Annotated in this window: 52 protein-coding genes (2 of these 52 only partly in view); 28 read left to right on the forward strand and 24 right to left on the reverse strand. The window is 49.3% G+C overall.

The features are described 5' to 3' along the window. A protein-coding gene (locus tag HV261_RS14640; protein ID WP_202038648.1) for a peroxidase family protein crosses the window boundary here: on the reverse strand, positions 1-4,908 show its 5' portion. It extends 417 nt beyond the left edge of the window; only the first 4,908 of its 5,325 coding nucleotides appear in the window; it begins with the start codon at positions 4,906-4,908; its stop codon lies off the left edge, out of view. Between the two features lie 1,077 nt (positions 4,909-5,985). On the opposite strand from HV261_RS14640, the gene HV261_RS14645 reads away from it, so the two are divergent. Together HV261_RS14645 and HV261_RS14650 are read left to right on the forward strand one after the other, a co-directional pair. Beyond that, positions 5,986-6,615 (forward strand): winged helix-turn-helix transcriptional regulator, encoded by a 630-nt coding sequence (locus tag HV261_RS14645; protein ID WP_202038649.1) that lies wholly within the window; start codon positions 5,986-5,988, stop codon positions 6,613-6,615. A gap of 109 nt (positions 6,616-6,724) precedes the next feature. Beyond that, positions 6,725-7,342 carry an outer membrane beta-barrel protein gene (locus tag HV261_RS14650; RefSeq protein WP_202038650.1) on the forward strand — a complete coding sequence of 206 codons (618 nt, stop codon included), beginning with the start codon at positions 6,725-6,727 and terminating at the stop codon, positions 7,340-7,342. A gap of 82 nt (positions 7,343-7,424) precedes the next feature. Here HV261_RS14650 and HV261_RS14655 read toward each other — a convergent pair whose 3' ends face one another. Beyond that, complete coding sequence (locus HV261_RS14655) at positions 7,425-7,811, reverse strand: KPN_03583 family lipoprotein (RefSeq protein ID WP_202038651.1); 387 nt, start codon at positions 7,809-7,811, stop codon at positions 7,425-7,427. Between the two features lie 283 nt (positions 7,812-8,094). Between HV261_RS14655 and HV261_RS14660 the strand changes: the two genes are divergently transcribed. From HV261_RS14660 to HV261_RS14675, 4 genes are all read left to right on the forward strand, one after another. Further along, complete coding sequence (locus HV261_RS14660) at positions 8,095-10,050, forward strand: alkyl/aryl-sulfatase (RefSeq protein ID WP_442781066.1); 1,956 nt, start codon at positions 8,095-8,097, stop codon at positions 10,048-10,050. Positions 10,051-10,216: 166 nt separating this feature from the next. Further along, the gene (locus HV261_RS14665) at positions 10,217-10,501 is read left to right on the forward strand and encodes a type II toxin-antitoxin system TacA family antitoxin (RefSeq protein WP_202038653.1); all 285 of its coding nucleotides are present in this window, start codon (positions 10,217-10,219) and stop codon (positions 10,499-10,501) included. Beyond that, on the forward strand, positions 10,492-10,974 hold the full coding sequence (locus tag HV261_RS14670; RefSeq protein WP_202038654.1) for a GNAT family N-acetyltransferase: 483 nt from the start codon (positions 10,492-10,494) through the stop codon (positions 10,972-10,974). The genes HV261_RS14665 and HV261_RS14670 overlap by 10 nt, the downstream gene beginning before the upstream one ends. Before the next feature lie 200 nt (positions 10,975-11,174). Then, the gene (locus HV261_RS14675) at positions 11,175-12,578 is read left to right on the forward strand and encodes an ISNCY-like element ISKpn21 family transposase (RefSeq protein WP_001567368.1); all 1,404 of its coding nucleotides are present in this window, start codon (positions 11,175-11,177) and stop codon (positions 12,576-12,578) included. 28 nt (positions 12,579-12,606) lie between these two features. Here HV261_RS14675 and HV261_RS14680 read toward each other — a convergent pair whose 3' ends face one another. Next, positions 12,607-13,239 carry a DUF6904 family protein gene (locus tag HV261_RS14680; protein WP_001567369.1) on the reverse strand — a complete coding sequence of 211 codons (633 nt, stop codon included), beginning with the start codon at positions 13,237-13,239 and terminating at the stop codon, positions 12,607-12,609. Positions 13,240-13,600: 361 nt separating this feature from the next. On the opposite strand from HV261_RS14680, the gene HV261_RS14685 reads away from it, so the two are divergent. The 4 genes from HV261_RS14685 to HV261_RS14700 all read left to right on the forward strand — a co-directional run bounded on the left by HV261_RS14685 (position 13,601) and on the right by HV261_RS14700 (position 16,742). After that, positions 13,601-13,993: a hypothetical protein gene (locus tag HV261_RS14685; RefSeq protein WP_202038655.1), complete on the forward strand. Its 393-nt coding sequence runs from the start codon at positions 13,601-13,603 to the stop codon at positions 13,991-13,993. 217 nt (positions 13,994-14,210) lie between these two features. After that, complete coding sequence (locus tag HV261_RS14690; protein ID WP_202038656.1) at positions 14,211-15,386, forward strand: capsular polysaccharide export protein, LipB/KpsS family; 1,176 nt, start codon at positions 14,211-14,213, stop codon at positions 15,384-15,386. A 69-nt stretch (positions 15,387-15,455) separates the two neighbouring features. Further along, positions 15,456-16,214: a trans-aconitate 2-methyltransferase gene (gene tam, locus HV261_RS14695; protein WP_202038657.1), complete on the forward strand. Its 759-nt coding sequence runs from the start codon at positions 15,456-15,458 to the stop codon at positions 16,212-16,214. 150 nt (positions 16,215-16,364) lie between these two features. Continuing rightward, positions 16,365-16,742: a GFA family protein gene (locus HV261_RS14700; RefSeq protein WP_137383079.1), complete on the forward strand. Its 378-nt coding sequence runs from the start codon at positions 16,365-16,367 to the stop codon at positions 16,740-16,742. An 83-nt stretch (positions 16,743-16,825) separates the two neighbouring features. Here HV261_RS14700 and HV261_RS14705 read toward each other — a convergent pair whose 3' ends face one another. The 7 genes from HV261_RS14705 to sad form a co-directional block, all read right to left on the reverse strand. Continuing rightward, the gene (locus tag HV261_RS14705) at positions 16,826-17,740 is read right to left on the reverse strand and encodes a bestrophin family protein (protein WP_326929152.1); all 915 of its coding nucleotides are present in this window, start codon (positions 17,738-17,740) and stop codon (positions 16,826-16,828) included. Between the two features lie 205 nt (positions 17,741-17,945). Beyond that, positions 17,946-19,397 carry a tagaturonate reductase gene (locus HV261_RS14710; RefSeq protein WP_202038659.1) on the reverse strand — a complete coding sequence of 484 codons (1,452 nt, stop codon included), beginning with the start codon at positions 19,395-19,397 and terminating at the stop codon, positions 17,946-17,948. Positions 19,398-19,503: 106 nt separating this feature from the next. Further along, entirely contained in the window at positions 19,504-20,031 is a 528-nt protein-coding gene (locus HV261_RS14715; RefSeq protein ID WP_202038660.1) for a GNAT family N-acetyltransferase, read from the reverse strand. Positions 20,032-20,111: 80 nt separating this feature from the next. Further along, positions 20,112-20,471: a DUF4186 domain-containing protein gene (locus tag HV261_RS14720; RefSeq protein WP_005122713.1), complete on the reverse strand. Its 360-nt coding sequence runs from the start codon at positions 20,469-20,471 to the stop codon at positions 20,112-20,114. Further along, positions 20,471-21,397 carry a glutaminase B gene (glsB, locus tag HV261_RS14725; RefSeq protein WP_202038661.1) on the reverse strand — a complete coding sequence of 309 codons (927 nt, stop codon included), beginning with the start codon at positions 21,395-21,397 and terminating at the stop codon, positions 20,471-20,473. The genes HV261_RS14720 and glsB overlap by 1 nt, the downstream gene beginning before the upstream one ends. Before the next feature lie 62 nt (positions 21,398-21,459). Further along, positions 21,460-23,037, reverse strand: a complete 1,578-nt coding sequence (locus HV261_RS14730) for a methyl-accepting chemotaxis protein (RefSeq protein ID WP_202038662.1) — start codon at positions 23,035-23,037, stop codon at positions 21,460-21,462. Positions 23,038-23,139: 102 nt separating this feature from the next. Beyond that, entirely contained in the window at positions 23,140-24,528 is a 1,389-nt protein-coding gene (gene sad / locus HV261_RS14735; RefSeq protein ID WP_202038663.1) for a succinate-semialdehyde dehydrogenase, read from the reverse strand. A gap of 102 nt (positions 24,529-24,630) precedes the next feature. Between sad and ptrR the strand changes: the two genes are divergently transcribed. Continuing rightward, the gene (gene ptrR / locus HV261_RS14740) at positions 24,631-25,506 is read left to right on the forward strand and encodes a putrescine utilization regulator PtrR (protein ID WP_061067887.1); all 876 of its coding nucleotides are present in this window, start codon (positions 24,631-24,633) and stop codon (positions 25,504-25,506) included. On the opposite strand, the gene HV261_RS14745 is transcribed toward ptrR, so the two are convergent. From HV261_RS14745 to dtnK, 3 genes are read right to left on the reverse strand one after another with little or no spacing between them, the layout of a single operon-like run. Beyond that, on the reverse strand, positions 25,503-26,264 hold the full coding sequence (locus tag HV261_RS14745) for a DeoR/GlpR family DNA-binding transcription regulator (protein WP_202038664.1): 762 nt from the start codon (positions 26,262-26,264) through the stop codon (positions 25,503-25,505). The two genes, ptrR and HV261_RS14745, sit on opposite strands and share 4 nt — an antisense overlap. A 1-nt stretch (position 26,265) precedes the next feature. After that, positions 26,266-27,252: a D-threonate 4-phosphate dehydrogenase gene (locus HV261_RS14750; protein WP_202038665.1), complete on the reverse strand. Its 987-nt coding sequence runs from the start codon at positions 27,250-27,252 to the stop codon at positions 26,266-26,268. Then, the gene (dtnK, locus tag HV261_RS14755) at positions 27,245-28,489 is read right to left on the reverse strand and encodes a D-threonate kinase (RefSeq protein ID WP_202038666.1); all 1,245 of its coding nucleotides are present in this window, start codon (positions 28,487-28,489) and stop codon (positions 27,245-27,247) included. Before dtnK ends, HV261_RS14750 begins: the two co-directional genes overlap by 8 nt. A 171-nt stretch (positions 28,490-28,660) precedes the next feature. Here dtnK and HV261_RS14760 point away from each other — a divergent pair, with 171 nt between their 5' ends. The 5 genes from HV261_RS14760 to HV261_RS14780 all read left to right on the forward strand — a co-directional run bounded on the left by HV261_RS14760 (position 28,661) and on the right by HV261_RS14780 (position 34,470). Continuing rightward, entirely contained in the window at positions 28,661-29,818 is a 1,158-nt protein-coding gene (locus HV261_RS14760) for an iron-containing alcohol dehydrogenase (protein ID WP_202038667.1), read from the forward strand. Positions 29,819-29,821: 3 nt separating this feature from the next. Further along, positions 29,822-30,706 carry a dihydrodipicolinate synthase family protein gene (locus tag HV261_RS14765; RefSeq protein ID WP_202038668.1) on the forward strand — a complete coding sequence of 295 codons (885 nt, stop codon included), beginning with the start codon at positions 29,822-29,824 and terminating at the stop codon, positions 30,704-30,706. Positions 30,707-30,753: 47 nt separating this feature from the next. Beyond that, the gene (locus HV261_RS14770) at positions 30,754-31,704 is read left to right on the forward strand and encodes a phosphoglycerate dehydrogenase (RefSeq protein ID WP_202038669.1); all 951 of its coding nucleotides are present in this window, start codon (positions 30,754-30,756) and stop codon (positions 31,702-31,704) included. 65 nt (positions 31,705-31,769) lie between these two features. Next, on the forward strand, positions 31,770-33,089 hold the full coding sequence (locus HV261_RS14775) for an MFS transporter (RefSeq protein WP_202038670.1): 1,320 nt from the start codon (positions 31,770-31,772) through the stop codon (positions 33,087-33,089). Between the two features lie 184 nt (positions 33,090-33,273). After that, the gene (locus tag HV261_RS14780) at positions 33,274-34,470 is read left to right on the forward strand and encodes a sugar transporter (RefSeq protein WP_202038671.1); all 1,197 of its coding nucleotides are present in this window, start codon (positions 33,274-33,276) and stop codon (positions 34,468-34,470) included. Between the two features lie 34 nt (positions 34,471-34,504). On the opposite strand, the gene HV261_RS14785 is transcribed toward HV261_RS14780, so the two are convergent. Further along, positions 34,505-35,170 carry a MarC family NAAT transporter gene (locus tag HV261_RS14785; RefSeq protein WP_137383095.1) on the reverse strand — a complete coding sequence of 222 codons (666 nt, stop codon included), beginning with the start codon at positions 35,168-35,170 and terminating at the stop codon, positions 34,505-34,507. A 257-nt stretch (positions 35,171-35,427) separates the two neighbouring features. On the opposite strand from HV261_RS14785, the gene marR reads away from it, so the two are divergent. Genes marR through marB form a run of 3 tightly spaced genes read left to right on the forward strand, consistent with a single transcriptional unit; the run spans position 35,428 to position 36,513 of the window. Further along, the gene (marR, locus tag HV261_RS14790; RefSeq protein WP_137383096.1) at positions 35,428-35,862 is read left to right on the forward strand and encodes a multiple antibiotic resistance transcriptional regulator MarR; all 435 of its coding nucleotides are present in this window, start codon (positions 35,428-35,430) and stop codon (positions 35,860-35,862) included. Positions 35,863-35,880: 18 nt separating this feature from the next. Continuing rightward, on the forward strand, positions 35,881-36,264 hold the full coding sequence (gene marA / locus HV261_RS14795) for an MDR efflux pump AcrAB transcriptional activator MarA (RefSeq protein ID WP_003032424.1): 384 nt from the start codon (positions 35,881-35,883) through the stop codon (positions 36,262-36,264). A gap of 30 nt (positions 36,265-36,294) precedes the next feature. Continuing rightward, positions 36,295-36,513: a multiple antibiotic resistance protein MarB gene (gene marB, locus HV261_RS14800; protein ID WP_202038672.1), complete on the forward strand. Its 219-nt coding sequence runs from the start codon at positions 36,295-36,297 to the stop codon at positions 36,511-36,513. A 29-nt stretch (positions 36,514-36,542) separates the two neighbouring features. Here the strand turns inward: marB and eamA are convergent, their stop codons facing one another. Continuing rightward, positions 36,543-37,442 carry an O-acetylserine/cysteine exporter gene (gene eamA / locus HV261_RS14805; RefSeq protein ID WP_202038673.1) on the reverse strand — a complete coding sequence of 300 codons (900 nt, stop codon included), beginning with the start codon at positions 37,440-37,442 and terminating at the stop codon, positions 36,543-36,545. 198 nt (positions 37,443-37,640) lie between these two features. Here eamA and ydeE point away from each other — a divergent pair, with 198 nt between their 5' ends. Then, positions 37,641-38,828, forward strand: coding sequence for an efflux MFS transporter YdeE (gene ydeE, locus HV261_RS14810; RefSeq protein ID WP_202038674.1), 1,188 nt, complete (start codon positions 37,641-37,643; stop codon positions 38,826-38,828). A 40-nt stretch (positions 38,829-38,868) separates the two neighbouring features. On the opposite strand, the gene urtE is transcribed toward ydeE, so the two are convergent. Genes urtE through urtA form a run of 5 tightly spaced genes read right to left on the reverse strand, consistent with a single transcriptional unit; the run spans position 38,869 to position 44,338 of the window. Beyond that, positions 38,869-39,567: an urea ABC transporter ATP-binding subunit UrtE gene (urtE, locus tag HV261_RS14815; protein WP_202038675.1), complete on the reverse strand. Its 699-nt coding sequence runs from the start codon at positions 39,565-39,567 to the stop codon at positions 38,869-38,871. 9 nt (positions 39,568-39,576) lie between these two features. Then, entirely contained in the window at positions 39,577-40,374 is a 798-nt protein-coding gene (gene urtD / locus HV261_RS14820) for an urea ABC transporter ATP-binding protein UrtD (protein WP_202038676.1), read from the reverse strand. Further along, positions 40,374-41,447, reverse strand: coding sequence for an urea ABC transporter permease subunit UrtC (gene urtC, locus HV261_RS14825; RefSeq protein WP_202038677.1), 1,074 nt, complete (start codon positions 41,445-41,447; stop codon positions 40,374-40,376). Before urtC ends, urtD begins: the two co-directional genes overlap by 1 nt. Next, a complete protein-coding gene (gene urtB / locus HV261_RS14830) occupies positions 41,447-43,021 on the reverse strand; it encodes an urea ABC transporter permease subunit UrtB (protein ID WP_202039702.1) in 1,575 nt (524 codons plus the stop codon). The genes urtC and urtB overlap by 1 nt, the downstream gene beginning before the upstream one ends. Positions 43,022-43,066: 45 nt before the next feature. Further along, positions 43,067-44,338 (reverse strand): urea ABC transporter substrate-binding protein, encoded by a 1,272-nt coding sequence (urtA, locus tag HV261_RS14835; protein ID WP_202038678.1) that lies wholly within the window; start codon positions 44,336-44,338, stop codon positions 43,067-43,069. A gap of 484 nt (positions 44,339-44,822) precedes the next feature. On the opposite strand from urtA, the gene mgtS reads away from it, so the two are divergent. Continuing rightward, positions 44,823-44,918 carry a protein MgtS gene (gene mgtS / locus HV261_RS14840; protein WP_003032406.1) on the forward strand — a complete coding sequence of 32 codons (96 nt, stop codon included), beginning with the start codon at positions 44,823-44,825 and terminating at the stop codon, positions 44,916-44,918. Then, complete coding sequence (locus HV261_RS27995) at positions 44,918-44,962, forward strand: hypothetical protein (protein WP_420889184.1); 45 nt, start codon at positions 44,918-44,920, stop codon at positions 44,960-44,962. The genes mgtS and HV261_RS27995 overlap by 1 nt, the downstream gene beginning before the upstream one ends. 238 nt (positions 44,963-45,200) lie before the next feature. On the opposite strand, the gene HV261_RS14845 is transcribed toward HV261_RS27995, so the two are convergent. Then, the gene (locus HV261_RS14845; RefSeq protein ID WP_202038679.1) at positions 45,201-46,127 is read right to left on the reverse strand and encodes a diguanylate cyclase; all 927 of its coding nucleotides are present in this window, start codon (positions 46,125-46,127) and stop codon (positions 45,201-45,203) included. Between the two features lie 451 nt (positions 46,128-46,578). Here HV261_RS14845 and HV261_RS14850 point away from each other — a divergent pair, with 451 nt between their 5' ends. The 3 genes from HV261_RS14850 (at position 46,579) to HV261_RS14860 (ending at position 51,121) form a co-directional block, all read left to right on the forward strand. Then, positions 46,579-46,947 (forward strand): hypothetical protein, encoded by a 369-nt coding sequence (locus HV261_RS14850; RefSeq protein ID WP_202038680.1) that lies wholly within the window; start codon positions 46,579-46,581, stop codon positions 46,945-46,947. A gap of 269 nt (positions 46,948-47,216) precedes the next feature. Beyond that, complete coding sequence (locus tag HV261_RS14855; protein WP_202038681.1) at positions 47,217-49,415, forward strand: GTPase; 2,199 nt, start codon at positions 47,217-47,219, stop codon at positions 49,413-49,415. After that, positions 49,415-51,121, forward strand: a complete 1,707-nt coding sequence (locus HV261_RS14860) for a LeoA/HP0731 family dynamin-like GTPase (RefSeq protein ID WP_202038682.1) — start codon at positions 49,415-49,417, stop codon at positions 51,119-51,121. Before HV261_RS14855 ends, HV261_RS14860 begins: the two co-directional genes overlap by 1 nt. Positions 51,122-51,428: 307 nt before the next feature. Here HV261_RS14860 and dcp read toward each other — a convergent pair whose 3' ends face one another. Continuing rightward, complete coding sequence (dcp, locus tag HV261_RS14865) at positions 51,429-53,474, reverse strand: peptidyl-dipeptidase Dcp (protein WP_202038683.1); 2,046 nt, start codon at positions 53,472-53,474, stop codon at positions 51,429-51,431. Positions 53,475-53,611: 137 nt separating this feature from the next. On the opposite strand from dcp, the gene ydfG reads away from it, so the two are divergent. The 3 genes from ydfG (at position 53,612) to ydfZ (ending at position 55,525) form a co-directional block, all read left to right on the forward strand. After that, on the forward strand, positions 53,612-54,358 hold the full coding sequence (ydfG, locus tag HV261_RS14870; RefSeq protein ID WP_137383108.1) for a bifunctional NADP-dependent 3-hydroxy acid dehydrogenase/3-hydroxypropionate dehydrogenase YdfG: 747 nt from the start codon (positions 53,612-53,614) through the stop codon (positions 54,356-54,358). Positions 54,359-54,444: 86 nt separating this feature from the next. Continuing rightward, a complete protein-coding gene (locus HV261_RS14875) occupies positions 54,445-55,131 on the forward strand; it encodes a GntR family transcriptional regulator (protein WP_202038684.1) in 687 nt (228 codons plus the stop codon). A 190-nt stretch (positions 55,132-55,321) separates the two neighbouring features. Further along, a complete protein-coding gene (gene ydfZ, locus HV261_RS14880; protein ID WP_003032393.1) occupies positions 55,322-55,525 on the forward strand; it encodes a putative selenium delivery protein YdfZ in 204 nt (67 codons plus the stop codon). Between the two features lie 66 nt (positions 55,526-55,591). Here the strand turns inward: ydfZ and HV261_RS14885 are convergent, their stop codons facing one another. Further along, positions 55,592-57,067: a mannitol dehydrogenase family protein gene (locus HV261_RS14885; protein WP_202038685.1), complete on the reverse strand. Its 1,476-nt coding sequence runs from the start codon at positions 57,065-57,067 to the stop codon at positions 55,592-55,594. 161 nt (positions 57,068-57,228) lie between these two features. Continuing rightward, positions 57,229-57,671: the 3' end of an MFS transporter gene (locus HV261_RS14890; protein ID WP_048211708.1), read on the reverse strand. 892 nt of this gene lie beyond the right edge of the window; 443 of the gene's 1,335 nt are visible here — the last part of the coding sequence; its start codon lies beyond the right edge, outside the window; its stop codon occupies positions 57,229-57,231.

Consider the following 57,671-nt stretch of genomic DNA (forward strand, 5'->3'; position numbering starts at 1 on the left):
CAGGTTATCGGCACCCTCTCCGCCATCCAGGAAGTCATTTCCGATACCACCAAACAACTGGTCATTGCCGCCCATACCGAACAGATAGTCATTGCCGCTACCCCCCGTGATGATATTGGCGATTGAATTACCAGTACCGATAAAACTACCGTTCCCGGTAAAGACCAACTCTTCCACGTTATCGGTCAGGTCATAACTGCTGAGAGTAGTACGGACAATATCCGTCCCGCCGTTGAAATTTTCGATCACGACATCACCAAAATCATCAACGATGTAGGTATCATTACCTGTACCGCCGGTCATACTGTCAGCGCCAAGCCCACCGTCCAGGGTATCGTTTCCCGCGTCACCTTGCAGCGTATCTTGTCCCGCCTGGCCGGAGAGAGAGTCATTACCCGCACCGCCGACTAACAGGTCATCACCCGCGCCACCCAGTAAGGTGTCATTGCCGTTTTCACCGCGCAGGATGTCACTCCATGCGGTACCGATGAGCGTATTGGCACCATTATTACCTACGATCAGATCGCCCACAGGCTGCGTGGTTGTCGACGTCAGGATAACCGGGGGGTTACCTTCATCATCTACGACAGTGACGACCACCTGCAACGTGCGGCCGACCATAGCCTGGCCTGGCGTGAAGGTGGCAGATGTTGCGCCGTTGATGTTGACGAATCCGGTCGGTGAACTCATTCTCCATTGATAGCTGAAATTTCCGCCGCTCAGGCCATCAGCGTCGGCGATACCCGAAACCACCGCCGTCAGCGTCAGACTTTCCGTTGGCGTGAGATCATTAATCACCGGCGCACCTGTTGTCGCCTGATTACGCGGCAAGACGGCCTGAGTTTGTGCCGATACTAAGGTCTCGGCATCGCCCATTCGGTCATTGAAACTGGCGACAACACGCAGCGGAGCGCCCTGGATAGCGCCGGGAACGCTGAACTCCACGCCGGTTGCCTGATCCTGCCATTGTCCGTTAATTAAAGCCTGCCATGTCATGGTGATTGCGACATCTGCCGCAAGACCGTTGCCATCGAGCAGGTTTGCTACGTTAACCCGTAACAGGTCACCCACCGACGGGTTTGCACGACTGATTGCCAGGTCGCCCGTCGCGTGTTGCGCCGTGACCCACAGCTGTTGACCATCGCCAAATTCCAGTTTTTCGATATTCAACAGGCGGTCAACGCCATCATTCAGGTTCAATGCGGCATTAGGGGTGGCGTGATCGACTCTGAGGCTACCATCTGCCATTCGGGTAAAGGCATAGTTGCTACTGACATCGCGATACACTGCCACATCAGTTTCCGTGCCATCGCCCTCATGCAGGATTTCGCGCACAATCGACAACTGGTTCGGTTTCAGCGTACCTGCCAGCATGTACGATTTCAGCTCAGCCATGCTTTCGGCGCTGGTGAGCCCCGGCATACCTGAAACAGCAATGCGCACGTTCAGCCAGGCGTCGCCATCAATGATGTCATTACCGGCTTTACCCATAATGCGGTCGCTACCGCCGCCGCCGAGTAGAATGTCACTACCATCATCCGGATTGAGTAACACCGCATCCGGGTTGGCTGAACGCGCGACACCGAGAATAGCCTGCAGACCGTCGATTCTGTCGGCACCTTCCTGGGTCAGATTATTAGAGAGGGGGACACCCTGAACCGGTGCAGTACCGATCGGTTGTTCCGTACCGGTCAGGATATCATTGTGTTTCCAGCCAGAAAGACCTTCGACCAGGTCAAAACGGTCGCGCAGAATAAACTCCTGCTGGTTGACGAAAATCGGGATACCCAGGTCAGAGTTAGCGCCATTAGGATCGCCTTTATGGATCGCCCAGTCGAAACCGGCCATACCATTATTACGCTGGATCCCCGCGCCCTGAACCATGATGTCATCACCGGCTTCGCCATCGTAGTCCGTATCGTTACCCTGACCGTTCAGGACATCGTGGCCAATAATGGTGCTGTTGAAGAACAGCTCAGAGTTATCACCCGCGAGAGTGTCAAACCCATCACCACCTTCCAGCCAGTCATCGCCCTCATTACCCATCAGGAAATCGCCACCCGATCCCCCAAGCGCAAAGTCGTTGTCCTGCCCAGCGAAAACCTCCTGGGCATCTTCACCGACCACGACGAAGTCACTGCCCGTGCCGCCAAAGACCAGATCGTTTCCGTTACCGGAGAAGATCACATCATGCCCGGCATCACCATGGAGGAAGTCAGCATCGCCTACGGGTGTACCGGTGTCCGTAATGATGTCATCGCCATCACCACCGTGGACCACATCCGCTTCATCGCCGCCGTCCAGACGGTCATCACCACCATCTCCCCACAAGCTGTCGATACCTTTCCCTCCGATGAGCGTATCGTTCCCTGCGGTACCGCCAAGCACCACATGACCATCGCCGGTATATTTCAGATAACCACCATCGGCGAAACCGTCACCGTCCACATCCGCCCCAGGATCGCGTCGTACCAGCAACGGCGAGAGCAGATCTTTCAGCGGATTTCCCCATTTAGGGTCGATTTCCGTTTGCAGCACGCGGTTTACTTCGAATATATGGTCTGGGGTCTGAAACAGGTTAGCAGGCAGGTGAGAGGAACCTTCTTCACCGAGATCGCTGTTGCGCATAACCAGGGCAGAAAACGAGTTGGCTTCCAGTTCGTTCAGTAAATTCAATCCTTGTACCCGACTCAAATAGTAGAAACGGTCACCGTCCTGCAACATTTCCATCTGTGTTTCGAAGACAAAATTGAAGGTTGATCCGAGCATGCCGCCAAATTCATTTTTGCGTTCAGCAAGCCCTCCAATCCAGAAATCGACCTTATTCAGACCCGTTTCTTTGCTGGCCCATGCGCCGGTACTGTTGAAGAAATCCATGGCGTCTGCTGGTGGCGCGTTGTTGGCATCACCAAATAACAGGAAATTAACCGCTGCGCGTTTACCCTCCAGGCTGGTGGCATTGAGGATCAGTTCGTGCTGACCATAGGCGGCCATAAAGTTGATTATGGAGGCCGGGTTTTTCAGGTATGTGGTGAAATCGGCCCAGCTGGTATACGGCCGTAGCTGGCTATCGCCGCTTAATGCAAAGAACTGTTCACGGGCCTGGTTCAGCGACGGCATAGCCGTATCACGTCCACGGGCAATGTTAAGTGCCCCCAAATCAAGCGGCAGGCCAATCAGGTTATTACGCAAGGCGTCAGTAATAAACTCATCAATCTCGTTACCGACTTGTCGCGTCATACCCCGAACAATCGCGCCGATGGCCTGTTCATCGGACACGGTGGCACCGTTAATTTCATTAAATGCCACTGGATTGAGGAATGCGGCAATCAGACCGATATCACCGTTTTGCATGTCAATGTCAGTGCGCGCTACGGTTTCTGTGAGCATTGAATGCCCGAAGCGATAAACCACGTGCGCAAATTCAGCAAAGATCTGCGGGTTGATATCTGCCGTGTTTGAAAAAACAAACGGATCGACGGCAGGTTGTACGGTGCGAGCAAACTCCTCGAAAACGAGGTGCTGGTACTGCATTTCCGTGGAGAATCGCCCCGCCTGGAAGAGGTATTCACCGTTCCAGACCAGCGTACTGGTGTCAGCGGGTAGCTCAGTGATTTGATGTGAGGGCATCAGCCACTGGTTGATAAGGTCAATATCACCGGTTTCCAGCAGGGTGGTTTTATATTGCTCAACCAGCCGGTTATGTTCACTGTGAAATACGGCGTGAACGGCAGTTAGCCCAATGTTTTCATTACCGCGCCCGTCACCGGTGATAAAGTGGCGATCCAGGAGTTCATCATCGTACGTGCCCGCTGGCTGTTGCCCGCCAATAACGTCGTCATCATCTGCCAGTAAACCCGCTTTTGGCGCGGCAGTATGCGCAATATCATCGAGAAAAGCATGCCCGGTTCGAAAGGTGCCCTCAGGTAACAGACCGCCATTGGCTTCTACCAGCCCACTCGTGGTAACAATCTGTACTTTTCCATTTTCACTTAAAATCAAATTACCGTAACGATCAGTCGCCAGCAGCGGCACATTAAACACATCCTGATCGGTCAATTTAATGCCGAGTAGCGTTTCCGCCTGGTTCTTGACGTCAGCCCAGGTTGCCAGCCCACCGTTAGCCCCACCTAATAAATTACCCGTCGGCTCAGGTTTACCGTCAATTAATACATATTCACGGATAAAGATCTGATGCGACGGATGAGAGGTGTAGGTTTGGTTCTGGTCGATAAATGGGGTTGTAAGGTTAACGGTTTCTCGATTCTCATCGACCGTTGCCCGGGTTAATAACATAAAGTTGGTCGACGAACCTTCAACATATAAAGGGTCGTCGGGTTGCAATGGAATGAAGACGATGCCGTTTCCTCCTTTGGGGATGAGGTCCAGACCATGGTCAAAAAACTGACCAAAGAAAGTCATCCAGCCATTAAACGCCGGAGAAAGGCCAATGTCAGGGGATTGGTTAGGAATAGATAAACTGCCATTTCCGGTAGTCGTCCCCCCCCCGGGAGCATCTTTTAAGACATTAAATGCCTCCAGCGCGGCCGGATTGGAGGCGGTTTGGTCCGAAATTAAGTTACTAATAACACGAGGATCGGCATCAATGACCGTCCCACCGATCTGGATATAACTGGTCATTTCATCCGCATCCTGCCAGTTCAGTGCCGTTAATCTTGGCATTGTCTGATCGGCCGAACCGTATAATTCCTGACCGGGGAGGAGGTTATTCCATGAACCATCTACAGTACGCAGCCCGTAAGGTAACAGTGGACTGGAGACTAATTCCCGTAGCATATCAGCGTTGATGCTACCATCCGGGTTAGTCGCCGCTTCGGATATTTTTATCTGCTTAAGAATAAAAGCAAGATCGTGGAGAGTGACAGTAAAGTCATATTGTGAGGCCATACGTTATTACCCCTATCTTTACCTGTATTAGCTATCATCACCCATTTTTCTATTTACAAAAACTGACAGAAGAATAGGCAGTATCAGATACCTGATTGTTATTACATGCTTAGATTCCATTTTGAAAATACAGAAGATACCCACAGCGTATTTAGAGTTGTTCTCCTGAACTTTACTTTTCACAATGAGGTGCTCACCTCATTTATATAAAGGTTTGAGCGGATAGCTGATACCGTGGGCCATTGAATTAAAAGGGTTACTTATGGCGCACGGTTTTGAGAAGGACAAGTCTTCTCAAGGCTTAAGCGTGTTAGGGGAGTTGTAACCTCATATTACATTTCTGTTATGATCATAACTATGGTTTTTCCTTTGCCGACTTCACTCATACTTTTCTATCAAAAGATTAAATTTTCATTTCTTTACATTAAAATTTATTACCATGCTAACGTGTTTTATAATAGTAACGTCGTAGTGTGGAATATAAAATTTAATATTGGATAAAATTCAACAAGACACCATTCCTGGTCAATGATTATGATGTTGCGAAAATCAATATAACAATCTTTGTTAAACAGAGAGGAGACTTTATCGTTTTACAGGGAAACCACAACGTTCCTCTGGCAATAAAGATTACCCTTCCAAACAGGTAACCCAATGAATAAAAATATTATTCTCATCTCCGGGATGCTCTTTTCGACTGTCGGGCATGCCAGCCCATGAAACAGACATCGAGGATACCGCGCTGGCGGAAGCAGGCCAGGCCGCGTGCACTTAGGGTTTGCCAGTGTTAACTACAGCTATCAGTTCTGGTATTTGGGTGCTTTCCGCTCATTATCAATAATCACCACGTTGAACTATCTCCCGTCATTTTTTCGTCTAACACGCACGGTATAGCCGCATTTTTACCCATGTCAGGCTATCTGCTGGTGGCCTTTTTCATTTGTTCTAATTTAAATAAAAACTCATTTCTGCTTTAAGTATTGGGCAACATATGATTCTAATAGGCTAATGAACTATCTTCATGAAATAACCATTGATTCACGCCACTCAACCAATTGAAAGAATACAGGTTTTCTCATGCAAATTTTACCCCCGGTACGCCCAGAGCAAAGCATACAACGTTTGACGCAAGCGCTTGAACCCATTGCGGAAAAATTCAATGTTGTTCCGCGACGACGCATCATGTGGAAATACAAAAATCAGCCTCAACTCTACTTGTTTTTGCAAGGAGAGCTCTCTATTTTACGTTCTTCCGATGGTCTGTTGATTGTGACTGTCTATGAGCCTCATTTGTTTGGTATTGCCGAGATGATCCAACCCGTGCACGCTCACTTGCTACGTGCTGAAGCGGAATCAACAATATTACGTGTTGATGCCCTTAAAGCCAGGGAACTCTTCAATCAACAAGGATTGTGGGAAGATGCCGCTGCGCTACTTGCCTATCATACCGGCTATTTATTTTACCGAGACGATTTAGTGGTGCAACAGCGTACCTATTCAGTGATACGAAATCATTTAGAGGAAATGAATCTGTTACCACAAGAGACCCGACTGCGCGTTTCTATTCTGGATTATATTCAGGAACGTACGCATTTATCGCGCAGTAGTGTTTTGAATGTTGTCTCTGCGTTAAAAAAAGGGGGTTATATTGACTTTGAACGGGGAGGGTACCTAACGTCAATCCACAAATTACCTGAGGGGTTTTAAATAAGTCCAAAAATAAATTAAAAACCAATTATCAACGTAGTCTAAATATCCTATTGTAGCGACACTTTATTTGTTCCAAACATAACTCTATGTCCACGATAGGAAAGCTATGAAAAAGACACTTATTACACTCATTATTGCTAACGCTTTTACCGCAACAACCGCTTTTGCTGCTGCCGATGTCGGCACCTGGTACGCGGGGGGGAAATTTGGTTGGTCACATTATTTTGACTCCAGCACAACACAACAAGCCAATGACCACGGGGATAAATACGGTAATGTTGGCTTTGATAGTGATAATGTGGGTGGCGGTGTATTTACCGGTTATCAAATTACACCGTGGCTTGCCGTAGAGGGTGGTTACGATTACTTAGGTAATATGCAATTCAATGGTAGAAATGGTGCATCAGGTTCGCAAATGAAAAGCCAGGGGTTGCAAGTAACGATGAAAGCAAGTTATGGTCTGACCGATGCCTGGGATATTTATGGTCGGGCAGGGGCAATAGGATATCGCGCAGAATCTGATATTAAAGGAAGTAACCATTTTGACACGGGTATACGTCCGGTAGTCGCGGTGGGTACGGAGTATGCTTTCAATAAAAACTGGGCTGGACGCCTTGAATATCAATGGGTAAGCAACGTGGGTAACGAAAACCAGATTGGCGCCAGCAGCGATATCAGTTCAGTAACGGCAGGGGTATCCTACCGTTTTGGCCAGCTTGACTGAGTAGATTAGTAGAGCGCAGAACAATGCATTAATAGCGCAATGTGGGAAAAGCCTCCTCAATAATAATGAGGAGGCTTTTTTATTACTCAAATAAAGTGGCAACAGTTTGATTGATGCTTAACAGCCCAGTTTTATTCTGCTCTTTATAATAGTAATCGTTCATCTGTTGCATTTGCTCAAGCTTGGTTAAAGATGCATACACCTGGTGAGTCTCACTGTGAACATCAAAAATATCACGTGATTTAACATCCTGAAGATATTCACTTTTTAGCGACATCGCAACATTGTTAATTTGCTGTTTATTTTTTTGATATAACGATCTGTACAGTTCAGGATTAGCGGGTGGCGATGGGGCGTCCTGTTGTACAACTGGAATAATTATGTTGTTAACTTTGCTTACCGGTGCAGGTGGTGCCGAATTACAGGCAGAGAGTATGCCAATGAAAAAGATAAGATAGAGTTTGCGCATGTGCTTTATATAGACAGTAAATGGGTGTCTGCCATTATCTTTTTAAACAGGGGTGCGTCCACAACTATGATGTTTAAAAATAAATTGGTCGAAATTTAAAATTAAACACAGTTTTATTTCTCGGTAGAAGATGAGCGTGTTAGCCTTTGATTATTGAATTATGGTCATCGTCAGCATGCAACGATTTTAAAGCCAATCAGCAATCAAATCTGCAGAACCCATTTCTGCACATTAATATATTATCAGCCGAGGATTTATGAAACTTAATAAAGTAGTTGGTTATATGGTTATGGCGGGGATGTATTCTGTATCGTTAATATCACTTCCTGCGATAGCACAGGAGGTGGCGAAAGGGGCCACGGCACAGACTAAAAGTGTGAATGATGCGTTGTATGGACAACTCCCGTTCACGGATAAAACCGATTTTTCTAATGCTCACAAAGGCTTTATTGCGCCACTGCCACACGAATTGATTAAAGGGAAACAAGGAAATATCGTCTGGAATCCGCAGCAGTATGCCTTTATTAAAGAGGGCGATAAAGCGCCGGATACGGTGAATCCGAGCCTGTGGCGCCAGTCACAATTGATCAATATCGGCGGCTTGTTTGAAGTCACTGATGGCGTTTATCAGATCCGCAATCTGGATCTTTCGAACATGACCATTATGGAAGGTAAAGAAGGCATTACCGTTATTGACCCGCTGGTCTCGGCAGAAACAGCCAAAGTAGGAATGGATCTCTACTACCAGAATCGGGGCAAAAGACCTGTTATTGCCGTTATTTATACCCACAGTCATGTTGACCATTACGGCGGTGTGCGTGGTGTTGTCGATGAAGCAGATGTGAAATCCGGCAAAGTAAAAGTATATGCACCGACAGGCTTTATGAAAGAAGCCGTGTCGGAAAATATTATGGCAGGTAATGCGATGAGTCGCCGCGCCAGCTATATGTATGGCAACCTGCTGAAGCCCGATGCAAAAGGTCAGGTAGGCGCGGGCCTTGGTACGACAACCTCCGCCGGCACGGTAACGTTGATTGAACCCACTAACTACATCACTCATACCGGACAGAAAGAAGTTATCGATGGTTTGACCTATGACTTTATGATGGCCCCGGGTTCGGAGGCACCGTCGGAAATGCTGTGGTATGTGGAAGAAAAGGGGATGATTGAAGCGGCGGAAGATGTCACACATACCTTGCACAACACTTATTCACTGCGCGGTGCGAAGATCCGCGATCCGCTGGCATGGTCGAAATATATCAATGACGTCATTACTCGCTGGGGGTGTAAAGCGAACATTATTATTGCTCAGCACCACTGGCCAACCTGGGGGAATGATAATGTGGTGAAGTTAATGAAGAGTCAGCGTGATATGTACCGCTACATTAACGATCAAACTTTGCGCATGGCAAACCTGGGGCTGACCCGCGATGAAATCGCCGCCAATTTCAAATTGCCATCCGGTCTGGCAAAATCATGGGCCAGCCGGGGGTATTACGGATCAGTGAGTCATGACGTGAAAGCAACGTATGTCTTTTACTTAGGCTGGTTTAACGGTAACCCGGCAACCCTCGATGAACTTCCGCCTGTTGATGCAGCGAAAAAGTATGTCGATTACATGGGGGGAGCGGATGCCATTATGCAAAAAGCAAAAGCTGACTATGCTCAGGGGAATTACCGCTGGGTAGCGCAAGTGACTAACAAGATAGTCTTTGCCGATCCACATAATAAAGACGCGCGCAACCTGGAAGCCGATGCACTTGAACAGATGGGGTATCAGGCAGAGTCTGGCCCGTGGCGCAATTTCTATCTGACCGGTGCACAGGAATTGCGTAACGGTGTAGTGAAAGGTGCGACACCCAATACGGCCAGTCCGGATACGGTTAAAGCTATGTCGCCAGAGATGTTCTTTGATTATCTGGCGGTACATATCAATGGTGAAAAAGCGGCAAATGCGAAAGCAGTCTTTAACGTTGATTTGGGGAGCGATGGCGGAAAATATAAGCTGGAACTGGAAAATGGTGTGCTTAACCACAGCGCTAATGCACAGGCCAGCGATGCGGATGCTTCCATTGTTTTGAACCGTGCAACCCTCAACAAAATCCTTCTTAAGGAAGAGTCGCTGACACAGGCGAAAGAGAAGGGCGAAGTGACCATTACCGGCAACCAGGCTAAAGTTGATGAACTCCTCAGCTATTTAGATAGCTTTGATTTCTGGTTTAATATCGTAACACCATGATTTTATAGATAAATGATAAGACCCGCCATAACAGGCGTTTTTTTTATTCTCTGATGCTGCGCTTCATTCAGGTTCGTTAACAAGGAGGTTTAAATGTTGTATAGCAATTTGCTACCATTTGAGCTAAGGTTTACGTATAGCATTTTGCTACCAACAGGAGAACCTCATGCAAAATAGCGTCCGTAAACCGACTCGTGATAAGCAAATCAATATCCGTGCTACTGATGAAGAGCGTGCAGTGATTGATTATGCCGCTAGTTTGGTCAATAAAAACCGTACTGACTTTATCATTGAGAAAGCCGTACATGAGGCCCAGAATATTATTCTGGATCAGCGTGTGTTCGTCCTGGACGATGCCAGTTATAAGTCTTTCATTGAACAGCTTGAAGCGCCTGTGCAAAATGTTGAGGGGCGTCAGCGCCTGATGGATGTGAGACCTGAATGGAAATAAATGTCACGATGCCAGTGTTACTAACCGAAGGGCATGATCTAGAGCCTTTCGATTGCGGTAATGAGGTGTTAAATGAGTGGCTACGGCGCCGGGCGATTAAAAATCAGTACATTAATGCGTCACGCACGTTCGTCATTTGTCTTGAGGGTAGCCAGCGTGTTGTGGGTTACTATTCTATCGCAACGGGATCTGTGAGCCACGCTGACTTAGGCCGTAGCTTACGTCAGAATATGCCCGATCCGATTCCGGTCGTTCTGCTCGGGCGCCTTGCTATTGATGTCTGTACGCAAGGTCATAGTTTTGGAAAATGGCTGCTTAATGATGTTGTATTGCGCATTTCTAACTTAGCCGATCAAGTGGGTATCAAGGCCATCATGGTACATGCCATCGATGATAAGGCCAGGGCTTTCTATGAGTATTTTGGCTTCGTTCAGTCTCCTATAGCGGCAAATATGTTGTTCTATAAAATTTAATAACAGAAGTGGAGTAAGAATAATGGAGGGGGACCCGTAGAGGCTTATGAGTCAGGTACGCATTGATTGCATTTAACATAATATACATTATGCGCACTATGATTGTAATGGCTCAATAGTAATGTCCGCCTGTGGCTCAATTCAGATGTCCGCGCTATGGTAAGCTTCACTGGTCCGTTTAAACTACCGGGAGGCATATCATGAGCGCAGAAAGCTCAGGAGTGTTTACTTTGAAAGAGATCAACCGGATCAAGATTATACAGGACGTCATTGAACGTCGCATCACAACGCGCCGTGCGGCCGAGCACCTCGGTATCAGCGACAGGCAATGCCGCAGACTTCTTGCCCGTTACCGTGAAGGCGGACCGCTTGGTATGGCCAGCAGACGATGTGGCATGCGTGGTAACCGCCAGTTGCCACCCGGGCTCGCAGATCAGGCTCTGGAACTGATCAAGACGCGTTATGCTGATTTCGGTCCGACTCTGGCGCGTGAAAAGCTCGAAGAACTCCACGGACTGTTTCTTGGCAAAGAAACTGTCCGGCGCATCATGGTGCGGGCTGGCTTATGGGTTCCCCGTAAACAACGTGCCGCAAGGATCCCTCAACCACGGTACCGGCGTCCGTGTACTGGTGAGCTGATACAAATAGATGGCTGTGATCACGACTGGTTTGAAGGCCGTGGCCCGGCCTGCACCGCGCTGGTCTATGTTGATGATGCAACCAGCAAACTGATGGAACTGTTGTTTGTTAAATCGGAGTCCACGTTTTCTTACTTCGAAGCCACGCGGCGCTATATCGATAAGCATGGTAAACCGCTGGCACTGTACAGCGATAAAGCCGGTGTTTTTCGTGTTAACAATAAACACGCCACAGGCGGAGACGGGCATACTCAGTTTGGGCGAGCCATGCATGAACTGAACATCCAGACTATCTGTGCAGAAACCAGTCCCGCCAAAGGGCGTGTAGAACGAGCTCACCTCACTTTACAGGATCGTCTGGTCAAAGAGCTGCGGTTACAGGGCATTTGTTCAATGGAGGCTGCAAATGACTTCGCTGAGGCCTATATGGCTGACTATAACCGCCGTTTTGGCAAAGTACCGCGACATGATTTTGACGTACACCGTGCTGTAGAACATGATGAGGACCTGGGGCTTATTTTCACTGTTCGTGAAAAACGTAAAGTCTCAAAATCGTTGACGATACAATATGATAAAATGTTGTACCTGATTGAAGACAGCGAACTGAGTCGCCGTGCAATAGGTAAATATATCGATGTGTATCACTATCCTGATGGCAGAAAAGAGCTGCGCCTGAACGGTACGCTACTTCCCTACTCTACCTACGACCGACTGTCAGAAATCGACCAGGGCGCGATTGTCGATAACAAGCGTCTTGGCCGAACCCTGGAGTTTATCAGTCTGGTGCAGAGCAAGCGGGATAACACGCGCTCTCAGTCAATTCCCGCTGGAGATGGCCCTTCCCGACGACGGCCAAAGCAGGAAGGGAAGAAATCCCAGCGCTCACTGGATAATGATGACATGCTCGAAGCACTCAAACAGCTTCAGTCACGTTCAGAGGACATTTTTGGTAAAAGAGCCCGCTGATGGTACTCACTGGCCGGACAGTGGTTGCTCACCAGTTGATATTGTCCGGCCAGACCCATGATGTATTATTCATTTCGTTCAGCATCTTTATGTCCTGCTTTTCACGGGCATACTTACCCCATAATGAATGAAAAGAACGAACAATACTGATTAACTGCTTTTTTCTTTGCTCCGGAGATAGGCTGATAAAATAGCAGCACCTGCTGTCAATATTATCCTCAATGAAATTAAAATCAGAGTCTGATGCATATTTTACTGTTAGCATAATATCATTCGACGTTGTTCTCTCAGACTCTGTTAATGCTGATTCTATCAGGTATTCAAAGGCATACATGACAGACAGCTGGTTTTTGTCTGTCTGAATATAACCCATTGAGTTTCTGAGTATTGAGGACTGTACCAGGACCAGAGGCCATAAAAGCTCAACACCATAAAGCTTATATGTATCATGTTGATCATACTGATGTTGCTCAACACGACGATTACCTTCCCGTGCTTTACGAATATCATAGGCAAGGGATAACATAAATCCGTCTTTAACTTTAATCAGTGGGCTTTCATCCACGATGTAATGAATGAGTTCATGTAATTCATTCAGGGCTTCTGAATCTCCCCACAGTATAAAACCTGCATTGTTCGGCGTTAACTCGTATCGAAGCATGGGCTCAATCATCCTGTTGTTTCAGTCGGAGGAAAGTCTATCAGTAAAGAGAATGAGAGATCAAAGTGGTCATTTTAATTGAGCTGGATAACGGACATTTCAATTGAGCCTTGACAATGATAATGAAAGGTAAAATCTGGCATGTTGGGTTCATCATTGTGCTGGTCGTTGATAACGCCTGACAACGCAGTTCCTGGATTCATGCTGGTCACCGACAACCATTCAAACCTTACACTTTACGCATAACGCATACGTCAAATCGTTGACGTTGTCATTGCTCACTCAGTCCTTTTCGCGTACAACCAAGGTACGACACAAACCTGTGCCTTTGGAATTTCACAGCAACGGCCCCTACAGCACAATGCAAAGAACCATCCATGTTCATCAAAATGACAACGCTATCTTACGCGTCGCTTTTTTATTGATTCTTTCATTCACCCTGACTGGTTGTGCGTTGACCCGCGTCTCTGCCAGTTCACATGACAAAGACGTCGATGAGCTAAATGTTATTGGCTTGAATCTGGATACTGCAAGGCAAAAAGCAATCGTGGACGGTTTTGTTTGCAGTAAGGATGCAAGCCTCAATCTGGTACAAACCGAAAGTGGCAGCCATAAATGGTTACAAACGGAATGCAGTAAAAAAAGCCTGGAACTATTCTGCCCACAAATGCGGTTTATAGTGCTCAATGTTGACCCCGATACAAATAAAGTTGTTGATGTGGGGAAATATATTAATCAGCATACTTGTTTCTGAATATGACATTGGCACCAACACCAGTAGGACCTATGTGATATCGATGTCCCCTTCTGTCTCCACCTCGATTCAAGCGCACCGGATTGTATTGATCCTATGAAAATAATATAATATCTGCATATTTTTAATGATAATCGTTACTGTTTAGCGGACAGTCAACAGCCAGATAAAACTTATACCTAATCAAAAGTTTTATTTGCAATAATCACCTGGGGTTATGATGAATGATTTAAACCGTTTTTACTTTGACTTACCACAATGGCTAGGTAAGAGTGAAGGCATTCATCGACAATTTATTGGTAACTTTATATCTTGTCTCCATGATGAACAATTACATGTAATACTGAATCCTGCTAATTTCCCTTGTTATGGTCTAAAAAGACTGGCAATTAAAGAATCTATTACATTCTCCTTTCATTCATATAATAATGACAAAAATGTTTTTTCGATAAAAGAATCACCTATATATGGGCTGTACTCTGTAGATAAAAATGGGTATTCGGGGTGGGCAGATATTTGCGTCAATTTCAGCGCATATGTCGATAAAATAAATAAAATAGATAGTGATAGTGCCAAAAATATCATTGGCGAGAAACGGGATTTTTTCAGGGAGACAAAACTCTCCAAGCATCAACAGCCACAGAATAACGCTGTTCTTCCCTCGGATTACCTGTTTTTCCCCATGCAGGTCAACTCTGATTCGGTTACCGATCATGAGAACATCAGCGCCATGGATGCATTAGACTATGTTGCGGCATTGGCTAAAAAGACAAATAGAACGTTGGTAATCAAACGCCACCCGATGTGTAAATCCAGAGGTATTGATGCCAAGATTGCGTATCTATTAGCAACCAACGAGAATGTTTTGTCTGTTGATGCTAATATCCACGAATTAATTGAAGGGAGTTCTGCCGTTATCGCATGTAATTCTGGCACAAGCATTGAAGCCTTGATTTTAGGTAAGCCAGTTTATTGTTTTGGTCGGAGCGAATGGTACGAAGCCACACATAAAATTGAAGTCTTAGACGATTTCGATGCCATATTTTTGAATGATAAACACAGTACTATGTCTGCTTTTCAGGAAAAGTTGATAGCATACTTATTATCTGAATATTGGATTCAATTTGATGATATTGAGTCTATTAAGGCAAAAATAAAAGACTGCATAAGCCTCTATGAGAGCAACTACGGTGATGACTTCAACGATAATCATAATGATGGTGAATGTTATGTCAGGAGTTTTTTGAATGCCCAACGAGAGATCGCGATCCTGAAGAGAAAACAAAAGAAGTATAAGAAAGATTACGAATTATTATCTTTTGTAATGCGATTTGTCCTATTTTTGCCCTTTAAAGCTACACTTACTATGCTGGGAAGGAACAAGAATCATTGATTCTGAGGGGCGTGATGGAAATTACCGACTCAGAATCATACTATTTCATCGCATACAGGATACAGAAACATGGCTGACTGGAACCCTTCGCTCTATCTGCAATATGAAACCGAACGTTCAAGACCTGCAGCTGAGTTACTCAGCAGAGTCGCGCTGGAGAATGTCCGCTCAGTCGTCGACCTCGGCTGCGGCCCGGGTAACAGCACCGCATTGCTACACCAACGTTGGCCATCAGCACAAATAACAGGCGTGGATTCTTCACCGGCAATGCTGATCGAAGCGCGTAACGCGTTGCCTGGCTGTCATTTTATCGAAGCGGATATTAGCGCATTTCAGACAGAAGAGCCTGTCGATCTGCTGTATGCAAACGCATCTTTGCAATGGGTTCCCGATCACTATCAGCTGTTCCCACACCTGGTCTCTCTGCTGGGAAGAGATGGCGTACTGGCCGTACAAATGCCGGATAACTGGCTGGAGCCAACGCATGTTCTGATGCGTGAAGTCGCCTATGAGCTGGGTTACCCCGATCGCGGCCGCGCGCCGCTTCCCGGAGTGCATGCGTATTATGATATTTTGACTGACATGGGCTGCGATGTTGATATCTGGCGTACAACCTACTATCACGTGATGGATTCACACCAGGCAATTATCGACTGGGTGAGTTCGACGGGATTGCGTCCATGGTTGCAGGACCTGAGTGAAAGTGAACAACATCGCTATCTGGCGCGCTATCATGCATTGCTGCAGGAGCAATATCCGCTGCAAGAGAATGGGAAAATACTGCTGGCATTTCCGCGGTTATTTATCGTAGCTAAACATAATTCATAAGCACTGACCGCCAATTATCAGTCTCTTTATACCAGGGGCTGATAATTATTATGAATTCCCCATGCGCGCCCTCGCCTTTTTACGATGAGGATCTAGTGATGAAGCCAGTCATCTGCTAGTGTCTGAGAACGTTTACTGACGGGGGTTGTCATGTCTAAAGTCTACATTGGCGGTTGTCTGTGTGGCTCTATTCGCTTTACCGCGACGAGCCCTACTAATTCGCATACCTGCTCGTGCGATATTTGCCGCAAGCATACCGGTGCACCGACCGTCGTCTGGATTGAATTTAATGCTGAAAATGTAGAATGGACGGGAGAAGCGGGTAAACCGACGACCTGGCGTTCTTCAGAAACATCCAGTCGCGCTTTTTGCCCTCGATGTGGAAGTTCAGTTGGTGCCATTGATGACGCTCCGGTAATAGCGCTATTAGCGGGCGTTTTTGATGATCCCAATGATGAAGATCTGGCCCCCGAGTTTCATTCATTTACCGATATGCAGCCTGCATGGTGGCAAAGAGAATTCGGCTAAAACCGCACTACCCGGCGCATCAAGTCTTACCTATTCTTTCCGTGAAAAATAAGAGCTGGTCGTGCTACCAGCTCTACCGGATGTTATGTCAGCTGGTAATGTTTATCTGGCATATGTTTCACCGGCACAACGGTTTCATCATTCATCTGCAGTAAATCGATTTCTATCGCATTACAAATCGCATCTAATGGTAGATCATTATTCTCGGTGCCAAACGGATCTTCGAGCTCTTCGGCTAGCGCATCGAGCGCGATAAAGGTATACGAAATAAGCACCGAGATGAACGGTGTCATATAGTGTAAATCCACCACTAACGCGAACGGCAACATAATACAAAACAGATATACCGTGCGATGCAGGATTAAGGTATAAGCAAACGGAACGGGCGTGTTCGCGATACGCTCACAACCTGCCAGCACTGCCGACATATCATTTAATCTGTTGTTTAAACTGTGAAATAATATATCAGATAGCTGCCCATTTCGTCTGCGAACGGCCAGCCATTCCCCCATCAGCAGCAGAATGCGGTTGGCCGGTGATTGGGACGCAAAAACGGTCTGTAAATCGCTTTCGCTGAGGTATTTTGCCAGGGATTCCGCCTGCGGTTGTCGACGTAAAGTCATACGCAGGCAATGCGCAAATGCGATTTGTAAACGAACGAACTGCCCCAGTTCAGCATCGTCTGGTAAGGTCGTTTTCACCTCGCGCAGAAGTGAACGGGAAGCAATCATCAGCTGCCCCCACAAATGTCGGGCTTCAACATAGCGCGAATAGCAGGCGTTGTTACGAAAGCCTAAGAAGATTGCAATTGCGACACCGAGAATGCTGAACGGCGCCAGGGTAAATTTGATACCCAGCATCGTATACCACGGCAGCATGATGATAACAGCAATGGAGAGCAGGAAATTCAGCAGCAAGCGTGAAAAGATTTTGGATAATACCGAGCCATGCCAGACGAATATCAGGCGTAGCCAGTGTTGTTGGGGGCGAACGATCATGGTTATCTTCGGAAAATGTGAAAGCCGGAACATTAAACGTGATCGTGATCAATGTTGCAAGCTTACAGTAACACTATCTAAACATCTTTTCTTGCTGACCATTGAGTGCACTGAAGGTACAGATGTACGATATTGAAGATAAGCATAATGTATGTTGTAACTAAGCAAGATCAATAGAAAACCCGGCCTGAACCGGGTTAACGTATTAGCACAGTGGCTTAACCGCTTCGCGCATGCCTTTCGCCAGGATAGAATCCAGATCGGCAGAAACCTGCTCTACCAGACCAGAAACCTGTGTCAGATCCTGTTCCCAGTGCTCTTTTACGGCCAGGACCGCGATGACCAGCGCTTCGGTCGTAATCTGGCGGTCACGATGCTGAGCCCACAACACCTGGAAACGCTCCATCCAGTGCGCATCATCCTGAACCGGATAAGATTCACCGTTACGCTCACCGCGGTAGAAAGCAATCAAGGCTGCCAGGGCGAATGTCAGACGCGGCGGCAGTTGGCCGCTGGCCTCCTGCCCTGCCAACAGCTGTGGCAGAATACGGGTGCGGAATTTGGTCATGCCATTAAGCGCAATCGACAATAGCTGATGCTTAATGTACGGGTTGCAGAATCGGCCAGTCACCGCACTGGCAAATGAAGCCAATTCATCACGCGGCAGATCCAGCACCGGAATAATCTCTTCATAGATAGCTTTTTCAACGAAGGCGCGAATTTCAGCATCATTCATTGCTTCACCCACGGTATCAAGCCCTGCCTGCCAGGCGACCGGTACCAGTGCAGTGTGCGCACCGTTGAGAATAGCGACTTTACGCTCTTTATACGGCTTGATGTCATCAACAATCAGAACATTCAGCGGGTATTTATCGAGGCGAAGTTCGGTGGCTAATGATTTTGGCCCCTGAATAACAAACAGATAGAAGTGTTCTGCGGTATCAAGAAACGCATCATGATAACCCAATTCAGCTTCAAGCTTCGCAACTTCGTCACGTGGGTAGCCGGTAACAATACGGTCCACCAGCGTAGAACAAAATGCGTTTGCCTGGTCCAGCCACTGTACGAATGCTTCCGGCAACGCCCATTCCTGAGCATAACGCAGAACCAGTTCATGTAGCGCTTCACCATTGTAATCAATCAGCTCGCAAGGAATGATAATCCAGCCTTTATCAAGCGCACCATTGAAATGGCTATAGCGTTCGAACAGCAGTCGGGTCAGTTTGGCCGGATAGCTCACCGCTGGCGCATCATCAAACTTATCACCCGCGTGGTAGCTGATACCCGCTTCCGTGGTGTTAGAGAAAACAAAACGCATTTCAGGATTATGCGCCAGCTTCAGGAACTCATCGTATTCGCTATAGACGCTGATTTCGCGGTTAACCGAACGAATTAAACGGGCATCGCTGACGGCCTCGCCCTTTTCATTCAAACCACGAATGATGGTGGTATAGAGACCATCCTGGGTACTCAGTGACGGCGGAAAAGTACTTTCGATAGGACGAACAATGACCACACCAGCGTTTAGATCGGTATGTTCATTCAGCAGATCAACTTGCCAGTCAACAAAGGCGCGCAGGAAGTTTCCTTCACCAAACTGAATAATGCGTTCAGGATAGTGAGCACCGGGAAAATCGCGACGATTTAGTGTTTGCACAATGGGTTCCCTTTTTGATTAGTCATACAACCTGATTGAATTGGTCCAATAGGTTAGCAAACTTTAATACAATGAAACCCTGTTTTGATCAATCCCCGGTGACAAATTAGAGCGTTTTATAAAAAAGTGTGGTCCCGGACAGTGTTCCATCAGGCATTTTTGCATAGTCAGGAATTACCCCTGCTTTTTGCCATCCACAATTGTGGTAGAACAACTCGGCGGCGCTACCTGTAGAGGTATCAAGAACCAGTAGGGTTTTCCCTTCATGATGTGCGCAACTTTCCAGTGTATTCATCAATTCCCGAGCGATTCCACTCCGCCGCGCAGAGGTATGAACCAGGAGTTTGGCAACGTCTGCACGATGAGGCTGGTTTTCGGGTTGATCGATAATGAGCTGAACGGTCCCAACAAGCGTCCCTTGCGCATTTTCAGCCCCCAAAACAATGCGTTCTCCACAAGAGACACTTTGCGCAACACGCGTCCAGAAAGGCCGTGACTTATCGCGGTTAAAAGGAAGCATAAAACTGACAGATGCGCCATCGTTCACGCACTGTTCAAGGACATCACTAAGCTCGTCGATTCTCGACAGGATCTGTTCCGCACTGAGTATAAAGCAGGGGGTGTGGGTAGCCATTTGATCTCCTTAGATTGACCCCTTCATACTGCAATTAACAATTACATAACACAAGGAGTCGGATCATAGGATTATGTTATCTATGGCTTATTCATTTGCAGCACTAACCAGTGGTAGATAACAGTGACAACGTAACGTTGCTGTTGCTCGCTCAGCGGTTGCCCCTGAGGTATATCATGCCATTTGGCCAGACATCCCCTGCAGCACGTCGCCGTGGCATGCTGAGCGATAAACACCGGATGTCCACGCATCGGCGTTTGCTTTCCATCATTGGCCGGAAACGCGGGAGCCAATCGCTTAGCAATAAAATCGGCCGCATGTTGTTCAATGACCGGCGCACCTTTTTCCAGACAATATTGTCTTTCTTTCTGACCGAGACGAAACCGTGATCGAAAGGTCGATTTCGCCAGTCGGGCAAAAAGCGGGTCGAGCGTGTTCATCAGTAAACCGAGCGCCCTAACTGTTGAGTTAATTGTTCCAGTACCGCAATACCCGCCAGCGAGTTCCCTGCGGGATCCAGCTCCGGACTCCAGACCGCAATCGCCATCTCATGCGGCACGATCGCCACAATGCCACCACCGACACCCGATTTCGCCGGCAGACCTACCCGCCAGGCAAATTCCCCGGCATTTTGATACATACCGCTGGTCGCCATTAGCGCGTTAATCTGCCGCGCCTGCATCGGCGAAACCACCGGCTCGGTGAGATGGAATGCGTTCCCTTGATTCGCCAGAAACACGAAGGTCCGCGCCAGTTCCACGCAACTCATTTTCAGCGCACAGTAGTGAAAGTAATTTTGCAGAACGGTCGTCACATCGTGATGAAAATTGCCAAAGGACTTCATCAGCCAGGCAATTGCCGCGTTGCGGGCGGAATGCTCAAACTCAGAGCGAGCAACCGTCGCATCATAAGCGATATCTGAAACGCCGCTTAATGCACGTACCACTTCCAGCATTCGTTGTCGTGGCGCGCTCAGGCGACCTTGCAGCATATCGCAAACCACCAATGCCCCGGCATTGATAAAGGGATTACGCGGTATACCCTGCTCCATTTCCAGCTGCACCAGCGAGTTAAATGGATGACCGGAAGGATCTTTGCCAACACGTTGCCAGATCTCGTCTTCCTGGTAATGACGCATTGCGACAACCAGGCTAAGCACCTTTGAAATCGACTGAATAGAAAAACGTTCTTGCGCATCCCCCGCCTGATAGTGCTGACCATCAACGGTGCAAATGGCAATACCCAGTTTTGAGCCATCAACGGAGGCTAATGCAGGAATATAATCGGCGACTTTTCCCTGACCAATCAGCGGACGAACCTGCTGCACAATGGTCTCTAAAATTGAATTGTCCATGGCCCTGGCCACAACATGCTCCTTGCTCGCAGGTATGAAAGGCCTGCGAGTATAACAGAGCTGAATACACAGCGTCAGGCCGGAAGACGGAATCTGGCAACGGCCTGCATAAGCTGATGAGATTCATGATGTAACTGAAGGGAGGAATCAGACGCGGCGTTCACCAGATCGCTGGTCTGTCGGGCTTCGTTATTCAGAGCCTGAAGCTGACTGGTCAACACGTGAATACGCGTTCCTTGATTCATCGTCGCAGCAGAAATGTCATTCAATAAGGCGCCAAGATTTTCCACCAGCGATATCACCTGCTGTAAGTTATCATCCAGTCCGTTCACCGCATGAAAGCCCTCATCAATACCCGCTAAGGAATGATGAATCAGCGCCTGAATATTCTGCGTGGACTGACTGCTTTTCCTCGCCAACAACCCCACTTCTTTTGCAACAACCGCAAATCCACGCCCTTGTTCACCAGCATGCGCAGCTTCAATCGCCGCATTCAACGCCAGAATATTGGTCTGAAACGCGATGCTGTCAATCAGTGAGATGATCCCGCGCATCTCTGATGAACGGGCAACAATCGCCTGCATCGACGCATTTACCGTTGCCATCATCCGGTCGCCACCTGCAGCAATATCCCGCGCCTGAACGGCGCGTTGATTCGCCAGTTGAGCAAAACCGCTGTTATCTTCAACATGTGTTTCCAGAAACGAAATATGTGATGTCACCGTATTTAGCTCATCGCTCTGTTTCGCGGATTGCTGATACAACTGTTTATTGCTTTGCGTAAGCTGAGTGATATTCCCCACCATTGAGGTAGTCGCGTCATTCACCTGCTGCACCAGCATACTTAGCCCCTGCTGCATCGCGTCGATACGGGAGCTGAGTTGTGTCACTTCGCGATTAAACTGGCTCACCTGGGGTGCGGGGCGGGAAAGATCGCCAGCCGCTAATACATCAATATGATCGATCAGTCGTCTCAGCGGCGCGATGACCCAGCGGGACATACTGCGCCAGACCAGTACCGCAATCACCACCAGCACAAGAGGAATAAATAAAAAGAGCTGCCGTAAACGTTCAAGACTGGTCAACAGCTGCTCTCGCCCTTTTTCCGCCTGCTGGCCACTGTCTTGCTGAAAACGTGCATAATTTTCATTAAAGTCTGTCTGAAACGCCTGCACAGGTACGGCAAAAAACGCATCAATGCTGTTGGATTGCATTAATCCATCGGCCTGCTCCTGAATACCACTATAAAAACGCTGATAGCTCTCCATCAAGTCGGGAGCCTGATGCGGACCCATTGCAAGCCAGGCATCCCATGCCGTTTTTGACTGAGTTAACGCATGCTGAGCCTCTTCCATTAACGGACGCCAGCTCCCTTCCGAGCCGGTAGTCGCATCCTGCATAAAGTACACGCCGGCACGATTAAGTAAGTCGCTGGCCGTTAACAACGCCACCCTTGCTTGATCGATCTTCGCCTGTTGCATAAGCACCTGCTGATTATGCTGTTCATTAATCTGCGCGTCTCTGACAGAGGTTGAGAGCATGAGCGAGGATGCAATCTGTAAAACAGAGAACAGCGCAATAATACAAATGATACCGGTTAACAGACCAAACTGACGGGGGATCAGGCGACGAAAAATTTGCGTTATGTTCATATTACTCTTCTGTATCAAAGCGTTAGACGCGAGTGTACGCAGAGTAAATGACAAATTTATTGCAGAAATAAGACGGGTGCCCCTGCAGAGGCACCCGGGCAATCAGAGACGGTTTTTCCAGACAGTTTGCACATTGCAAAACTCATGCAGACCAAAGTGAGAAAGCTCACGACCAAAACCGCTTTTCTTCACGCCGCCAAAAGCAACGCGAGCATCACTGGCACTGTAACCATTAATAAACACGCCACCACACTCCAGACGGGCCGCCATATTTTGCGCCAGTGCCTCATCCACGGTAAACAACGTGGCCGACAAGCCGAACTCGCTGTCATTAGCCAGTGCTAATGCGTGCTCAGCATCCTTCGCGACGGTAATCGCCGCAACCGGGCCAAACAACTCCTGACGAAATGCCGTCATTTCCGGCGTAACATCACCCAGCACCGTCACGGCATAGTAATTACCCTGACCGGCGATCTTTTCCCCGCCGAGGAGTAAGCGCGCCCCTTGCGCCAGTGAGGCTTCAACCTGCTGATGCAGTTCATCCCGCAGATCAAAACGTGCCATTGGGCCAAGATCGTTCTCTTCATTTAGCGGATCGCCCATTTTCAGTGCGCTGGCTGCCGCCACAAAACGTTGGGTGAATTCTGCGGCAATGCCCTCTTCAATAATAAAGCGCTTCGCTGCGGCACAAACCTGCCCGGTATTCTGATAACGCCCTGCCACTGCTGCTTTAACGGCTAAATCAAGGTCTGCATCATTAAGTACGATAAACGGATCGGAACCCCCTAACTCAAGCACGCATTTCTTCAGCGCAGCACCGGCCTGAGCGCCAATCGCAGCCCCTGCCCGCACGCTGCCCGTCACGGTTATCGCTGCGATACGCGGGTCATTAATCATCTGGCTAACCCCGGCGTTATCGGCATTAACCCAGCCATATACCCCAGCCGGTATTTCCGCATCGCTAAACACCTGGGCGATAATCGCGGCACAACCGGTCACATTCGGTGCATGCTTTAACAGATAGCCATTTCCAGCCAGCAAAATCGGTACCGCGCCGCGCATAACCTGCCAGAGCGGAAAGTTCCACGGCATGACCGCCAGAATAGTTCCCAGAGGACGGTACTCTATCACGGCCTGGTTATTCTCAACCTGCGTTGCCTCGGTACTGAGCATCGCTGGCCCATGTTCGGCGTACCAGTCACATAATGCCGCAGACTTTGCCACTTCCGCACGAGCCTGCCTGACGGGCTTACCCATTTCACGCGAGATACACTGCGCCATCTCTTCGGCGCGTACACGCAGCGCCTGTCCGACCCGGCGCAACATCTGTGCGCGATGGGCGACGGTCGTGTGTTTCCATGCGTTGAATCCGGTCGCCGCCAGATTCAGCGCATGGGTAATCTCATCGGCGCTGGCCCACGGCATTGCCGTCAGCATTTCGCCACAGGTCGGGTCAACGGATATAGCATGTGTTGCTGCTGTGATGGTCATAAGTGCCTCTCATTCTCGCAAGGTATGGTTATATCATGCGCAGGTTTACTCTTCCTGAAAAATGAATAATATTAACCATACCATTCACGAATAGAGAAAATTATGGATCTGACGCAACTGGAAATGTTCAATGCCGTCGCAGAGACCGGCAGCATCACACAGGCAGCGGCGAAGGTGCATCGCGTGCCATCCAACCTCACCACGCGTATTCGCCAGCTTGAAGCGGACCTTGGCGTCGATCTGTTTATTCGTGAAAATCAACGTCTGCGACTTTCGCCCTCCGGGCACAACTTTTTGCGTTACAGCCAGCGGATCCTGGCGCTGGTAGAAGAAGCGAGGATGGTGGTCGCAGGAGATGAACCACAGGGATTGTTCTCTCTGGGGTCACTGGAAAGTACAGCCGCCGTGCGTATTCCGGCCACACTTGCCGAATATAATCAGCGCTACCCTAAAATCCAGTTTGCACTGGCAACAGGGCCATCAGGCACCATGCTGGACGGTGTGCTGGACGGTACGCTGAATGCCGCTTTTGCCGATGGCCCTATAACCCATCCAGGTCTTGAAGGAATGCCGGTATACCGTGAAGAGATGATGATTGTCACCCCACACGGGCACCCGCCCATCAAACGGGCCAGCGATGTGAATGGTTACAATATCTATGCCTTTCGCGCCAACTGTTCATATCGCCGCCATTTTGAAAGCTGGTTTCACGCCGATCGTGCGATGCCCGGCACGATCCATGAAATGGAGTCCTACCACGGCATGCTGGCCTGTGTGATTGCGGGGGCGGGGATCGCGCTGATTCCACGTTCTATGCTGGAAAGCATGCCAGGCCACCATCAGGTCAATGCCTGGCCGCTCAGTGAAAACTGGCGTTGGTTAAATACGTGGCTGGTCTGGCGTCGCGGGGCGATGACGCGACAGCTGGAAGCATTTATTGAGGTACTGGAACCTCAGCTGTCGCAGAATGCGGATTAACTGGCGAACGTCAGATGGCAAGGCAGTTGCTCAAGCTGCTGCCGTACCTCTTCATTGAGTCGGGCATCGGTCACGATATCCGTCAACGCATCCAGATGTGTGACGTTGAAAAGTGACCATGCACCATATTTTGAACTGTCTGCCAGCAGGACGCGACGTTTGGCGTTTGCAACCAGGTCACGCTTCAGACCAGCCTTTTCTTCCGTCGGTGCGGTGATCCCGCGGGCCAGGTCCCAGCCGTTACAACTTAGAAACGCGATATCCGGCCACACGCTTTGCAGCAGTTTACGCCCGTGCTCGCCGATACAGGACTGGCTGGAGTCATCAATGCGCCCGCCAATGATCGTCACTTCAATTTGCTTGAACTCAGAAAGAAATAGCGCAATGTGCAAATCGCTGGTGATGACGCGCAACGGCAGATGGGTAAGCTGGCGCGCCAGTTCAATCATCGTCGTTCCCGCATCCAGGACAATGGCGTCTCCGGCTTTCACCAGGCTTGCCGCCGCGCTGGCAATAGCCTGTTTTTCCATCAGGCTACGCTGCATTTTCTCATGCGTGGTCGGTTGCGAAGGGATAAACCGGTTAAGCGTCACGCCGCCGTGAGTTCGGCTGATAACACCTTCCTGATCGAGTTTAATCAGGTCGCGACGAATGGTCGCCGGCGAGGCCTGAGTCACAGCAACAAGCTGTTCAACCGTTGCCAGATTATGCCCTTTCAGATAATCCATAATCTGTTCTAACCGATTATATCCCTTCATTTTAATCCCGCGTAATTTGCATTGCTAACTGGATGGACACGGCCATGCTCTCAGACTTGGCTTTACCTGTCCAGGCAATATCAAACGCCGTGCCGTGGTCTGCAGAAGTGCGAATAAATGGCAATCCGGCGGTGATATTCACCCCATCATAGAATCCCAGCAATTTTAGCGGAATATGGCCCTGATCGTGATACATCGCCACCACCATGTCATACATACCTTCGTGGCACTGCATAAAGACAGTATCCGGTGGGCAAGGTCCGGTGACATTCAGCCCCTGCTCCCGCATAGCCTGTACCGCTGGGCCAACTATGGTCATCTCTTCATCGCCAAACAGACCGTTTTCCCCGGCATGGGGATTAACACCTGCTACCGCAATACGTGGATTATCAAACCCGACACGACGCAGGAAATCATCTGCGACCTGAATGACTGTTTTCACACGCTGTTCACTGAGCGTATCAAGGAATTTACGCAGTGCAATATGCGTGGTGACATGGATCACCTTAAGCTGTTCGGTATACAGCACCATCGCGTAGTCTTTGCTGTTCGTCAGTTGCGCCAGTAATTCGGTATGGCCGGGATAATGATGTCCCGCCATGTGCAGTGCTTCTTTATTCAGCGGCGCCGTGGCAATGGCTTTCACTCCCCCGCTGAGCGCCAGCGCGGTGGCGCGCTTAATACAGCGGTATGCCAGATCGCCAGCCTGTGCCTGGACCACGCCCGGTTCAAGCGCAGCAGGATCGGCAAGGGGTTCATCAATTACATTGATAACCCTGGGGGCGAATTGTGCCTGGGTGACGTTATCAATCACCCGGAGTTCCGCAGGCGGCGTGACGTTTAATGCCTGGATGCGCCTCAGCGTTTGTGCACAACCCACAACCACGACCGGCGCGCCAGACAACTCTCCCTCCACCAACGATTTAATAATGATCTCCGGTCCAATACCTGCCGGGTCGCCCATGGTTACCGCTATCGTGTTATTCACTCATTTTCTCCTCGATATAATTCAAAACCTGACGCAGAGTGGTTTCGTCACCGAATCCCCCTGCTTTTGTCATAACCGGGCGTTGCCAGTAGCTACCGGCAAGATGACCGTACGGTACACACTGGGCCACACGGTCGGTAATACGGAATCCTGTTGCCTCCAGCGCATCGGCGATCGCCATCGCGACATCACCGCCGGAAAGATACAGCGCGCCAGGTGAGACTTCGTGCAGCACCTGGCGGGTAAGCTGTCCAAGAAACTGGCAAATTGTTTCACCGAGCTGTGCGCGACTCATCTGCAGGTGCGCACACAGCATTGGAATATGATGGCGTGCTTCGCTGTCAGGACAGGTGTGAACGATGCAGTGTTTACCTGAGATGAGAACCCTGGCGATACGCTGCACATACTCTGTCAGGCTGCCACTGAAGATATTTTCGATATCAATGAATACAGCCTCCACCCGCGGGTCCTGATACACTGCAGCAATCTGCTGTTGAGCGATTTCACTCATTGAGCCCACTACCGCCAGTAAACACTGTGAGGACGGTGTCCGGACATGGCGGGCCAGCGCGTCACAGATCCCAGCAGACCCTATCAGCAGCGGCGGTTCCTCCTGCATCAGCGCTTCCGTAGCAATGACATCAAGATCGGTCTGCGTGCGGGCATCTACCACCCAGATTTGTGACGTTTTCGCAACAGGCTCTCTGAGGCGCTGCAGATAGTCGCTCAGAGACATAGCCCGACACGCAATGGCGGTTTGCGCCTGTAACACCTCACAGATATCGGCGCTAATAACCGGCGTTTTCGGATCGCTGGCAAATTCAGTCTGCGTTACGGGGATACCGTTAACGAGGCACTGCCCCTGCTCGGTGGTACGCCCGGCTGAGGGGCAAGCCAGTGCCACGATGGCCCGCTTTTTACCTGTAATCCGCATTAACGCGTCCAGTTCGGCCCCTGGGTTTCCGCGCATTGTTGAATCCATTTTCTTGAGCCACCGCGTCTGGGGACCTGCCTGACTGGCAAGAGCCAACTCACTTACTCTGGCGGCGGCCTGCCCTGCCTCCAGCGCACGACTGTCCGTGTTGATGACCAGCACATCTGCATCATCGGCACAGGGCAATGTGAAAGCGACATTCACCGTCATACCCGTCAGCGCCAGACTTACCCCCGCATCATTACCACCAGTAAAGTCGTCGGCAATCACCAGTACCTGTGGCCTTGCTACCTGTCTACTCATCCATGCTCCGGGTTGTTGTATGCTGATAATGATTATATTCAATCACATTTGATTAAATGTGAGCAAGCTCAAGTTATTCGGTTCCGAGATAAATTATAAATTTAGCCCATGATGCAATCGTTCCTGAATCTCAGTGAGCGAATTCAATCACTCGAACAACAGGAGAATGTTGTGGCAACAATCAATAGCACCGTGATTAGCGGTTCGAATGCCATCCTCGCACTGGAGCCGTTACTGGCGGGGAAACGCCAGCTGTTACTGGTGACGGATAGCAATATTGTCGGGCTGGACGCGGTAACACAGATCCGCAACTTGCTGGCCAACGATGGACGTCATGTGGCTCTGATTGACAATGTGCCTGCAGAACCCGGGCATCACGATGTCAGCGCACTATTAAAAAACGTACAAGATCTCAACGTAGAAATGGTTATCGGTATCGGCGGAGGCAGCGTACTGGATGTGGCGAAACTGCTCTCCGTCTTATGCCATCCTGAATCTCCGACGCTCGACGCCATGCTGGCGGGAGAAAAACCGCTGCAACGCGTTGCTTCTGTGCTGATCCCCGCCACGGCAGGTACGGGGTCTGAAGCAACCCCGAATGCCATTCTGGCTATCCCGGAGCAAAACACTAAGGTCGGTATCATCTCTCCCGTGCTGTTACCGGATTTCGTGGCCCTGTTGCCAGAACTCACCACCAGCATGCCGGCGCATATTGCCTCGTCCACTGGAATTGACGCGTTATGTCATCTGATTGAATGCTTTACCGCTACCGTCGCCAATCCGGTAAGCGATAACGCGGCGCTCATTGGCCTGCGTAAGCTACTCAACCATATCGAAACCTCCGTCAAGGAGCCGGAAAACCTGCTGGCCAAACTGGAGATGCTGTGGGCATCGTATTACGGCGGTGTGGCGATTAATCATGCCGGTACTCACCTGGTTCACGCGCTCTCTTACCCGCTTGGCGGTCGATACCATCTCCCTCATGGCGTCGCTAACGCCATTCTGTTAGCACCCTGCATGAAAGTGATTCGCCCTTTTGTGGTCGACAAGTTTGCCCTGGTATGGGATCTGCTGCCTGACGCTGACCTCACACTCAGTGCCGAAGAAAAATCCTGCGCCCTGGTGGAGTACTTCTCCACACTGGTGAAACGCCTGAACCTGCCCGATAACCTGGCAACGCTTGGTGTACCGTCTACTGATATTCCCGCACTGGCCGATGCCGCGCTGAACGTAAAACGCCTGATGAATAATGCTCCCTGCGAGGTGAGTCATGAGGATATTCAGGCCATTTATCAAACTCTGTTTCCAGAACTGATGACAAAGGAGTGAATAATGAGTAGCAAAATCCGAGGAGTACTGACGGCAATCGTTACCCCGTTCGACCACGACGGCGGGCTTAACCTTAAAGAACTGAGAAACCAGGTAAACCGCCAGTTAAACGCCGGAAACGGTATTTTCTGCGGCGGGACCAACGGCGAATTCTTTGTACTTAACGAAGATGAAAAAATCGCCGTCACGCGGACCTGTGTAGAGGAAGTGGCGGGTCGGGCACATGTAGTGGCACACATTGGCGAAATATCTACCCGTGAAACCATCCGCTTGGGCAAACAGATAGAAAAGCTGGGTGTCGATGCGGTGTCGGTCATTACCCCGTACTTTGTTCCTCTAAAACAGCCTGAGCTCATTGCCCATTACACCGCGATTGCCGATGCGCTCTCCGTCCCGGTATTTCTCTATAACATTCCGGCGCGGACGGGAAACACCATTGAGCCTCAAACAGCCAGAGTGCTGGCGGCACACCCGAACATTATCGGGATCAAAGACAGTGCCGGCAGTTATGAAAGTCTTAGCGGCTTCCTGGACGCAGTTAAAGATATCGAGGGATTTGATGTGCTGAATGGTCCAGATTCACTCATTCACCAGGGGTTTGTTGATGGCTGTTCTGCTTGTATTTCGGGGCTGGCTAACGTCGCACCACAAGAAATCAACGCGATCTGGTCTCGCTTTAACGCCGGTGACGTTGCCGGGTCGCATCAGGCTCAGGAGAGCGTCACGGGTCTGCGCACCGATCTCTATAAAGTGGCCTTCTCTCCGGCTGCGGTAAAAAAAGCATTACAAATCATGGGCCATGACGTGGGCGCAAGTCGTTACGCTGTCACGTTTGATGCGCATCAGGAACGCCAGATTCAGCAAATTATCAATAACTATTTGCGATAGACATTTTTACAGCGGCGGCAACGCCGCTTAACTAACAGGATTGTGTTATGAACGTCATCTGTACATCACCTTCATTTGCCAAATACGATCAGCAGCCGATCAAACGGCTTAACGACGCAGGACTTGAATTAATCATGCTACCTGCAGATGCCGGTTTAGAAGCACTTGCGCCTCATCTGGAACAGACAGTGGCAATGATCGTCGCTTTTACCGATGTTAATGCCGGACTAATCGCGGCGGCACCGAATCTGAAAATCGTCTGCAAACACGGCGTGGGCGTCGATAATATCGACCTCGACGCCACGCGTGAAAAAGGTATTTTTGTTACCAATGTGCCGGATGCCAATAAGCATGCCGTCGCAGACTTTGCGTTTTCCCTGATCCTTAACTGTGCACGTCAGCTCCCCTACGCGATTGAACAAACCCGCACAGGAAACTGGCCACGGATCTTCGCCTCCGATGTATATGGAAAAACGATTGGCATTATTGGGTTAGGTAACATCGGTAAACAGGTTGCACTGCGAGCCCGCGGCTTTAATATGCGCGTACTGGCTCACGACGCATGGCAGGATGCACAGTTCGCTGCAGATAATCACATTGAATACGTGTCGCTCGATGAACTAACAGAACAAAGTGATTTCATCACGTTACACACTCCGCTGACGCCAGAAACCACAGATCTCTTTGATTTAGCACAGATAAAAAAAATGAAGAGCAGTAGTTACCTCATTAACGTTTCACGCGGTGGTGTCGTTAATGAAGAGGATCTCTTTCTGGCTCTGACACAGGGCGTCATTAAGGGCGCTGCCGCCGATGTCTTTCTACAAGAGCCGTGCAATTCACATCCTTTATTTGCGCTCGATAATTTCATACCAACGGCACATATTGCAGGATATACCGAGGGTGCGATCAGCAATATCGGCGAGCAATGTGTTTATAACATCATTGAACATGTCATTCATCAGCGTAAGCCTCAAAATATCATGAACGGATTATAACATTGTGGAGATAACCCTACTCTTCCCACAATAATAAAAATGAACATCTACCATGGGCCAGATATATGAATAATTTTGCAGAAAAATCCCGAATTCGCTGGTGGATTGCGGGATTAATGTGGCTTGCTATTGCAATTAACTATATTGACCGGACGGTATTATCTGCTGCAGCACCTCACCTCATTGATGAGCTAAAACTCGATCCTGAAATGATGGGGTTTATTATGGCGGCGTTCTTCTGGTCATATTCTTTACTGCAAATACCGGCAGGTTGGTTTGCAGACCGTTTTGGTCAGAAAAAAGGTCTGGGCTTTGCCGTCGCGTGGTGGTCAATCGCCACCTCAATGATGGGTTTAGCCACTGGATTTAAATCTCTACTCGCATTGAGACTGGCTCTGGGCGTCGGTGAAGCCGCCGCCTATCCAAGCAATGCAGGGATCGCTGCGCGTTGGTTCCCGGATCGGGAGAGAGCCACCGTCTCAGGATTGTTTGACAGTGCCTCTAAATTTGGTGGTGCCGTCGCGATGCCGCTTATTGTCTGGATGATCTACCAGTTTGACTGGCGGATGACATTTCTGATTATTGGTGGCGTAGGCGTTTTTTGGGTCATTGCCTGGTATTTTATTTATACAGAAAACCCGGAAGACCACAAAAAGATCAGTACAAGCGAAATTAAACATATTCGCGAAGGGCAAAAGCAAAAACACGGCGACAAATCCGTATTACCGATGCGTTGGTATAAACTGTTGCGCTACCGGAATATTTGGGCAATGTGTATCGGTTTCTTTACCATCAACTATACATCCTATTTCTTTATTACCTGGCTGCCCACTTATCTGGTAAAAGACAAAGGAATGGATTTTATCAAAATGGGGATGGTTGCCGCCCTGCCATTATTATGTGGGATGGTGATAGAAGTCTTTGCCGGCTGGGCCTCTGACCGTATGGTACATAAGCGGATCCTGTCGCTGACCGCCACAAGAAAATTATTCCTGACAATCGGTCTGTTAATGGCTTTATGTATTGGTTTTGCCCCTTTCACTGATTCCGTATTTATGACCGTGTTTTTACTGTGTGTGGCGAAATCAGGCACCACGGTTGCCGCCTCGCAGGTCTGGGCATTACCGGGTGACGTTGCGCCTAAAAACAGCGTATCGATTGTTGCAGGGTTACAGAATACTGTCTCCAATATGGGGGGCGCGGTAGGACCCATTATTACCGGTGCCATTGTGGCAGCCACTGGCTCCTTTACCTGGGCGCTGGTGTTCTCTGCCGCACTGGTGGTTCTGGGAATTTTGAACTATCTATTTTTGATGGGCAAAGTTGAGCCAATCATCGATAGAGAGCATGAAGCGTTGTGCATGAAAGAAGCACAGCAGCACTAAACTCGCTCTGGCGACGGTATTCTCCGGTCAGTCAGTCGTACTGACCGGCTTTATTTTTTCTCGTAACACACCCCATTATCATCCGCAAAGCAACGTGATCTAAATCACGAAATGATTGTATTTTCACCAGTAAACGTTTTAAGATCGCCACCTCTCCTTTTTGCAGCTAACCCGATTTATACATATGACAACAAACACTGTTTCCCGCAAGATCGCGTGGCTACGGGTAGTTACGCTTGCTATTGCCGGTTTTATTTTCAATACCACTGAGTTTGTCCCGGTCGGTTTGCTGTCCGACATCGCGCAAAGCTTTAATATGCAAACCGCGCAGGTTGGGATCATGTTGACGATCTACGCCTGGGTGGTAGCCCTGATGTCGCTGCCATTTATGCTGCTTACCAGCCAGATGGAACGACGTAAGCTTCTGATCTGCCTGTTTGTGGTGTTCATTGCCAGCCATGTTCTCTCTTTCCTCGCATGGAACTTCACTGTACTGGTCATGAGTCGCATAGGGATTGCCTTTGCCCATGCCATCTTCTGGTCAATTACCGCGTCACTGGCTATTCGCATGGCTCCTGCCGGGAAACGCGCACAGGCGTTGAGCCTGATTGCCACCGGTACCGCGCTGGCGATGGTATTAGGCCTGCCTATCGGGCGTATTGTTGGGCAATATTTTGGCTGGCGTACCACCTTCTTTGTCATCGGTATGGGGGCGTTAATCACGCTTCTTTGCCTGATTAAGCTATTGCCTAAGCTGCCAAGCGAGCATTCAGGCTCATTAAAAAGCCTGCCACTGCTGTTCCGTCGCCCTGCGCTGATGAGTTTGTATTTGTTAACGGTGATAGTGGTGACCGCACACTACACGGCTTACAGCTATATCGAACCGTTTGTCCAGACGGTCGCCGGGCTGAGCGCTAACTTTGCCACCGTGCTGCTTCTGGTCCTCGGTGGAGCGGGTATTATTGGCAGCGTTATTTTTGGCAAGCTGGGTAATCAGTATGCCTCGGTGTTGATAAGCGCGGCTATCGCCCTGTTGACCCTGTGCCTGGTACTGCTACTGCCTGCTGCTGATAGCGAAATGCACCTTGCGATCCTGAGTATTTTCTGGGGCATTGCCATTATGGTGATCGGGCTGGGTATGCAGGTGAAAGTACTGGCGCTGGCTCCGGATGCCACTGACGTCGCGATGGCGCTGTTCTCCGGTATCTTTAATATTGGTATTGGCGCGGGGGCGCTGGTGGGAAATCAGGTAAGCCTGCACTGGTCGATGTCGACGATTGGTTACGTCGGTGCACTTCCTGCCGTTGCCGCACTGATTTGGTCCGTGATTATCTTTCGCAAATGGCCGGTAACGTTGGAAGAGCAACCACAGCCGCGATAAGAAAAGGGCCCGGTAGACATACCGGGCCCGTTGTTTAATGGTAGGTTTGGATGATTTCCAGCACGCCGTTAATAATAAACTGTACACCCATGCACACCAGCAGGAAGCCCATCAGACGGGAAATAGCTTCGATCCCGCCTTTCCCCACCAGCCGCATAATTCCGCCAGAACTGCGCAGACATCCCCACAAGATAATCCCGACGACGGCAAAAATAATGGGGGGCGCAACCATGATCACCCAGTCCGGGAATTCGGAGCCGTGACGTACGGTAGAAGCCGAACTGATAATCATTGCAATCGTCCCCGGGCCGGCAGTACTCGGCATTGCCAGCGGAACAAAGGCAATATTAGCCGTCGGTTCGTCTTCCAGTTCTTCGGATTTGCTTCTCGCTTCCGGAGACTCATGCGCTTTCTGCTGAGGGAACAACATACGAAAGCCGATAAACGCAACGATTAACCCGCCCGCAATACGCAATCCGGGAATCGAAATCCCGAAAGTATTCATCACCAGTTGCCCGGCGTAGTACGCAACCATCATGATGGCAAACACGTAAACAGACGCCATTAATGACTGACGGTTACGCTCTGCGCTGTTCATGTTGCCGGCTAACCCAAGAAACAACGCCACGGTGGTTAACGGGTTGGCTAACGGTAACAGGACTACCAGCCCCAGTCCTATCGCTTTAAACAAGTCCATCATAATGTCATCTTTCCTGTGCGTTAATCGTCAACGGCAAGTATAAGGTGAAATCGCTGAGATAAGGCATTTTAGCGATGTAAGGATTCATTTTTCATCCTGGCGGATAAACCAGAATTATCAAAACGTTAAAAATAGATGAACCATTCGCCGGGCCTGATGATTTAGCAAAACGTGGCATGCGGAGACTCATTCATTTGACTTATATTTGCCTAAGCAATAATATCAGCCGTGACTAACTACTTGCCAGGGCAACCATTGTGAAAAGCACCAGTGATCTGTTCAATGAAATCATCCCACTGGGTCGTTTGATCTACATGGTTAATCAGAAAAAAGATCGTTTATTAAACGACTATTTGTCACCGCTGGATATCACGGCATCGCAGTTTAAGGTGCTCTGCTCCATCCGTTGCGCGGTGTGCATTACCCCTGTCGAATTGAAAAAAGTGCTGTCTGTCGATCTTGGCGCCCTGACACGGATGCTGGACAGACTGGCCTGTAAAGGCTGGATAGAAAGGCTTCCGAATCCACATGACAAGCGCGGCGTGCTGGTGAAACTCACCGAAGACGGCGCAGCAATTTGCGAGCAGTGTCATCAATTAGTAGGGCAAGACCTGCACCAGGAACTAACAAAAAACTTAACGGCGGAAGAAGTAGCAACACTTGAGCATTTGCTTAAGAGAATCCTGCCGTAAACAGAAAGAGGTATGACGATGTCCAGACGCAATACTGACACAATCACTATTCATAGCATTTTGGACTGGATCGAAAATAACCTTGAATCGCCACTCTCGCTGGAAAAAGTGTCTGAGCGTTCAGGTTACTCCAAATGGCACCTGCAGCGGATGTTCAAAAAAGAAACCGGCCATTCATTAGGTCAATACATCCGTAGCCGTAAAATGACTGAAATAGCGCAAAAATTGAAAGAGAGTAACGAACCGATCCTCTATCTTGCAGAGCGTTACGGTTTTGAGTCTCAGCAAACGCTGACCCGGACATTCAAGAACTATTTTGATGTACCGCCGCATAAATATCGGATGACGAATATGCACGGCGAATCCCGGTATTTGCTACCGCTCAATCAATGCAATTGCTAATCGCCAGTTAACGACGTAACCGAGGAAATCATGAAACTTCTGTCTTATGCGATGCTGGCCCTGCTGCTTGTTGTATCGGGCCAGAGCATGGCGGAACAGACCCCGCAACCGACAACGCAAAATAATCGCGACGCGATGATTTTGCCTCCTGCGCACGATCAGTCCCCGTTCGATTTTAACCATATGGGTGCCGGCAGCGATAAATCCGACGAATTAGGTGTGCCTTATTACAATATGCACAGCCTGTAATTTTTTGCCCCGTCACTGCGGGGCTTTTTTTAGCCCCTCGCCTGTGCAATCTTGCGCAGTCGAAAACCGAACACATTGATATACAACCCCGCCATGATCAACAACGCACCAATCAGTTGCAGCCCGGTTAACGTTTCATCCAGCAGCACGGCGGCACTGGCCAGCCCCACCACGGGTACCAGCAACGACAGTGGCGCAACACGCCAGGTTTCATAGCGCCCCAGCAGAGAACCCCAAATGCCATAGCCCACAATGGTCGCCACAAAGGCCAGATACACCAGTGACAGAATGGTAGTCATATCGATTGCCACAAGGCTCTGCACGATTTGCGTTGGGCCATCAAGCAATGCCGATGCCAAAAAAAACGGAACGACAGGAATTAATGCGCTCCACACCACCAGCGACATGACCGCTGGACGCGAAGTATGCTGCATAATTTTCTTATTAAAGATATTGCCGCAGGCCCAGCTCAGTGCAGCCGCCAGCGTCAACATAAAGCCAAGCATACCGACATGCTGTCCATTGAGACTCGCCTCAATCAATACCAGTACACCAAACACCGCCAGCGCGATACCGACCAGTTGCTTCCCCTGCAAACGCTCGCCAAAGGCGAACGCCCCGAGCACGATGGTGAAAAACGCTTGCGCTTGTAAAACCAGCGATGCCAGACCGGCAGGCATCCCAAATTTGATGGCGCTGAACAGAAAAGCGAACTGACCGAAGCTGATGGTCAGGCCATAGCCAAGTAACAGCGAAAGCGGGATCTTCGGGCGGGCAACAAAAAAGATCGCAGGAAACGCCACCAGTAAAAAGCGCAAGCCTGCCAGCATCAACGGCGGCATATTGTGCAAGCCCACTTTGATGACGACAAAGTTAAGCCCCCATACCACGACAACCAGTAACGCCAACAACCCATCTTTACGCGACATACCACCGCCCCTGCAAATATTAAATTTTTGTAAACAAGTTAAGGTAACGGAAATCGTTGTACCGTAACAGATCATTAATTCAGGTAGGCCACACAGGGCATTTTCAGACAACTTATTGAGTGTACATCACACTTTTAGCATGCTATTTGTTTCTGATATCTAAAAAAAACATAACAACATGCACTGTCGGGCAAAAAAATGAATATCTCGCTGAGAAGGTCGACCCTTGCATTACTCGCGTCATCATTACTATTAACCATTGGACGCGGAGCCACGCTACCATTCATGACGATTTACCTCAGTCGTCAGTATGGCCTGGGTGTCGATCTGATCGGTTATGCAATGACAGTAGCACTGACTATTGGCGTCGTTTTCAGTCTTGGATTCGGCATCCTGGCCGATAAATTTGAAAAAAAACGCTTTATGCTGCTGGCGATCGCGGGCTTTGCTTCCGGCTTTATCGCGATTCCTCTGGTGCATAACGTGGTGGTGGTAGTTCTGCTCTTCGCGCTGATCAACTGTGCCTACTCCGTGTTTGCCACCGTGCTGAAAGCCTGGTTTGCCGATAACCTCTCAGCCACCAATAAAACAAAGATTTTCTCACTGAACTACACCGTGCTGAACATCGGCTGGACCGTTGGCCCGCCGTTGGGCACGCTACTGGTTATGCAAAGCATTAACCTGCCGTTCTGGTTGGCGGCCATATGTTCAGCCTTCCCGCTGGTGTTTATCCAGACATGGGTAAAGCGCTCTGCTATCCCTTCTGAAGGTTTGAACGCGACAGTATGGTCCCCCTCGGTTTTGCTGCGCGATAAAGCATTATGCTGGTTTACGTTGTCTGCTTTTCTGGCCTCGTTTGTCGGTGGTGCATTTGCATCCTGTATTTCTCAGTACGTGATGGTGGTTGCCGATGGTGATTTTGCTGAGAAAGTAGTGGCAGTCGTTCTGCCCGTCAACGCGGCAATTGTGGTATCGCTGCAATATGCAGTCGGACGCAGACTGACGTCTGCAAACATCCGCCCACTGATGGCTGCAGGTACACTGTTTTTTGTTATCGGTCTGGTCGGTTTTACCTTCTCTGGCAACAGCCTGCTGTTCTGGGGGATTTCAGCCGCCTTTTTCACCATTGGCGAAGTCATCTATGCACCGGGTGAATACATGCTGATCGACAACATCGCGCCGGCAGGCATGAAAGCCAGTTACTTTTCCGCCCAGTCACTGGGCTGGCTTGGCGCGGCGGTCAACCCATTAGTCAGCGGGGTCATCCTGACCACACTGCCCCCCTGGTCGCTGTTTGTCGCACTAATGGTGGCGATTGTCCTTGCCTGGGCGTTAATGATAAAAGGCATGCGCGCCAAACCCTGGAGCCAGCCGGCAGTCTGCTGAACATTACGGCGACAGTGACAAAACGCCGCTGTCGCCTGATTCAGATAGCAACCAACCCACGCACACCTTCTGCTGCCATGTTTTCACCAGATCCGCGTTGAATAATGTTTCCTCGCGACATTAACAGGTATTTGTCCGCAAGCTGTTCGGCAAAGTCATAAAACTGCTCCACCAGCAATATGGCCATATCACCACGATGGGCCAGTTGGCTGATAACCAGGCCAATCTCCTTAATCACCGAAGGCTGGATCCCCTCTGTTGGTTCATCGAGGATCAACAACTGCGGGCGACTGGCCAGCGCCCGGCCAATAGCTAACTGCTGCTGTTGCCCACCCGACAAATCACCGCCCCGTCGGTATTTCATCTCCTGTAATACCGGAAACAACGCATAAATTTCATCCGGTACACGTTTTGCCTGTTGTGCTGAAAACCGGGAGAGTCCCAACAACAGATTTTCTTCCACCGTCAGGCGAGGAAAAATGTCTCGCCCCTGCGGCACATACGCTACCCCCGCCTGCACCCGTTGATGTGGCTTACGGTGAGTCATGTTTTTACCCTGCCAGATAACGCTGCCGCTGCGGGTTGGAATCAGCCCCATCAGGCACTTCAGCAGTGTCGTTTTGCCAACCCCATTACGCCCCAGCAGACATGTTACTTCACCGATACGCGCCTCAAAACTCACGCCGCGCAGGATATGGCTGCCGCCATAGTATTGATTTAGTTCATTTACCTGTAGCATCAGCACTCCTTAGCGTCCGAGATACACTTCAATCACCTGCTCGTTGGACTGAACATCGCGCAGGCTCCCCTCGGCCAGTACCCGCCCCTGGTGCAATACCGTGACGTGATCAGCAATGCTTTCAACAAACCCCATATCGTGCTCAACCACCATCAGAGAATGTTTTCCGGCAAGCTGGCGAAACAGTTCAGCGCTGTATTCCGTCTCGGCATCCGTCATCCCGGCCGCCGGTTCATCCAGTAGCAGCAAATGCGGCTCCTGCACCAGCAACATACCAATCTCCAGAAATTGTTTCTGTCCATGGGACAGGCGTCCGGCACGACGGGCGCGTTCGTTACTCAGTCGCAACAGCGTCAACATGTCATCGATGCGATCCCGCTGTTCTCCCGATAAACACGCGCGTAAGGAACCCCAAACGGATTTATCATTTTTCATCGCCAACTCGAGGTTCTCCTCCACCGTCAGCGCTTCAAATACGGTCGGTTTCTGAAATTTGCGACCAATGCCCTGGCGAGCAATGGCGATGGCGTCGAGTGATGTTAAATCAATGGATTGATCGTAAATCGCCTGCCCACTTTGCGGCTTCGTTTTACCGGTGATAACATCCATCAAGGTGGTTTTTCCTGCGCCATTGGGTCCAATAACGCAGCGTAACTCTCCCACCCCAATATTGAGCGTCAAATCCGTTAGCGCCTGGAAACCATCAAAGTTAACGTTTATTTTTTCCAGTTGGAGCACCGGATCGGTTTGATTGCGAAAACGATCGCCCGGCATCTGGCGGGTAAAAAGCCCTTCATCTGGCTGCATTATTTGTCTCCCTTGCGAAACAGACCAATCACGCCGCGAGGCAAAAACAGCGTAACGCCAATAAAAATCAGGCCGAGAAACAGTTGCCAGTATTCCGGCATGATGACGGTAAACCAGCTTTTAGCGCCGTTCACCAGCACCGCGCCAAACACCGGGCCAATCAACGTGCCGCGCCCCCCCAGTGCGACCCAAATCGCGGCTTCAATTGAGTTGGTGGGTGACATTTCACTGGGGTTAATGATGCCCACCTGCGGAACATACAGCGCCCCCGCCAGTCCGCACAGGACGGCGGATAGCGTCCACACCAGGAGTTTGAAGCCCTTTGGGTCATACCCGCAGAACATCAACCGATTTTCAGCGTCACGAACGGCGGTCAAAATACGGCCAAATTTACTGCGAGCCAGCGCCCACCCGATCCACAGCGCCAGAATCAGCAGCACAACGGTCGCCAGGAACAACGCGATACGCGTCGTGGTCGCCGTCACCGGAAATCCCAGAAGGGTGGTAAAACCGGTAAATCCGTTATTACCGCCAAACCCGGTTTCGTTACGGAAGAACAGCAGCATGCCGGCAAAGGTCAGCGCCTGCGTCATGATGGAGAAATAGACGCCTTTGATTTTTGAGCGAAAGGCAAACCAGCCAAACACCAATGCCAGTAAACCAGGCACCATAACAACCAGCGCCATCGCCCAAAGAAAGTGCTGCGTTCCCCACCAGAACCACGGAAGTTCAGTCCACGACAGGAACGACATAAACGCGGGCACCCCTTCACCAGACGCCTGGCGCATCAGGTACATCCCCATCGCATAACCGCCCAGCGCAAAGAAAATACCGTGGCCCAGCGACAGCATTCCGGCATATCCCCACACCAGATCCAGGGCAACAGCCACAATGGCATAACAGAGAATTTTCCCGACCAGTGTCAGCGTCCAGACAGATATCGCCAGCGGATGATCCGCAGGCAGCAGCGCGAGAAATGGCAGAATAATCAGTGCCAGCAGTAAAGCCAGCCCCAGCACACCGGTAATACGCGGCGCTTTGCGCGCCAGCGTTAATGTCATTGGCATCGTCATCAGTCAATGACCCTCCCTTTTAGCGCAAACAGCCCCTGCGGACGTTTTTGAATAAACAGAATAATCAGCACCAGAATCATAATTTTGCCGAGGACGGCCCCAACCTGCGGTTCGAGAATCTTGTTGAAAATCCCCAAACCAAACGCCGCCGCAACGCTCCCGGCCAGCTGTCCCACGCCACCCAGCACCACCACCAAAAATGAATCAATGATGTAGCTTTGCCCCAGTTCTGGTCCCACGTTGCCCAACTGCGATAGCGCCACCCCTCCCAGTCCGGCAATGCCCGACCCCAGACCAAATGCCAACATATCCACCCGCCCCGTGGGAACACCGCAGCAGTCAGCCATGCTGCGGTTTTGCGTCACCGCACGCACGCGCATACCCAGACGGGTTTTATTCAGCAACAACCAGGTGAAAAACAGCACCAGAATGGCAAATCCCAGCACCACAATCCGGTTCCAGGGCAAAATCAGATTGGCATAGACCTGAATACCTCCCGACAGCCATGCCGGGTTGGCAACCTCAAGGTTTTGCGCACCAAAGGTCATACGCACCAACTGGATCAGAATCAGGCTAATCCCCCAGGTTGCCAGTAGCGTCTCAAGTGGGCGTCCGTATAAATGGCGGATCACTCCGCGTTCCAGCAGCATTCCAATAGTGGCGGTCAGCAAGAAGGCAACCGGTAGCGCAATCAGCGGATAAAAGGCTAACCACTGCGGGAAAAACTGGCTCATCAGCTGTTGCACTATCCAGGTACAGTAAGCGCCAAGCATCAGCATTTCACCGTGCGCCATATTAATGACGCCGAGCAGCCCGTAGGTAATGGCCAGCCCTAGTGCTGCCAGCAATAAAATAGACCCCAGCGATAATCCCATAAACGCCTGGCCAAGCAGCTCACCAACCTTCATTCGATGCCCGATGGTATTCAGGCTTTCGCTGGCGGCAGCGCGTACGCGTGCATCGGGTTCATGTTCCAGCTGGGTGAAGGGCTGTAATCGCGCCTGTGTTTCAGGATCATTGGATGCACCCAGCAATTCGATGGCCTGGCGCCTGACATCGGGCGAAGTACTGCTCAGTTGCAGATTTGCCAGAGCGGCCGCCAGGGCGGATTTCACGCCAGCATCCGTCTCCTGCATTAGCCTGTGCTGCAAAAATGGCAACATGTCTGGCAGTGCTTCACGCTGTAATGTCCGGGCGGCAGCCACTCTCAAAGTGACACTGTCACTTAAAAGTTGATGAATAGCCAATGTGCCAGCCACCAGATTACGCAGGCGGTTAGTCAGGCGGATTTTTTTTAATTCGCCACTAGGCGTGCTGGCCGTCCCCAGTGATTGCACATGCGAACCGTTCATCGTGAATGCATTTTTAACGCCATCGGTCAGCAGGTTTTCGCCACTCAGGGCATTCAGCAAAGGTAAACGCTGCACATCGGGGTTAATCGCCCATTGTTTCAGTAATGTCGCCTGCTGTGTCCGACTGGCCGCGGCGAAAGTATCGGCATCTGTTGCCTGCGCTATCCACGGCAAAAGCCACGTCAGCAACAACACGCCACGAATAAAGCGCATGGCTTTCATGATAGCGTTCTCCAAAATTGGGCCCTCCCACAGGAGGGCGTAAGATCAGTTGCTGGCGGTTTTGACGGGTTGTTCAGATTTTTTATCATTCCCGGCGATATACGGACTCCACGGTTGGGCACGGACCGGGGCATCCGTTTGCCATACCACGTTAAACTGACCGTTACTTTCGATTTCGCCAATCATGACGGGTTTATGCAGGTGGTGGTTCGTTGCATCCATTGTCAGCGTAAAGCCAGAAGGTGCAGCGAATGATTGCCCCGCCATGGCTGCGCGAACTTTATCGACATCCGTCGTTCCGGCTTTTTCAACAGCCTGCGCCCACATGTGCAGGCCAACATACGTGGCTTCCATCGGATCGTTCGTGACCACAGAATCCGCATTCGGCAGTTTGTGCGCTTTCGCATAGGCGCGGTAATCAGCAATAAATTGCTTATTGGTGGCATTATCAACGGATTCAAAATAGTTCCAGGCCGCAAGATTGCCTACCAGGGGTTTGGTATCAATACCACGCAACTCCTCTTCTCCAACAGAGAACGCAACGACCGGAACATCGGTCGCTTTCAGGCCCTGGTTTGCCAGCTCTTTATAGAACGGAACGTTAGAGTCGCCATTAATGGTAGATACCACCGCCGTTTTGCCCCCGGCGGAGAATTTTTTGATGCTGGCGACGATGGTCTGGTAATCACTGTGGCCAAACGGGGTATAGACCTCTTCAATGTCTTTATCGGCGACGCCTTTTGAATGCAGCCAGGCACGGAGAATTTTATTGGTTGTTCGCGGATAGACGTAGTCGGTGCCCAGCAGGAAGAAACGTTTTGCACTGCCACCGTCTTCACTCATCAGATACTCAACCGCCGGAATGGCCTGCTGATTGGGCGCGGCGCCGGTATAGAAAACATTAGGTGACATCTCTTCACCTTCGTACTGCACGGGATAAAATAACAGGCCGTTTAACTCTTCAAATACCGGCAGTACAGATTTGCGCGAAACCGATGTCCAGCACCCCAAAACCACCGCCACTTTGTCCTGGCTTAGCAACTGACGGGCTTTTTCGGCAAACAGCGGCCAGTTTGATGCCGGATCGACCACTACCGGCTCCAGTTTTTTTCCCAGTACACCGCCTTTGGCGTTGATCTCATCAATGGTCATCAACGCCACATCCTTCAGCGGTGTTTCAGAAATAGCCATTGTCCCGGACAACGAATGCATGATGCCAACTTTAATGGTGTCGGCAGCCTGAACGCTAAAACTCATCCCCATAGCCACAACAGAGGCCGAAAGAGCAAAGGCTTTTAATAATGTACGACGCTGCATAGTTTCACTCCTGAAAGTAGACTTGCTGAAAGCTCCGGTGCAGCCGGACAGACAAAACGGTGCAAATTAAGGGTGTTCAGAAGGGATAAGGCAAAAACAGTGCCAGATATAAAAACAGCATACAATTCAATAGATTACAAATATTTCAATGAGGCGCATATAAAAAGAATGCGTCGGCATGACACTAAGAGAGAAGAATTGAACCACCATGACGCGGTGTTGCATTATAAACGTGCAACATCTTGTGTCCGGACAACCCGGCAGCTACAGAGGATTACAGGATGAAATTATGATTATTTGCAGATGGGGGTGCCTGTTTCGTCACTATTATTTATTTTCTTCGACGAGAAAAAGCCATAACTTTACATTTCAGACGAAATAATCACACAGTTCACTCTTTGTTTAAGTTCGAATTGCTACTATAGTCATTAACGAGGTGAAATTAAGGTAAGAGAGGAAACTCATAGATAAAGGAGCATTTACTATGCTGGGTAATATGAATATTTTTATGGCTGTTCTGGGAATTATTTTATTTTCCGGTTTCCTGGCCGCGTATTTTAGCCACAGATGGGATGATTGATGAACGGAGATAATCCTGCGCCGAACCGGCCCCTTGTCGCGTAACTGCACAAGGGGCCATTTTTTTACCTGCTTCCCTTCCCTGAATCATTTCTCTGAATTACAGGTAAAAAAAACCGCCGGAAAACCAGCGGTAAATGCTTGCATGGATAGATTTGTGTTTTGCTTTATACGTTATCTGGCAATTCCCTGCGAAGATAACGAATAGTCGGCTAACATATCACCGACAACCACAATGGAAGTTAAACGAAACGTAACTACAGCCGATCTGCGCTGATAAAATTCACGCTCTGACGAGCAGTGTCGGTTGATCATTGATGCCAACTAACGTGATTTTCTCTTTTTCATCCATAAACATGCAGCGATTCCTGCCGGTCTGTTTCCCTTCATACATGGCTCTGTCAGCACGCCCAAGACCGTTGTCCAGCGTTTCACCCTGTTGAACTCTGGTAATGCCAGCCGTTACCGTTATGCCGATTTCGCCTTCTGGATAAGGGATTTTTTTCTGGCCAATCAGATGACAAAGACGCAACCCTGCCTGGCAGGCCTGCTCGTCCGTTTTGGTGCGGATGATGACAATAAATTCCTCACCACCATAGCGATAAGCAACCTCATCATATCGCGTCCAGGATAATAAATTTGACGCCAGGTTACGCAATACTATGTCACCAACCAGATGCCCGTAGGTATCATTAACATGTTTAAAACGGTCGATATCCAGCAACAATATGTACAGGTTAAGCGGTTCAGCATCGAGTAACTGCTGGTCAAACGACTCATCAAGCATTCTTCTGCCAGGTAAGCCTGTTAACACATCAATATTACTGCGGATAGTCAGTAAATATATTTTGTAGTCCATGACCGCAGACGTAAATGCCAGTAACGCATCCTGGAAACTGTCGAAATGCCATGAATGGCTGCGCTCTTCCACGATTGCCAAGAGCAATTCCTTGCCTAACAAATGCATTTTCTCATGTGTCGCGTTAATCTTGCTGACATAACTACATTCATCATCATCGTGCTGTGGATGGTCTTTGAGCCACTGGCCAAATTGACAAACGAAGTGAGCGTCATCGCCCGTAATATCAGGCTGAGTAACGTCTGATGACACCACACAGCGAAACATTTTCACTAGCCACTTATAATGAGCATCAATTGATTTGTTAAGTTCGATTAAAATTGCATCTATTTCCTGTGTTCTTCTGATCATCACGGTTTCCTTCCCTGTATGAACATTTAGACATGGGTATTTTAGCGCCCAAAAAGAAAACTTATGTAAATTTTTTAATAGTAATTAATATTAAAGAAAGAAAATAGAGATTACTTCGCATGATAATAAACTAACCTGAAATTAAAATAATTATAGCAATCAATGCAATAGAGTGGATGTGACTTTTATTGTTTTATATTTAATGAAACAATAATCCTCTGAGTTAAATCGCAAAAAACGACGATGATATTAACCGCATGAAGTGTGATTAAGAATCAACCATTACGTTGACGGTGTTATAGAGAAATTACTGCTATGGTTTCCAATTAATCAGCATCGGTTCCAGGAATGTTCCCAAAATAGTTGCTTCATTCGCTACATTGTGTTCTCGTCTGCTGACGGTTCAGTTTATTTGGTGCTATGTTGGCGTGACCTGCAATCAGGAGATGATATGTTTTCTGTTCTCAAAACCCTTCACCGTCTAATCACCACACAACAAAAGACAGAAGAATCGAACGTTCAATACTCGAAAGAGCAACTCATTCAATGGGCTACAGGCTGCATGCTGGAAGGACTTCCCGATGATTTTTATCAGGCCCGGTTATTTTGCATAAAATCTCCTGATCCTGAAAATCCTGAGGGTTCGATAGTCAACGTCAATCATGACGTCATGCTCACATCTGAATCCGAATATGAACAATTTCAACCTGCTGATTTTCTTTACCCCACACAATGTCTGGAAATGATCCTTGATGGTAAGGAATGGCATCAGGCCACCATCATTTTCAACAAAGATAACGCATCGTTTAAATGGGAGTAGCTTCGCGGTAAAGAATCTGCCCGCCCATACCGGAAATCAGCTTATCTACCCGAATATAATCCTTATAGAAAAAAGCGGGCGCATCATCCCAGTGGCAGAGTGCGATTTCGCGCTTCAGATATGTGTCATAGTAGATAATCAGTTATCAATCCGTTTTTTTTAAAGAAATTTCTCATTCTGCCGATTCAACATTAGGGTCTGTATATATGGCAGGGTCGTGTATACCGCCACCCAACGGATTAAAACGGATTAACTTCAAAGGATTCTGCATGTCTGCCGCTATTGAGACCTCCGGACAGGTCTACAAGAAAATCTCACAAGAAGTTGGACGCATTCTCGATAATCTTACTAAGCCTGTAACCGACACTGCGCTAAAGAAAGCCAACGACCAAGCCCGTCTTCAACTTGAAAGTTTCCAGACACGGTTAAATGAAGCCATCGAAAGCTTGAGCGCGAATGCTGAGTGGGAGACGTTTACTATCGCCTTCTATGGCGAAACAAACGCCGGAAAATCAACAGTTATTGAAGCACTGCGCATCCTGCTTAAGGAAGAATCTAAACTCGCCAGACAAGATGCTTTTCGCAAGTTTCAGCAACAACATAATCTCTCGCCTGAGATTCTTGAGAACAACGACCGGCTGTTGAAAGACAATGAGACCCGGACCGAGGCCCTTAGCCGAGCTATAGCAGAATTACGAGGAAGCTATGCTGCGCGGGAAGCTGAACTTGAGAAAGAATTGTCGCGACTGAGCACGTTTATCGAAGATCAGAAAAAGCATTGGTCCGCAATACGTCGGCTGATAGCCCTATACATTCTCTCCCCAGCGCAAAAGCAACAACAACAGCTAAGGAAGCGACAACTGGCATTGGACGCTGAAATGAGTCAGGCAACACAACCCTTAACAAGCCAGCAAGCGGAATGCGACAGAGAGCGGCAGACGATTATAGAGCTACGGGCAAGAGTGGAGAACCAACTTGGCGAACTAAACGCGCTGGCGGATGGTGAAATCATCGGCACTGGTCTGTCAGACTTCACTCTGGACGCTACTCTTTATCCTTTCGAAGCACATGGCCAGCGTTTTGCTCTACTGGATATTCCTGGTATTGAAGGTAAAGAGAGCAAGGTGCTCGAACAAATTAAGCGAGCGGTCGAGAAAGCGCATGCGGTGTTTTATGTAACCAGCAAAGCAACTGCACCGCAGAAAGGTGATGAAGAAAATCCCGGAACACTGGAGAAAATTAAATCACACCTTAATGCGCAGACCGAGGTCTGGACATTGTTTAATAAGCGTGTGACAAATGCGATGAGTCTTAACAAACCCTTGGTGAATGAGGATGAAGCGCAGAGTATCAAGGATCTTAATGAAAAAATGCGCGAACAACTGGGTGAAAACTATCGAGATACGCTGGTTGTCAGCGCCATGCCAGGGTTTCTCAGTGTGGCTGAACATTTGGTGCCTGGCGGGTCGTACATTAAAAGCCGCGATAAATTTCTAAAATCCTTTACCAGAGAACAGTTACTTGAGAAAACGGGCGTTGCGGAACTTGCGCGCGTATTAACACAGCAGCTCGTCACCGACAGCAAAGACAAAATTACCCGCTCAAACACCCAAAAAACTCGCGTTGTGCTGGATGATATTGCTGCACAAGTGACTACGCTGCAACAGGACACCTATGCCGGGCTTGCCAGTCAGTTCAGTGATAAAAAAGACAGTGCGCATAAGCAGCTTGACCTTGCTCTGAAGTCACTGTACCAGCGACTGATTGACCGAGCTGATGAGGGAATTAGCCAGTTCCGTAATCAGGCACGGGAACAAGTTTATCAGGCCATTGACGGTGACATTAGCACCGACCGTTTTAAAAGTGAGCTGGAGTCTGCCATCAGCAGGGAGCACGGCAAGCTTGAAAAATCCCTCCCAGAAGCACTGAAAAAAGAGCTCGAGCGTTTTCAGCTTGAGATTAGCGACATCATTGAGCAATTCCAGCAGCACGCTCACGAGATACTCGACACCTTCGCAAGCCTGCAAAAACATCAGTTCAGTAGCGAGTTTCCACTCACCATTGATATTGATAATGGCATCAAGGTCTCAGGGCTATTGGCATCGCTTGCAGGAGGTGCGCTGTTATTTTGGAACCCCGCGGGGTGGCTAATCCTTGCCCCTGCACTCGCAAGCCTTGCCTTTGCGGCTTACAAGGCGGTGCGCAGCTTTTTCAGCTCCAACTACAAAATGTCGCAACAGAAGCAGTCAGCTGACAAAAATCTCAGCAATGTGGCCGCTCATATGAATGGCGCAATCTTAGAAGGTATCGAAAAGGCCTTCCCTGAACTGAAGAAGAAAATAGCCGAACTCAAAGTAATGTTGGAAGCACCGGTACAGCAGGTATCAAGCATAAATGAGATTTTGACTCAGGCGGCCGCAGCGTTACGCCTGTTATCTAATGAAATTGATTTTTCTGGAGCTAAGTAATGGAAAAAACGCTTGAGGCTTTTAAAGCACAACAGTTACGCAATATTTACATTTTGGATGGACTGACTGCATTTCTCGAGCAGGGGGAAAAGGTCGGTGTCCCGGTCGATGTACAACTTATTCATAAAATTGAGGCGGCCAAAGAGAATGCTGCAAATGGGAAATTAAAAATCGCTCTGATCGGTGGTTTTTCCGAAGGTAAAACCTCCATTGCAGCGGCATGGATGGGGCGTCTGGATAAAGCTAGCATGAACATCAGCCATCAGGAGTCATCCAACGAAGTCAAAGTGTACGACGTGGGTTCTGATTTTGTTCTGATCGATACGCCTGGGCTGTTTGGTTTTAAAGAGCAGTTCAATGAGGACACCCGAGCCGTCGAAAAATACAAGGACATGACAAAAAAGTATATCAGCGAGGCACATCTGATCCTCTACGTCATGAACTCCACCAACCCGATTAAAGAAAGCCACAAGGCCGACCTTGAATGGTTGTTCCGCACACTGAACCTGCTCGACCGAACGGTGTTTGTGCTTAGCCGTTTCGATGAGGTAGCTGACGTAGAGGACGAAGAGGATTACACGTCTAATATGCTGGTGAAACGCCAAAATGTGAGTTCTCGCCTTAGTGACCTGATTGCGCTGACCCAGCAGGAACGTGATGCGCTCAGTATTGTTGCTGTTGCGGCCAACCCCTTTGATATGGGAACGGAATATTGGCTGGAGAATCCTGAGAAATTCCAAGCCCTTTCCCACATCGTCGAATTACAGGATGCGACAAGTTACAAAATCGAGCGCAGCGGCGGTGCACTGGCACTGAGTGAAGAGACGAAAAAGAGCGTAATAAAGGATATTTTGTTCCGAAAACTTCCTGAGGCGATCGCTAACGATGATCGAATTAAGAAGGAGGTTGAAGGTCTTTCATCGATGCATACCCGGCTCTCTAAAGAGCTGCTCATGATGCAACGCGACATCACTGACGCCCGCATCAGTTTGAAAACCTTCGTTACTGATTACTTCAAAGATTTGATTTTGAGGGCCAAAGGCCTAAGTCTCGAAACCTATGTGGAATTTTTCGAGAACGAAATAGGCGAAAAAGGCATCGTGATTAATACCCGTCTCGAAAACGAGTTCGATCGTCGAGTCCAGTCCGTTAACAATGCTATCCGGAAAATGCATCTGGGCTACAGTGCGGAGATTAATCATTACAACGGTAATATTGCAGCCATGGGTAAGCAAGGGCTCAATTACATCGTTAAGAGCAATTTCATCAACAGTACAACCGTGATTGCGGCGCGTGATGGCGTGGTAACGGTTGGCAAAATGGCCGGATTAGAACTGGGCAAATTTCTGAAATTTAAGCCCTGGGGTGCCATAAAATTTGCAAAAGGCATGAACGGCGCGCTGGTATTTGTCGGCGTTGCGCTTGAACTCTGGGATACCTATAACCAAGCGAAGCGTGAAGAAGAGTTCAAGAAAATGATTGAATCCATGGTGGGAAATTTTAATCAGCAGCGCGAGGGGTTGATTAATACGCTGGAAGAGAGTGATTTTGACCGTAAGCATTTTACCGGCTTCGCAGAGATGCAGGACGAAATGACCAACCTTGAGACAACGATGCAGGCGATCCGCGAGCAACAATCCCTTTTTTCCCGCTGGCGCGCGGATGCGGAAGCGATTGACGCTGAATACACGCGTGCGAACGACTGAGTCTGGAAGAAACCTGGATGGGCACGGAGGGTTGTAATGTGCCTGGCCCAGATACGTTTTCAAATGATGCCTTGAAGCTGGCGCAGGACTTATTTCTTCAACTTTTAAATTTCTAAATGAATCCTGGCCCTCGCCTTTGCAAGAGGCAGTCGTTAACCACGTTCACTTCTGGCGCAGAGCGAAGAAAGGCCCCCCCCGCAAATTTTGCAGAATTTAAGGATTCATTTTAGGGAGGAATTTCGGGGAAGAAAAAATCCAGCTAAAAACCGGGCATCGCGCCCGGTTCAATTTTTTGGCTGACAATGCCTTAAGCGCTCAAACCACGATGTTTGAGCATCGGCTCCATTTTGGGTTCGCGTCCGCTCCACTGGCGAAAAAGCTCAGCTAAGTCAGTGCTGTTGCCACGGGACAAAATCGCTTCGCGGAATTTCTGCCCGTTTTCACGAGTCAATCCGCCCTGTTCTACAAACCACTGATAGCCGTCATCGGCCAGCATTTGCGTCCATAAATAAGCGTAATATCCTGCGGCATAACCACCGCCGAAGATATGGGCAAAATAGCTACTGCGATAACGCGGCGGTACCGCCTGCAGATCCAGTCCTTCCGCAGCCAGGGCCTGCAGCTCAAATTCATCGACTGACAGCGATGACACACTCTGCTCCAGGCTGTGCCAGCGCATATCCAGCAATGCAGCGCTGAGAAGCTCCGTCATATCATAACCTTTGTTAAACAAGCTGGCCCGTTGCATCTTCTCCAGCAATGGCTGGGGCATTTTTTCACCCGTTTCAACATGGCGAGCATAACGCGCGAAAACCTGCGGATCACTCGCCCAGTGTTCGTTAATCTGCGACGGGAACTCGACAAAATCACGCGGGGTATTCGTGCCTGACAGCGTTGCATACCGTTGGCTGGCAAACAAACCGTGTAACGTGTGTCCGAACTCATGGAACAACGTGATGACATCATCCCACAGCAGCAAGGCGGGTTGGCCCTGAGCAGGTTTCTGATAGTTGCAGACGTTGTAAATGACCGGTCTGGTTTCATTTTGCAGCGATTGCTCAACAAAATTCCCCATCCAGGCACCACCGCTTTTTGAGTCACGGGCAAAGAAATCACCATAAAACAGCGCCAGTCCTACGCCATCATGATCGAAAATTTCCCAAACCCGTACATCCGGATGATAAACAGGGATGTCAAAGCGCTCGATGAATTTAATGCCAAACAGTTGGTTTGCTGCCCAGAAAACACCTTCATTCAGCACCGTATCCAGGGCAAAGTAAGGTTTAAGCAGCGCTTCATCAAGAGCATATTTTTCACGGCGTACCTGCTCAGCATAAAATGCCCAGTCCCAGGCCTCAACCTCGAATTCGCCCTGTTGCTGGTTAATCGCTTTCTGAATTTCAGCCTGCTCATTCAGCGCGCGTTGACGTGCAGCAGGCACGATCGCCCGCATAAAAGAGAGTGCCGCTTCTGGCGTTTTCGCCATCTGATCGGCAATTTTCCAGGCTGCAAAATTCGCAAAACCCAGTAATGTTGCCTGCTCTCTGCGGATCTCCACCAGCCGTTTAATGATAGCGCGGGTATCGTTGGCATCATTTTTTTCCGCCCGCGTCCATGCCTGGGTAAACAGGTTTTCTCGTGTCTGTCGATCGCGTAATGCAGCAAGCGCCGGTTGTTGTGTGGTGTTCAATAGTGGGATAACCCAGCGTCCCTCAAGTCCTTTGTCACTGGCGGCTAGCGCCGCAACGGCAATTTCCTCTGCACTAAGTCCGTCAAGTTGCCGGACATCATTCACAATCAGTGCACCCGCTTTGTTCGCCGCCAGCAGACGCTGATTGAACTGACTGGTTAACGTCGCCGACTCCGTATTTAGCGCTTTCAGGCGCGCTTTGTCGGCGTCATTAAGACGCGCACCTGCCAACACAAAGCGTTGGTGAACCACCTCCAACAGACGCAATGACTCACCTTCCAGCTCCAGCGAAGAGCGTTGCTGCCAGACGGCATCTATACGCGCAAAAAGTGCGTCATTGAGGTAGATATCATTGGCCAGCGCAGCCAGTTCGGCGGAGAAGGCCTCGTCAAGCCGCTGCAGCTCATCGTTGGTATGCGCCGCCGTCATCGCAAAAAAAACGCTGGTGACGCGCGTCAACAACGCCCCACTTTGCTCAAGCGCCAGCAACGTATTTGTGAAATCAGGAGCCTGTTGGTTTTGCACAATCGCCGCTATTTCAGCGCGTTTTTGTTTCACACCTTCATCAAACGCGGGCCGATAATGGCAATCTTCAATCTGATCGAATTGCGGTGCCTGGTAAGGTAATGTGCTGTGGTGCAAAAAAGGATTTGTTAACGACATCTTTTCCTCCTGAAAACGATTTGTTTACTAGAGTAGGCCTCCCAGGATTCGACCGCAATCTCGTTAAGCAGGAATAGCTCTGAACAGAAATGACGTGCTATGGTAGTACTACATAAAAAGCGTTGAGGAACAGTGAGATGATCGTTTTAGTAACCGGAGCAACAGCAGGTTTTGGTGAGTGCATTACGCGTCGTTTTATTGAGAATGGGCATAAAGTTATTGCCACCGGACGCCGCCAGGAACGTCTGCAGGAACTGAAAGATGAACTGGGTAATAATCTGTATACCGCCCAGCTTGACGTACGCAATCGCGCATCCATTGAAGAGATGCTGGACGCCCTGCCCGCCGAATGGCGCAATATCGATATTCTGGTCAACAATGCCGGTCTGGCGCTGGGTCTTGAGCCAGCCCACAAAGCGAATGTTGATGACTGGGAAACCATGATCGATACCAACAACAAAGGCCTGATTTATATGACTCGTGCCGTTCTGCCTGGCATGGTCGAGCGTAACCGCGGCCACATTATTAATATCGGCTCTACCGCCGGTAGCTGGCCGTATGCTGGCGGGAACGTGTATGGTGCAACCAAAGCGTTTGTTCGTCAGTTTAGTCTGAACCTGCGTACAGACTTACACGGCACAGCGATCCGCGTTACCGACATTGAACCCGGGCTGGTTGGCGGTACCGAGTTCTCTAATGTGCGTTTCAAAGGCGACGATGATAAAGCAGGTAAAACCTACGAAAATACCACTGCACTGACTCCGCAAGATGTCACTGAAGCCGTATGGTGGGTTGCTTCGTTACCGGCTCATGTCAACATCAATACCCTTGAGATGATGCCAGTCACCCAGTCTTTTGCCGGGCTCAGCGTGCATCGAAGCTAAATGAGATACCCGGCCTTGTGCCGGGTATAGAAAGCGCGCGATAAGTGATAAAATAGCCGGGTTAACTCTCTAATAAGTAAGAATGAATGACCGTAGAAACGCAGCTCAACCCTACACAGCCGGTAAATCAACAGATTTACCGTATTCTTCGCAGCGATATCGTGCATTGCCTGATTGCACCCGGTACGCCATTGTCGGAGAAAGAGGTTTCCGTACGCTTTAACGTGTCTCGCCAGCCGGTACGAGAAGCATTCATCAAACTGGCAGAGAACGGTTTGATTCAGATCCGTCCACAACGTGGCAGTTACGTGAATAAGATCTCGCTGTCGCAGGTGCAAAATGGCTGTTTTGTACGTCAGGCCATTGAGTGTGCCGTAGCCCGCCGCGCCGCCTCGATGATCACCGACAACCAGTGCTATCAACTGGAACAAAACCTGCATCAGCAACGCATTGCCATTGACCGTAAGCAGCTCAACGATTTTTTCCAGCTTGATGATGAGTTTCATCAGAAACTGGCATTAATCGCTGATTGCCAGCTTGCCTGGGACACCGTCGAGAATATTAAAGCCACGATAGACCGAGTGCGCTATATGAGTCTGGATCACGTCTCTCCGCCTGAAATGCTACTTCGTCAGCACCATGATATCTTTGCGGCGCTGGTAAAACATGATGGCGATGCCGTCGAGCATGCAATGAAGCTGCACCTACAGGAAATTAGCGAATCTGTTCAGCTTATTCGTCAGGAAAATAGCGACTGGTTTAGCGAAGACTAATACGTAGCTCACCTCTCACTGAGGTGAGTTTCCCCGAACAATCCCCTCTCCCGCATATCCCCATAAAAAAAGCTGTGATTTTGATCGAAAACAAAAAAAATCATTAACGAGAAGCGTATTTATATTGCGCCCGTTACGTGGGACTAAAAGCCCACGGGCTTTGACGGTAAGTTGGAAAGGAGAAAACACCATGAAAACATACGATCGTAACCGCAACGCAATCACCACTGGCAGCCGCGTCATGATTAGTGACACCGGACTCACCGGCCGTATTACAGCCATTGACACCGATGGCCTGACCGCTGAGCAAATCCGCCGCGGTAAAACAGTGGAAATCGAAGGATGTGAAGGCAAATATGCCCCCCTCGAACTGATTCGTTTAGGCATGAACTAATTGGTGTGAATGCCAAAAATAATGCGCCATCTGGCTGTCGTTAAAGCCGGATGGCGACATAAAGCGTTATCTTACTGACTGTAATTTCGCCGCATATTTCGCAACCGTTGCCTTCGCACCTTCCGCCAACAAAGTCAGGTACGCTTCTGTAACCTGCTTTTTAACCAGTTCAATTTGTGGCAGTTTGTCACCAAAAATAGCGTCAATAGCCAATAGCGCCAGCACACGATCTTCACCTTCGTGACTGTTCTGTACCGCTTTCTGGATAACTGGCAGCAGCGGATCGCTAATTTCAATAGTTTGTCCCTGCTCATCCACACCACCGACATAGCGCATCCAACCCGCCACACCGAGCGCAAGAAGATCAAAACCACTACCGTGCACGATATGCCAACGCACAGAGTCAAGCATACGTTGCGGCAGTTTCTGGCTACCGTCCATGGCAATCTGCCAGGTACGGTGGCGCAACGCCGGGTTGCTATAGCGATCAATCAGCAAGTCGGCATAATGCTGGAGATCCACCCCTTTCACTTTTAATGTTGGCGCTTGCTCCTGCAGCATCAAGGCGCGGGCGGCGAGACGATAGTTCTCATCCCCCATGCAGTCGTTGATGTGTTGATATCCTGCCAGGTAGCCGAGGTAAGCCAGGAAAGAGTGGCTGCCGTTAAGCATGCGCAACTTCATCTCTTCGAACGGGATAACATCTGCCACCAGTTCAGCCCCGGCTTTTTCCCACTCTGGACGCCCAGCGACAAAGTTATCTTCAATGACCCACTGACGGAACGGTTCGCATGCCACACCCGCCGGATCGCGTACCCCGGTAAGTTGTTCAATTTTGTCCAGCGTATCTGCGGTTACCGCCGGGACAATACGGTCAACCATTGTTGACGGGAACGTCACATATTGTTCGATCCATGCAGCCAGCTCAGCATCCACCGCACGTGCATATGCGGTGACAACATTGCGCATCACATGACCGTTTTCAGGCATGTTGTCACAAGACATCACGGTAAACGCACCTAAACCTGCGGCTTTACGGCGTGCAAGTGCTTCAACCACCACACCCGGCGCGGTCTTTGGCTGTTTTGGGTTTTGCAGGTCGGCGGCAATCATCGGGTTATCCAACATCAATTGCCCGGTTGCCGGAGAGTGGCAATACCCCTTCTCAGTAATGGTCAGGGAAACGATCGCCACCTGCGGTTCGCACAGCGCGGCCAGTACTGCTTCCAGTCCATCAACCTGCGCATGCAACGCCTTTTTCACCACGCCAACAACTCTTGCGGTCCAGGCATCCGCAGACATTTCCGCAACGGTGTACAGGTTATCTTGCTGTTTCAAATCAGCAATCTGCTGCTCTCCGCCAATCAGGTTTACTTCGCAGTATCCCCAGCCACTATTGTGATCTGCTGCCAGGATGTCAGCGTATACCCCCTGGTGTGCGCGGTGGAAAGCACCGAACCCCAGGTGAACAATACGCGGAACCAATTTTGTACGATCGTAGCCAGGAAGTGCAGCCTTTGCCGCTAAGAGCTTGTTTTGCATTGTATGACCTACTTATCAATGAAATCAGGACTGTCTCAGAGTAACGCCAGTATGGTTGTATGTTTTGATTTGCATTAAATTTTCTATAATTGGTATGACATCATTTATTGAGTTATGTACCAATGTCGGTGAATTTGGCGGCATACTGCCGCCAAAGGATATTAATGTTTCTGCCACTGCTGGTATTCACGCTTAAGTCTTTGCGGAGCGGTTTCCGGCATCATCAACAAACCAATAATTGAGATAACGCCAAGCACAATCACATAGGTTGCAAGTCCATAGTAATGTCCACCTGTTACTTGCAGAATTTTTACTGCTACTAAGCCAAGAATCCCACTGCCTATTAGCGACCCCAGTTGCCAAATTAATGCTATTCCGCTACAGCGAATATGAGTTGGGAAAAGCTCTGGAAAATATGAAGCCTGAGGTGCATAACACATACTATGTCCAATACTCAGCACCATGATCATTACTATTTGTGTAAGCCAAAAACTATCCTGATTAATCGCAAGGAAGAAAGGAATAATCATAACGACCTGCAGCAACGCACCGATAATATAGACAGGTTTACGTCCAATTTTATCGCATAGTGACCCCATCAACG

The organism is Citrobacter sp. RHBSTW-00671 (assembly GCF_014103415.1).
GTDB lineage: Bacteria > Pseudomonadota > Gammaproteobacteria > Enterobacterales > Enterobacteriaceae > Citrobacter.

What these genes read in the sequence shown, in the direction of transcription:
- HV261_RS14875 (WP_202038684.1), top strand. Translation starts at nt 54,445, where the DNA reads ATGACCGTAGAAACGCAGCTCAACCCTACACAGCCGGTAAATCAACAG.
- HV261_RS14855 (WP_202038681.1), top strand. Translation starts at nt 47,217, where the DNA reads ATGTCTGCCGCTATTGAGACCTCCGGACAGGTCTACAAGAAAATCTCA.
- urtE (WP_202038675.1), bottom strand. Translation starts at nt 39,567, where the DNA reads ATGCTACAGGTAAATGAACTAAATCAATACTATGGCGGCAGCCATATC.
- HV261_RS14715 (WP_202038660.1), bottom strand. Translation starts at nt 20,031, where the DNA reads ATGGCTACCCACACCCCCTGCTTTATACTCAGTGCGGAACAGATCCTG.
- urtB (WP_202039702.1), bottom strand. Translation starts at nt 43,021, where the DNA reads ATGAAAGCCATGCGCTTTATTCGTGGCGTGTTGTTGCTGACGTGGCTT.
- HV261_RS14845 (WP_202038679.1), bottom strand. Translation starts at nt 46,127, where the DNA reads ATGATCAGAAGAACACAGGAAATAGATGCAATTTTAATCGAACTTAAC.
- HV261_RS14705 (WP_326929152.1), bottom strand. Translation starts at nt 17,740, where the DNA reads ATGATCGTTCGCCCCCAACAACACTGGCTACGCCTGATATTCGTCTGG.
- dtnK (WP_202038666.1), bottom strand. Translation starts at nt 28,489, where the DNA reads ATGAGTAGACAGGTAGCAAGGCCACAGGTACTGGTGATTGCCGACGAC.
- ydeE (WP_202038674.1), top strand. Translation starts at nt 37,641, where the DNA reads ATGAATATCTCGCTGAGAAGGTCGACCCTTGCATTACTCGCGTCATCA.
- HV261_RS14700 (WP_137383079.1), top strand. Translation starts at nt 16,365, where the DNA reads ATGTCTAAAGTCTACATTGGCGGTTGTCTGTGTGGCTCTATTCGCTTT.
- ydfZ (WP_003032393.1), top strand. Translation starts at nt 55,322, where the DNA reads ATGAAAACATACGATCGTAACCGCAACGCAATCACCACTGGCAGCCGC.
- ptrR (WP_061067887.1), top strand. Translation starts at nt 24,631, where the DNA reads ATGGATCTGACGCAACTGGAAATGTTCAATGCCGTCGCAGAGACCGGC.
- HV261_RS14650 (WP_202038650.1), top strand. Translation starts at nt 6,725, where the DNA reads ATGAAAAAGACACTTATTACACTCATTATTGCTAACGCTTTTACCGCA.
- HV261_RS14860 (WP_202038682.1), top strand. Translation starts at nt 49,415, where the DNA reads ATGGAAAAAACGCTTGAGGCTTTTAAAGCACAACAGTTACGCAATATT.
- HV261_RS14690 (WP_202038656.1), top strand. Translation starts at nt 14,211, where the DNA reads ATGATGAATGATTTAAACCGTTTTTACTTTGACTTACCACAATGGCTA.
- HV261_RS14660 (WP_442781066.1), top strand. Translation starts at nt 8,095, where the DNA reads ATGGTTATGGCGGGGATGTATTCTGTATCGTTAATATCACTTCCTGCG.
- HV261_RS14765 (WP_202038668.1), top strand. Translation starts at nt 29,822, where the DNA reads ATGAGTAGCAAAATCCGAGGAGTACTGACGGCAATCGTTACCCCGTTC.
- urtC (WP_202038677.1), bottom strand. Translation starts at nt 41,447, where the DNA reads ATGACGATGCCAATGACATTAACGCTGGCGCGCAAAGCGCCGCGTATT.
- HV261_RS14645 (WP_202038649.1), top strand. Translation starts at nt 5,986, where the DNA reads ATGCAAATTTTACCCCCGGTACGCCCAGAGCAAAGCATACAACGTTTG.
- HV261_RS14745 (WP_202038664.1), bottom strand. Translation starts at nt 26,264, where the DNA reads ATGAAGGGATATAATCGGTTAGAACAGATTATGGATTATCTGAAAGGG.
- HV261_RS14655 (WP_202038651.1), bottom strand. Translation starts at nt 7,811, where the DNA reads ATGCGCAAACTCTATCTTATCTTTTTCATTGGCATACTCTCTGCCTGT.
- urtD (WP_202038676.1), bottom strand. Translation starts at nt 40,374, where the DNA reads ATGCAGCCAGATGAAGGGCTTTTTACCCGCCAGATGCCGGGCGATCGT.
- HV261_RS14680 (WP_001567369.1), bottom strand. Translation starts at nt 13,239, where the DNA reads ATGCTTCGATACGAGTTAACGCCGAACAATGCAGGTTTTATACTGTGG.
- HV261_RS14780 (WP_202038671.1), top strand. Translation starts at nt 33,274, where the DNA reads ATGACAACAAACACTGTTTCCCGCAAGATCGCGTGGCTACGGGTAGTT.
- eamA (WP_202038673.1), bottom strand. Translation starts at nt 37,442, where the DNA reads ATGTCGCGTAAAGATGGGTTGTTGGCGTTACTGGTTGTCGTGGTATGG.
- HV261_RS14730 (WP_202038662.1), bottom strand. Translation starts at nt 23,037, where the DNA reads ATGAACATAACGCAAATTTTTCGTCGCCTGATCCCCCGTCAGTTTGGT.
- dcp (WP_202038683.1), bottom strand. Translation starts at nt 53,474, where the DNA reads ATGTCGTTAACAAATCCTTTTTTGCACCACAGCACATTACCTTACCAG.
- HV261_RS14885 (WP_202038685.1), bottom strand. Translation starts at nt 57,067, where the DNA reads ATGCAAAACAAGCTCTTAGCGGCAAAGGCTGCACTTCCTGGCTACGAT.
- mgtS (WP_003032406.1), top strand. Translation starts at nt 44,823, where the DNA reads ATGCTGGGTAATATGAATATTTTTATGGCTGTTCTGGGAATTATTTTA.
- HV261_RS14720 (WP_005122713.1), bottom strand. Translation starts at nt 20,471, where the DNA reads ATGAACACGCTCGACCCGCTTTTTGCCCGACTGGCGAAATCGACCTTT.
- ydfG (WP_137383108.1), top strand. Translation starts at nt 53,612, where the DNA reads ATGATCGTTTTAGTAACCGGAGCAACAGCAGGTTTTGGTGAGTGCATT.
- HV261_RS14670 (WP_202038654.1), top strand. Translation starts at nt 10,492, where the DNA reads ATGGAAATAAATGTCACGATGCCAGTGTTACTAACCGAAGGGCATGAT.
- HV261_RS14675 (WP_001567368.1), top strand. Translation starts at nt 11,175, where the DNA reads ATGAGCGCAGAAAGCTCAGGAGTGTTTACTTTGAAAGAGATCAACCGG.
- marA (WP_003032424.1), top strand. Translation starts at nt 35,881, where the DNA reads ATGTCCAGACGCAATACTGACACAATCACTATTCATAGCATTTTGGAC.
- HV261_RS14665 (WP_202038653.1), top strand. Translation starts at nt 10,217, where the DNA reads ATGCAAAATAGCGTCCGTAAACCGACTCGTGATAAGCAAATCAATATC.
- sad (WP_202038663.1), bottom strand. Translation starts at nt 24,528, where the DNA reads ATGACCATCACAGCAGCAACACATGCTATATCCGTTGACCCGACCTGT.
- tam (WP_202038657.1), top strand. Translation starts at nt 15,456, where the DNA reads ATGGCTGACTGGAACCCTTCGCTCTATCTGCAATATGAAACCGAACGT.
- HV261_RS14785 (WP_137383095.1), bottom strand. Translation starts at nt 35,170, where the DNA reads ATGATGGACTTGTTTAAAGCGATAGGACTGGGGCTGGTAGTCCTGTTA.
- urtA (WP_202038678.1), bottom strand. Translation starts at nt 44,338, where the DNA reads ATGCAGCGTCGTACATTATTAAAAGCCTTTGCTCTTTCGGCCTCTGTT.
- HV261_RS14685 (WP_202038655.1), top strand. Translation starts at nt 13,601, where the DNA reads ATGCAAAGAACCATCCATGTTCATCAAAATGACAACGCTATCTTACGC.
- HV261_RS14850 (WP_202038680.1), top strand. Translation starts at nt 46,579, where the DNA reads ATGTTTTCTGTTCTCAAAACCCTTCACCGTCTAATCACCACACAACAA.
- HV261_RS14775 (WP_202038670.1), top strand. Translation starts at nt 31,770, where the DNA reads ATGAATAATTTTGCAGAAAAATCCCGAATTCGCTGGTGGATTGCGGGA.
- marB (WP_202038672.1), top strand. Translation starts at nt 36,295, where the DNA reads ATGAAACTTCTGTCTTATGCGATGCTGGCCCTGCTGCTTGTTGTATCG.
- HV261_RS14770 (WP_202038669.1), top strand. Translation starts at nt 30,754, where the DNA reads ATGAACGTCATCTGTACATCACCTTCATTTGCCAAATACGATCAGCAG.